This is a genomic window from Haloferula sp. A504, from assembly GCF_044385805.1.
Taxonomy (GTDB): Bacteria; Verrucomicrobiota; Verrucomicrobiia; order Verrucomicrobiales; family Akkermansiaceae; genus Haloferula.
In genome coordinates this window covers 55,830-98,501 of sequence record NZ_JBISBU010000016.1, presented here as the reverse complement: position 1 = coordinate 98,501, position 42,672 = coordinate 55,830, and the positions used below count along the sequence as shown (strand labels likewise).

Genomic DNA, 42,672 nt, shown 5'->3' with positions numbered 1-42,672 from the left:
ACAACTGAGCCAAACACCGAAACCAACAACCGTTCCAAACCACCTCCAGAACCCCGTGCCTCTTCACAATTTACAGAAAAAATCTCGCGCGGCCGTCGCGCATGGTCACCGTGACCGTGGGTTTCCCGTTGTAGTTGGCATAATAGAAGTGAACCGACCCGGCACCGCCAGGAACGGTGCTCACGTCGACGGTGACAACGGCACCACCGAGGTCGCGCCAACCGACGGCTTGGGTATCGGAGCTCGCGCTGAGGAGTTCCCCAACCTTGAGATCGGGTCCCGGGTCGGTCGAGTCCCAGAGTTTCGTCAGGTTCTGGCCGAAGGCATCGAATGCCGTGTCATCGGTCGTGAGCGTGATGGCGTCCGCGCTCGCGCCAGACGACTTTGAGACGCCGGTGATGTCACTATTGGTGTTTCCGGCAAACTTGTAGAACTCGACAGGTCCGTCGTAGTTCCGGACGAAGGGAGGGGCCGGGTCGTTGGTGCCCGGGAGATTGGCACAAAAGGACCCCGTGCCCGGGTTCGGGCTAACGAGCGAGACATGGTAGTACCTTCCCTCGCCGTTGCAATTGGCATTGCTCTGCGATGAAAGCGTCGCCTGAAAATCCACTTCCAGACTGGCGGCCTGAGTGGTTGTCATGTTCGCGAGTCCGGCCAACAGGGCCGATGCTCCGAGGGCTTGGGTTATTTTCATGGTTTGGTTTTCCTTGTTTTGGGTTGGTTGGCGGTAACTGAGTCTCTCACGAACAAGCGAGAACACTGGCGAAACTCAGTTTACTGTCGCTGTACCTCAAAAAGTTTGATTACGCCAGAACTTTTCGGCACTTTGCACGCGCTTTGCAGGTGTGTCCGCATATCTCTAGAGTTCGTTGGTATACAGCCGGAGTTTATTGTTTTCTGGACACTGAAGGTTCGCTCAATGGCATGTGAGTTCTTCACTTGCTCCAATCACCGTGACTGGTCCCTTCCACGGGATTCCGGCTGGCGAGGTGCCGGAACCATGCAAGCCAGAGCGGGCCGCCGGTGGCCGTCGAAGCCCGGGGGCCTCATCGGCTATTGGTGTCGCCTGAATCGCCATACCTGCCGCCGAAGGCATTGCTCACGCGTGTGAAACGGGGGCGTTGCCGTTCGGACGCCCGTGCAGGTTCGCTTTCTGAATCCTCGACCTTGCGGGACTCCGGTAGTAAGGGGTCGGGTGATGTCCGAGGAGAAGAAGCCCTACGAACCGCCGCCGCCCGACCTCAATCGGCCGCCCGAGCCGCCGCCGCCGGCCGTTCCGGTGGATCCGCCGCCGCCCGAGCCGAAGCAGAAGGCATCGAGTGTCCGCGTGACTGAGGATTCGAGCGAGGAGGACGAGGGGGTGCCGGGTGGCATCCCGCCGGTGAACACACGCATCATCGCGGCGATCATCGATCTCCTCGTGGCCACGGGGATCTACTGGACGGCGGCGATGATCCTGCCGGACGTCCTGGATCGTCTTTCCTGGATTCTGTGGGCGGCCTACCTGGTGACCCGCGATTCGCTGCCTTTCCTCAAGGGCCAGAGCATCGGCAAGATGGCCATGAAGCTGAAGGTCGAGAAGCAGGGCGGAGGTGACATCACCGGTGACTGGCAGGCGGCGATCGTGAGAAACATCGCGCTCCTGATCCCGCTGTTCGGGCTGGTGGAGGCGATCGTCCTCTTCACGCGCGAGGACAAGCCGGAAAAGGGTCTCCGTCTTGGTGACGAGTGGGCGAAGACCAAGGTCGTCGTCGCGGGATCCTCCGGTGAAGCGCCCTCCGGCGAAGAATCCTGAAGCCCGCGGGCTGGCGGAGTCGTCCGCGTCTCCGGGGAGAAGCCCCGCGGCGACCTGTCTTCATGCCGCCCCGGCTCAAGGGGCACCTTGCGCCACTTCGGTGGCGAAGAAGGTGACCTGAATTTTCGGCTCGTCCTTCCCGCCGTCCTTGACGGGCGTTGCGCAGTCTCCTTCGCCGTCCTTCTCGCTGCCGTCGGCACAGTAATCGAGCAGTTTCGCGACGGCGTAGCCCTTCAGCCGGACGGGCTTGCCCGTGGACTTGGTGTCGAACTTGAAGGCGTTGTCCTTCGCCCGGACCAGCGCGTAGAGGTCGCCCTCCTTGTAGTTGCCGTCCGCGACCCACATCTTGCAGCCGCTCTTGCAGGTGCCGATGACAGTGCCCTCGAGGACAATCTGCTTCTTCTCCAGCTGGTCGATCTTCTGCACCAACTGGGCAAGCGTGTAGCCGGAGGCGGCCTCCGTTTTCTGCCCGGGCGCGGCGTGACCGACGTGGGTCAGCGGGAGCAGGAATGCAAGGACGAGGGCCGGCAGGCAGCAACAGGACTTCAATGGGGTCGTCATGATGAAAACGGGTTGAACCGGCGCATTGTCGCGGATCCCGGCGGCGAAGCAATGTCAAAGCCACGCGCTACAGGATCTTCCGCTTCCGGATGCGGAAGTACATCACGATCCCGGTGACCGACAGGATGATCAGCACGCCGCCGAGGATGTCGTAGAGGATCCGCCCCCAGAAACCGCCGAAAAACTCGCCGTTGTGCAGGTCGATCACGAGCCACATCACGGGCACGCTGTGGGCCTCCTCGGGGAACAGGTCGCCGAGACCCTGGGACTCGCGGGTGCGGTCGAGGCGCTCCTGGTACTTGCCGGGGAGAATCTTCGCGGGCACCCGGCCTTCGCGCAGGAAGCGGAAGTCGTGGTGGTGGTTGTAGAGGATTCCCGTCACCCCGATGATCAGGAGCAGCGTGCTGGAGATGAGGCTGACCACCTTGAAGTAGCCGAGGGAAAACATGTGGACCTTGCGCCAGTTTCTCACAACAAACCGAGGGTAGGGAATCCGTCCCGCCTGTCGAGATCCGCGGGTGTCAATGGAACTGGTGGGCGTTTTTCAAAAGGTGAGGAAATCCGCGGAAGAATTTCGAATGCCAGATTCCCGAATGCCGAATGGAGTGCCTGGAGAAGAAGACGATCGACCGACGCATCCCCGCGTCATCGTCGAGCGAGCCTTCGGTTCGCGGTGTGCCAGCAGCTGTCAACGCCCGACAAGGGCCTGCCCGTCACGCCAGGATGTCCTTCACGACGTGCCCATGGACGTCGGTCAGGCGGAAGTGGCGACCCTGGTATTTGTAGGTCAGGCGCTCGTGGTCGATGCCGAGGAGGTGCAGCAGGGTCGCGTGGAAGTCGTGGATGTGCACGCCGCCGTCGACGACGTTGTAGCTGAAATCGTCGGTGACGCCGTGGCTGATGCCCGGCTTCACGCCGCCGCCGGCCATCCACATCGTGAAGCAGCGCGGGTGGTGGTCGCGGCCGAAGTTGGTCGCGGTGAGCTTGCCCTGGCAGTAGTTGGTCCGGCCGAACTCGCCGCCCCAGATGACCAGCGTGTCTTCGAGCAGGCCGCGGGCCTTGAGGTCCTGGACCAGCGCGGCGGAGGGCTGGTCGGTTTCGCGGCACTGGGTCCTGATCGCGCCGGGCAGGTTGTCGTGCTGGTCCCAGCCCGGGTGGTAGAGCTGGATGAAACGGACGTCGCGCTCGGCGAGCCGGCGGGCGAGCAGGCAGTGGGCGGCGAAGGTGCCGGGCTTGCGCGCGTCCTCGCCGTAGAGCTTGAAGGTGCTCTCGGGTTCGTCGGAGAGGTCGGTGACGCCGGGGATGGACTTCTGCATGTTGAAGGCCATCTCGTACTGGGCGATGCGGGTCTCGAGCGCCGGGTCGCCGGTCTGCTCGAGCTGGAATTCGTGGAGCTCGCGCAGGCGGTCGAGGAGCTTGCGGCGGTCCGTGCGGGCGACGCCGCCGGGGCTGTTGAGGTAGAGCACGGCGTTCTTGTCGGGCCGCAGCCGCACGCCGTCGTGTTTTCCCGGAAGGAAACCGCTGCCCCAGAGCCGCGAGACCAGCGGCTGGCCGCCCTTGTTCTTGGTGACCATGACGACGAAGGACGGCAGGTCGTCGTTGAGCGAGCCGAGTCCGTAGTCGAGCCACGAGCCGATGCTCGGGCGTCCGGCAAGCTGCGAGCCGGACTGCATGAAGGTGACGCCGGGGCCGTGGTTGATGGCCTCGGTGTACATCGATTTCACGAAGCAGAGCTCGTCGGCGACCTTCGCGGTGTAGGGCAGAAGGTCGCTGACCCACGCCCCGCTCTCGCCGTGCTGCTTGAACTCGAAGGGCGAGCCGACCAGCGGCAGGCTGGCCTGGTTTCCCGACATGCCGGTGAGGCGCTGACCCTTGCGGACGGAGTCGGGAAGCTGTTCGCCATGCTGCTTGATGAGCTGCGGCTTGTGGTCGAAGAGGTCGATCTGCGACGGCCCACCCGACTGGAAGAGGAAGATCACGCGTTTCGCCTTGGGTGCGTGGTGGGCGAGGGAGACCAGCGGGTCGGCCTTCGGTTCGGCGGCTCTCGTCAGGTCGGCGAGCGCGATGCTTCCCAGCCCCATCCCGAAGGTGGAGAGGAACTGCCGGCGGTCGACGCCGAGGGGTGAGTCAAATCCGGTGCAGCGGTTCATCGGCGGGAAACGGCTTCGTCGAAGTTCATGATGGCATTGATCAGGACCGCGGTGGCGGCCTGACGCGGAGCGGGCAAATCCTTGGCCTGGGGCGCGGCACCCGTCTTGAGCAGCTCTTCGGCCTTGGCCGGCTCGGCCTCGAAGATGGCGAGTTGCTCGTCGTAGAGGGCGCGCAGGATCTCCGTTTCCCTCGGGACGGGCTCGCGGGTGGTGAGGGCGCGGAAGGCCTCGGTGATGACGGCGTCGGGCGCTTCGGGATGTTTGGCGATGAGTTTGGCGGCCATCACCCGGGCGGCCTCGACGAACTGCGGGCCGTTGAGCAGCACGAAGGCCTGCAGCGGCGAGTCGGTGACCTCGCGGTGGACGCGGCAGACTTCGCGCTTGGAAGCGTTGAGGGTCATCATCACCGGCGACGGCGCGGTCTGCCGCCAGTGGGTGTAAACGCTGCGTCGGTAGAGGCCCTCACCGCCGCTGGGCTTGGCGGGCTTGAAGGACATGGCCGAGTCATAGGGTCGGACCGGCGGGCCACCGAACTTCTCGACCAGCAGGCCGCTGGCGGCGAGCGCCTGGTCGCGGATCATCTCGGCCGCGAGCCGGTGCGTCGAACCGCGGGCGAGGTAGATGTTTTCCGGATCGATCTCGCGGCTGCGGGCGTCGGTCACCGTGCCCTGGCGGTAGGTCGAGGAGAGCACGATGCGGCGGATCAGGTGATGAAGGTCCCAGTCGTGGGCGACGAAGTCGCGCGCCAGCCAGTCGAGCAGTTCCGGATGGCTCGGCGGACGGCCCTGGCTGCCGAAGTCCTCCGGGGTGCGGACGATCCCCTTGCCGAAGAACATCTGCCAGTAGCGGTTGACCGTGACGCGGGCGGTGAGCGGATGATCGGGCGCGGTCAGCCAGCGGGCGAGCCCGAGGCGGTTGCGCGGCTGGTCCTCGGGAAACGGCGGCAGGGCCTCGGGCGTGGCGGCGGTCACCTTCTCGCCGCGCGAGTCGTAGGCGCCGCGCTCGAGCAGGTGGCAGTCACGCGGCTCGTCCATTTCCTGCATCACCATGATTTCGGGGATGCCGTCCTGGATCTTGCCACGCGCCTCGCGGGCCTTCTCGAGGTGGTCGAGGGCCTCGACGTGGGGCGGGTGGAGGCTGAGAAAATACTCGAAGGCCTGTTCGCGGGACGCCTTGGCCAGGGCTTCCGGCACCGGTGTGCCGGCGGGCAGCTGGCCGACTTCGAGCGCGGTCAGCTCGCGGTCGAAGACGTGGAGTTCGTCGACCAGTCCGTCGCGGAAGCCGGTGTCGCGGAAGCGCTCGCCGAGCGCGAGGTTCGGTTCGCCGCCGCCGGTGATCTGGCGGGTGAGCTTGTCGCGGACGACCTCGGTGGCCAGCGGCTTGCCGTCGAGGTGGAGCTTCAGGCCGGACGCCCTACTGGACCCGTCGTAGGTCAGGGTGACGTGATGCCACTCGCCCACCGGCAGCGGGTCCCGGCTGCGCACGCGGATCGAGTTGCCCGGATCGAAGTGGACCAGGGCGGCGCTGAGTTTGCCGTCCTCCAGCAGCAGCTCGTAGCCGCGGCTGGCGGCATCGGTCCAGGCCTTGGAGCGGCGGAAGATCACCGCGCGCTCGAGCGGCCCGGGGGTCTGCACCCAGAGGCCGATGCTGAAGGGCTGGTGGCGGGTGAAGTTGCCGACGTCCTTGAGCTTCACCGCATCGTCGCCGGAGAGCCGCAGGCCCTTGCCGCGCACGCCCTCGATCGGCACGTTGCCGCCTCCGGAGCTGGCGGGCTTGTCGGCGCGGACGAGGTCGGGAAATTGGCTGCCCTTCGGTTCATCGAAGGAGATGTGCGACAGCAGGCCGTTCCATTCGAAGCTGCCGGGGTTTTCCAGCCAGGCCTCGAAGGCGGGCTTGGCCTGCTCGCGGGCCGCGGCGACGGCGGCACCGGCCCGGGCGATCGCCTCGTCCGCGGCGGCGAGTTGTTTCTCCTGATCCGGGGTCGAGAGGTCGAGGGTCGGCGTCGGCACCGAGGGCGTGAAGAAGGAATAGAGCCCGGCTTCATCGATGTTGGCGAAGAACGAACTCATCTCGAAGTATTCCTTCGCGCTGATCGGGTCGTACTTGTGGTCGTGGCAGCGCGAGCATTCGAGCGTGAGGCCGAGAAAGGCCGTGCCGAAGGTGTGGAGGCGGTCGGAGACATACTCGACGCGGAATTCCTCCGGCACGCTGCCGCCCTCGACCTTCTGCGGGTGGAGGCGGTTGAAGGTGGTCGCGAGGATTTGCTCGCGCGTGGCGTCCGGCAATAGGTCGCCGGCGAGCTGCCAGGTGATGAAGTCGTCGTAGGGCAGGTTGTCGCGGAAAGACTCGAGCACCCAGTCGCGCCACGGCCAGACGTGGCGGTCCTTGTCCTGCTGGTAGCCGTAGGAATCCGAGTAGCGGGCGACGTCGAGCCACTCGCTGGTCATGCGCTCGGCGTAGGCCTCGCTGCCGAGCAGGCGCTCGACGACCTTCTCGTGGGCGTCGGGCGACTCATCGGCGAGGAACGCGTCGATTTCATCGAGCGTCGGCGGCAGGCCGGTGAGGTCGAAGGTCACGCGCCGCAGCCAGCTGGTGCGCGGGGCGTCGGGCCGGGGCTCGAGGCCGTTCTCGACGGCGGCGCGGTGGATGAAATGGTCGACCGGCGTCCGCGCCCGGTCGTTGCCTTCCGGCACCTCGACCTCCGCCGGCAGCGGTTTGAAGGCCCAGTGGGTGTCGTAGGGTGCGCCCTCCATGATCCAGCGGTCGAGCAGCTTCTTTTCGTCGTCGCTGAGAGACAGGTTCGAGTCCGGCGGCGGCATGAGCTCGTCCTCGTGCTCCGAGTGGATGAGCAGGTGCAGTTCGCTGGCTTCGAGGTCGCCGGGCACGATGCCGAAATAGCCGCCGAGGTCGGCGAGCGCGTTCTCGCGGGTATCGACACGGAAGTCCGACTTCTGGTTCTTCGCATCAGGCCCGTGGCACTTGAAGCAGCGGTCCGAGAGGATGGGCCGGATGTCGCGGTTGAAGTCGATGGGCGGTTCATCGGCAGACAGCAGCCCCCCGGTCGCAAGGGCTAGAAGCGCGATCGGGAAGGCGGTGCTCGGGGCTGGAACTCTCGAAATGATTTCCCGTGAACGTGACCCGCCTGCCGATCATTTCAACCACAAGGGCACCGCGATCGGTGGAACTCACCGTCGCGGGCACTCTCGGGCGACTCAGCGGCTGTCCGGAACCGTGGCCGTGGCTTCCAGCCGCGTTGCCACGACACCCGCGAAATGGGCGACGGGCCTGGAAGGCCCGGCCACATGCGCTTGCCCGCCATTCTCAGCTGGAACCCCTCGCCATTCGGCACTGGCAACCGCGGCCCGTCGTGGTGAAGCTTCCGCCATGAGAAACCAACTCGGCTGGATGCTCGCCGGATCCCTCTGGGCCGCCCCTTTCGCCATCGCCCAGCACGATCTCCAGAGGGACGCGGTCCGGCACATCGCGCGCGGGGAGTTCGATCAGGCCGCCGCCAGGCTGGCCTCCGGGAAGAAACCCGACTCCGGGCCCGCCGAGACCTTGTTCGTGGAAATGCTGGGCCTCCTCGCCCGGGACGAGATCGAGGGGGCCACCGCCAAGGCACGCGAAGCCCTCGCCCAGGGACTCCCGCCGGGCCGCCTCGCCGCGGGACCCCGCGAACTCCTGCGCAAGCTCCCGCCGCTCGCCGAAGCCGAGGCCATCGATCTCGTTCACGGGCCGATGCTCGGGAGCCTGACGACCGACAGCGTCTCCGTCTGGGTCCGCACCCGCGAGGCCGCCGAGGTCGGCGTCGCCGCCGGGCCGATCCTGGCGACCGCGAAGACCGGACCGGAGACCGATTTCACCGCCGTCCTCGAACTCGAGGGCCTGGAGCCCAACACCGCCTACGATGGGCAGGTGTCGATCAACGGCGAACCCGTCGAAGGTGCCGTCGTGACCTTCAGGACGCCCCCGACCGCCAGCGCACCGAAGCCCTTCACGGTGGCCTTCGGCGGCGGCGCCGGATTCATCCCCGAGTGGGAGCGCATGTGGGACACCATCCTCGCCCGCAAGCCGATGGCCTTCCTCACGCTCGGTGACAACGTCTACATCGACGACCCCGAGCATCCTTTGACCCACCACTACTGCTACTCCCGCCGGCAGAGTCGTCCGGAGTGGCGGCGTCTGACCTCGGCGACCGCCGTCTACTCGATCTGGGACGATCATGACTTCGGGATGAACGACTGCATTCCCGGCCCCGAAATCGAGACCCCGGCCTGGAAGCGAGAGGTCTGGAACATCTTCCGCCAGAACTGGGCCAATCCCGGCTACGGAGGCGGCACCGACCAACCCGGATGCTGGTACGACTTCCATCTCGGAGACGTGCATTTCATCATGATCGACGGCCGCTACTACCGCGACCTCAAGGGCGGCTCGATGCTCGGTCCGGTGCAGAAGGCCTGGCTGAAGAAGACGCTCACCGAGTCGAAGGGCACCTTCAAGGTGATCGCCTCCAACGTGCCCTTCACTCCGAACATCAAGAAGGGAAGCCGCGACCCGTGGGACGGCTATCCGGAGGAACGGGCCGAGATCTTCTCGTGGATTCCGGAGCACGATCTCGACGGCGTGTTCCTCATCGCCGCCGACCGTCACCGCACCGACCTGCGGACCATCGACAACCCCGGCTCCTACCCGCTCTACGAGTTCCAGAGTTCCAAGCTGACCAACAAGCACACGCATCCGGTCGTCCAAACCGAGGGCCTGCTGTGGGGCTACAACAAAACCTGCTCCTTCGGTCTCATGCATTTCGACACCACGCTCGACGACCCGCAGGTCCGCTTCGAGCTGGTCGACATCGACGGCAAGGTGCACGAGGACCACACCCTGCGCCTGAGCGAGCTGAAGGCGGACTGAGGGGTAACCGCTCATGGCTCGATCCTTCCGCGTTGAGGTCTCCCGCTTGCCGGCTTGGATCGACTGGCAGCGATTGCTCGGGCCCGGCGGGTGGAAGGTTCACGAAAATGAAGCGGGTCAGCTCTCGGCCGATGCCGATCTGAGCCGAGATGCCGCCGCCGACCTGGCGGCACGACTGCGCGGTGTGGGCCTCGGGGGAAACCTCATCGAGATCCGGATCTCACCTGCCTTGAGTCGGAAGGAGCTGCGGAAAGCCCACACCGAGGAGGCACGTCGCTACCGGAAGGGAAGCCCGGGCTTCCTCAGGAGTGGCACGCAGCTCGACCCGGAAGGAAGGATCTCACTCACCCCAGAAGCACTCGCGCTGGAGCTGGGCGAACGGGCCAAGGGGCTGAGGGTGATCGATGCCTTTGCCGGAGCCGGCGGGAATGCCATTGGATTCGCCCGGGCGGGATGTTCCGTCACCGCGATCGAGCTCGACGAGGCCCGGCGGGTCATGGCGCGGCACAACGCCGGGGTCTACGGTGTTGCCGACCGCATTCGGTTCATCGCCGGCGATGCCCGCCGCGTGGTCGCCGAACACGAGGCGGACCTGCTCTTTGTCGATCCGCCCTGGGGCGGGCGCTACAACAAGGAGCGCATGACCCTCGACGACCTGACTCCCTGTGCCGAGGTGATCGAGAGCGCGACCCGGATTCCGAGGATCTGGATCAAGGCTCCGCCTTCCTTCGACCCGGCCACGCTGCCCGGCTGCCGGCCCGAGGCATGGTTCGGGGTGGGAGCCGGGGATGACCGGCGGGTGAAGTTTCTGCTACTGGAGAAGTCGTAGAAGGAAACCTGTGCGCTTGGTCGGTGGAATCGATCGAACCCGCGGTGCGCCACGGCGTCGCGCGGTCGGGTTAGAAAGAATCGGCGATCGCCTCGCCGGCAATCCGGGCGGTCGTCCAGGCGGCCTGGAAGTTGAAGCCGCCGGTGATGCCGTCGATATCGAGGATCTCCCCGGCGAAGTGGAGCCCGCCGACCTTTCGGCTTTCCATGGTCTTGAAATTCACGTCGCCGAGGTGGACGCCGCCGCAGGTGACGAACTCGTCCTTGTTCATGCTCTTGCCGTCGACCCGGAACCGGCAGGCGCCGAGCTGCGCCGCGAGCCGTCGGGCCACCGCCTTGGCCAAGTGCGGCCAGTGCAGCGCATCCGCCTCGCCCGCCGCCGCGGCGCCCACCAGCCGTTTCCACAGGCGACCCGGAATGCCGAATTGGGCATCATTCACGACCTTCCTGCGCGGCGACTCGACCCGCAGCCGGGCGAACTCCTCCAAAATCGCCTCCTCACCGAGTTCGCCGGTCCAGTTGACCTCGACCTCGAAGCGGTAGTCGCGCTGCTGCAACTCGCGCGCACCCCAGGCCGAAATTTTCAGGATCCCCGGGCCGCTGAGTCCCCAGTGGGTGACCAGCACGGGACCGGTCGAGACCAGCTTGGTCCCGGGAATGCGGACGCGCGCGCTCGCCACCGAGAGTCCCTGCAGTTCATCCAGTCGGTCGTCCTGGATCCTGAAGGTGAACAGCGACGGCGCCGCCACCTCGATGCGATGGCCGAAATGCGCCGCCAGATCCGCGCCAAATCGATTGCGGGTCCCGCCAAGGGTCAGCAACAGCTTCCTCGTCGTGATGGATGCGCCTGACGAGGTCTGGACTTCGTAGCTCCCGTGATCACTCCTCGAGACCTCCTTCACCGCCGTCGAGCAACGGACCTCGACTCCCGCGGTGCGGGCGCTTTCCGAGAGACAGTCGATGATGGCCTGCGAGCTGTCGGATTGAGGGAAGACCCTGCCGTCGCTTTCGGTCTTGAGTGGAACCCCGCGCGACTCAAACCACTCCATCGTGTCCGTCGGACTCCAGCGGTGAAACGGCCCGATCAACTGTCGGGATCCGCGAGGGTAGTGGGTGACCAGGACCTTCGGCTCGAAGCATGCATGAGTCACATTGCAGCGACCCCCGCCGGAGATCCGCACCTTGCCCAGCACCTCGCGGCTCTTTTCGAGAATCACGACCCGCGAGCCGGGCCGCGCCTCGGCGAAAGTGATCGCCGCAAAGAAGCCCGCCGCGCCCCCACCCGCGACCACCAGGTCAAAGTCATCGTCGCATCCTGCGGGTTCCATCGCTGCCCGAGCATGACCCCGGACCCGCCCGAGTTCCACCTTCTTCCGGCGGGGCGTGGTCGATGGCAGCCGCCCCAAGTTGAATCCAGATCGCACTCATCCGGTGGATGCTTAGCGCAAATCACTCCGAGGCACGCTCCACGACGTAGTCACCCACCGCTTCACCCAGCGTTTCCGCGACGTTCTGGAGGCGCCCGCTGGTGGACGGAGCAAACATGGCGTCAAAAGGAACGCCATGGACCGCCTCCAACTCGTCGATCCGCTTCCCGGAGCGATCAAGAATCCTGACCTTGTAGTTCACCCGGCTGACCGCATTCCATGCAGGAATCCAAATCCAAGCACCATTCCCAAACCAAGCATCCTTCGAGTCCAGAGTTTCATCAACCTGATTTCCTAACAAAACTCCTCGCTGAGGCCAACGATATTGATTGGATCGACGAAATGTTGCGGGCTTCAGCCCCGTGGTGAAGACTCCGCATCACCTTGAACCCGCTTGCCCCGTTCGCCCGATGGATCGATGCCGCGCTGCGCGAGCAGCTGCTGGAAGGGGATGATGTGCCGACGGCCGACTTTCTGAACCCGGCCGGCGAAGCCGCCCTGGCGGGCCCGGATTCCGTTTCGTGGCGGATCTTCCGCAACCCGCTGGCGCTCTACATCGGCGGCATCACCGCCGTGCTGCTGGAGCTTGCCGAGCCGCGGGTGCGAACCGGGGTGTGGGAGCACACGAGTTTCCGGACCAACCCGCTGCGTCGAATGCGCCGGACCGGCCTGGCGGCGATGGTCACCGTCTATGCCGCCCGCTCGGTGGCGGAGGAAATGATCGCGGGCGTCGGCCGGATGCACGCCCGCATCGCCGGCACCACGCCGGATGGCCGCGCCTACCGCGCCGACGATCCGGAGCTGCTGCGCTGGGTCCACGCGACGGCACTGTTCGGCTTCATGGAGGCCTGCCATCACTACGTCACCCCGCTTTCGCAGGACGAGCGCGATGCCTTCATCGCCGAGGGCGTCCCGGCAGCGAAACTCTACGGAGCCGTTGGCGCCCCGGCTTCCGAAGCCGGGATGCACGAGCTTTTCGCGCAAATGGAGCCCCACCTGGAATCGTCGGAGATCATCGCCGAGTTTCTCGAAATCATGGAGCGCCTGTCGCTCTTCCCGCGCCCCCTGCGGGCGGTGAACCGATGGCTCATCGCCGCGGCCATCGACTTGCTGCCCGGGACGATCCGGGGGCGCCTCGAACTGGAGGCCCGGAAATCTCCACCGAAACCGGTGGCAAGGATGCTGCGCTGGTCGGGCGCGGCGATCGACCGGCTCCACCTCGAGTCCGCCCCGGCGACGCAGGCCTGCCGGCGCCTCGGGCTGCCCGCCGATCATCTGCGAAGGACGCGGTAGACGTCCCGATTCGAAGTTTCAAACCCGGCTTCTACATCGTCGTCGCCGGGATCAAGGGAACGCGGGCCGACGCCCTCGCGCAGATCGCGAAGTTCAAGACCTGGGCTCCGACCGCCTACGTCAAGAAGACCAGGATCTACATGGGTTGCCTGCATTAGGCTGCATGTCCCAAGGGCGGGGGATCCGGCCTGGTGGTTCTCGGTGGAATGACGTGTTGCAGCTGCCGCGGGAGCTGCTATGCCCGTGCAGCCCATGAAGTCTGTCTCCGTCCTGGTCACGATTGTCGCGCTCATCGCCTGGCCCTGCCGGGCCGGCGAGGAGGTCATCGTCGACGACCAGGGGATGGACTGCCACGTCTACACGCCGGCCGATCTCGATCCCGGCAAGACCTACCAGTTGCTCGTCGGCGTGCACGGTGCCGGCGGCAAGGGCAATGGCGCGGCCGGACTCAAGGGATGGGCGGAGCGAGGGGACGTGATCGTGATTGGTCCCTCCTTCGAGACCAAGGGCCAGCGCCCGTATCAGAACGGCGACGGCCCCCATGCCGGGAAGCTGATCAAGTTGTTCAAGCAGCTCGGGGAGAAATACCCGCTGCGCGAAAAGATGTTCCTCCACGGTTTTTCCGGCGGCAGCCAGTTCGTCCATCGTTTTGCGATGCTCCATCCCGAGTACGTGTGCGGTGTTTCGGCCCACTCCGGCGGCTCGTGGGCGACCGACGGCTTCGGCAGCATCAGCACCAGGGCGAAGAAGATTCCCTTCGCCATCTCGTGCGGCGAGAAGGACACCGCGATGTCGTTCCAGGGCGCGAAGTTCAACCGGCTCGATTGGTACAAGCGCTTCCGCGACGAGATCGACCAGAAGGGGTTCTGCCACATCGGTGGCATCTGGCCCGATGTCGGCCACCGCATCTCGCCGGGTGTCTGGGACCTGATGCGGCAGTGTTTTCAACTGGCGACGGGTCTGCCGGGCCAATCCGCCACCGAGACGGTCGCCATCAGCGAGGGCTGGAAGAACCTCGACGAGATTCCGGAACATGAGGCGACCGACGGGGGACCGGCTGCGGCCGTGCCGTATGTCGACCCCGCCAAGCTCGCGCAGGTGACCAAGGCCGCCTTCGCCAAGGCGGACGAGGGGGAGATCCCGGACAGCAAGCTTGTGAGCTTCATGGAGCAGTACCCGCCGGTATTGTGGAAGGATCAGCCGGGCGCCGGAAAACTTCTCGAGCAATGCGGGCGGGCGGCGGCCCGGTGGAAGGAGGCGGCCACCAAGGCCGGCCGCTTCGAAGGCGAGGTCCGCCGCCGGTTCGAGCGCTTCAGCAACGGACTGGATACCGCGTCCAACGAGTGACCGCTTTCAGCAATTCCTCCCGCCGCCAAACTCGTTGAGCCCGCGAGGATCGCGGTGATCAGGCCGAACCGGACGGCCGCTCGGTCTCGGACACGGTCAGGCGCCTTGCATCCAACAGCAAGGCGAGGGCGAGGTGGTCATCGTCCGGGATCACGATCGAGCCCTCCTCGACCGGGTACTTCCGGATCAGGACCTGGCGCTGGGGCATCGGCAGGTCATCCAGGTCCACGACGTGCATCGCCCAGTCCTTGAACGAGCGCCTTGAAATCGACTCGTACCTCAGGAGCCGGAGTTTTCCGTGTCGCTCATCGTGGGCGATCCGCAGGTAGAGGTCGTTGACCTCGTCCGGCGGCCCCTCGAGGACCTGCAGAAAACTTTCCCCCGACAGGATCAGCAGGCCGGTGATGTCGCGCTCTGCGTTCTTGTCGGCGCTGGTCCTGGCCAGCTCGAGCAGGACCTCGTTGGAGAGCAGATCCCAGGAAGTCCGGCTCTTGTAGATGAGCCGACAGGTCTTGCTGGAACCGGGTTGCGAAGAATTCACTGCTGTCTCCCCTGCTTGGACGGTTCCATCCAATCCGCACCCGTGCTTGCGAGTCAATGCATTCCATCGCTGTCGGCCCGGCGGGCGAGTCCCTCACTTGTAGGCCAGCGCCTTGTCGAGGACCTCCTCGAGCGGTCCCTCGAAGGGAGTGTCCTTCACGACATCCGCCAGCTGCCGCGCGCCCGCGGACACGTGCGGGCGGTACCATTCCTCGCCCTGGTGGCGGATGATGTTGCCGAAGGCCCCCATCGCCTGCATCAGGCGCTGCATCGCGCAGTCCTGGAAGACGATGTCGGCCGGACGGTCCTCGGAAACGTCCTCCCACAGGTCCATCAGGCGCTCCCGCTCCTCGGCGGAGTGGTCCATGTAGGGGTCGTGGATCAGCGAGGCGAGGTCGTACTCCTGGCGGCCGCGACGCATGCCCTGGAAGTCGATCCAGTAGACCGAATTCTCGACGAGCATCAGGTTCTGCGACTGGAAGTCGCGGTGGACGAGGTGCTTCGACATCCCGCCGAGCCGTTCCGCCATCTCGCGGAACTCCGACATCCCCCGTAGTTCATCGGCATCGAGGCGGAGCAAGCCCTCGACCATGTGCTCGAAGAAATACTCCTGCTCCCAACGGTACATCGCGGCATCGAAGTTCGGGTTGAACTCGGCGGTGCGCCCGGCGCGGGAGTAGAACAGCTTGTCGAGCTGTTGGAAGGCGGAGCGGTAGTAGGGTTCGCGCGTCTCGAAGGGCTCGTCCTTCAGCGACAGCAGATCGTCGTCTCCGAGGTCCTCGACCAGCATCACGCGCCACTTGCGGTCCTCGTGGAGCACGCCGGCAATGTTGATGCCCGCCTTTTCAAGGAAATGGCAGACCGGGGGGAAGAAATCGTTGTCGGGCCGCTCGTCGGTCCAATGGATGCCGATGAACGGTTCATACTCCTCGGTCTTCACCCGCACGATCGTCCGGCCCGAGGCACCGCGCTTGATCGGTTCGAGCGTGACCGGGGTGGTCGGGTCGTATTCAAGGTACTGCCGGACGGTGGTGAGGATCTGGTCGGCGGCCATCGCGACGGGAAAGAAACGTGCCGCGACGGCGTGGGGCAAGTATTTTGGGAGTGCCTTTGGGAGTGCCGCTCTCCCGAGCGCCATGACGGGGCGGGTCGGCTTTCAAGCCGACCGGATGAGGCCGGCGGCAGGGGTGACTTTCGATTCCCAACTGAACGGGCGGTCCACGCTCCGCGACCGGGAGGTCGCCACGCCCCGGCATGGCGCTCGGAGAGCACCACTCCTACCGGTCCATCGGCAGGTAGCGGTAGGGCACCTCAAGCATCAAGGCCGCCAAGGTCGTGCGGTAGTGCCTGCCGTCGGGGTTGTTGTTGGCGAAGAGCGCCCCGACCGCATTCGGCTTGGAGCCGCCGCCGGGCACCGGCCACGAGCCATCGTCGGACTGGTTCGGCAGGAGGCCGTCGAAGATCTGGGGCTGGTATTTGTCCCATGCCGTGCCGCCCCGGCGGAACATCGCCTGCGACAGGTAGTAGTGGGCATACAGGTCACAGTCCGGGCCGTCCCACTCGAAGCGCATTTCTTTCGCGGCATACTTTTCACCGTGGCGAACCGGTGAGGCCGAGGCCTTGCCCCAGATCTGGAAGGTGAGCATGCCCACCCCGGTGAGGCCGGCCGTCGACCCACCGGCCGGGCGGGTCCCCTGGTAGCCGAAGCCGCCGTCGTCGGACTGGCGCGCCTCCGTGTACTCGAGCCCCTTCTTCACGCACGACCGCAGGTTGCGGAAATCGAGGCCGGTCAGCTTGCAGGCCTTGAGCGCCTGGAGCTGCCAGCCGGTGATCGAGAGGTCGCCACCGCGGGTTCCCTCGGTGTCGTACGCGTAGTCCCATCCGCCCGAGGCATGCTGGCCTTCGATGATGATCTGCCCGGCCTTCGCCACGACCCCGCGGAGCTCGGGGATCTGGATGCCCAGGGCCCGGTGGAAGGTCTCCGCCTCGGCCAGCGCGTAGGTGGCGATGGCCTGCTCGTAGGGCCAGTGGCGGTCGCTGACATGAGGCACCAGCCGTCCGTTGTGCTCCAGCCCGATGTCGGTGAGGAACAGGATCGCCTTCAGGCACGAGTCCCCGAATTCCTCACTGATCGAGGTTTCGCAGTGTCCGAGATAGGCCAACAGCGCGAGGCCGGTCATCGCCGGGCGGTTGCGGCTGCCCCAGCCGCCATCCGCCGCCTGGGTCGATTTCAGGAAACGCAGGGCGCGGACCACGTGCTCGTCGGAATCGCTGGGCACGCCGGCTTCGCGAAGACGGTCGATGCGATCGGCTTGCGAGCAGCGCCCGGCGACCGGTGGCGGCAGCGGGATGAAGCCATCATTTCCCATTCCTTCGTCACCCAGGGCATCTCCCAGGCCGTCACCGTCGAGCCCCGTGCCGAAGCCCGGCGATTCGACATCGCTGGGATCGACCTTCGGCATCGAGAACGGGGATGCGATGTCCGGTTGAATGTGGGGCAGTGCCCGCGCACTGGGCGCCGCCGGATTGCTGATGGTGGTGCGCGTGGTCGGAGGAGGGATATCCGGCGGGGTCTCGGGGCCGGGATCGATCCATTTCACCACCTTCGCGGTGGGTTCGGGTGCCGGCATCAGGAAGAGCGCGAGTGCGAGGGACAAGAGCACGGTGCCGGCGATGCCGGCGATGACGCTGGTCACGCGGGCACCGCGGCGCTGGCGTTCAAGGGCGGCACGGGCCGCGGGGGACAATTGGGCATGGAGGCTCATGGCAAATCATGGGGTTGGAGTGGAGCCGCGGGCGGGATGCCCGGACCGGGATGATTTGCGGAAACTCCGGCGCCGGGGGTTTCCGCATCCCCGACGCCTTCAACGGGGGGAACGTGGCATCATGAGATTGTCTTGGGCTTTTCCCCCTTGCTTGTGCTTCCGCCCCCGGATGCCCATGATGACCGCATGAAAATGCTGGCCGGAGCCTTCACCGCCGCGCTGCTCGCCGGTTGCACGCCGCCGGTGCCGACCCCGCCTGTCGAGAAACCGGTCGCGGAAAAGCCCGTCGCGAAACCCGCGCCCGAACCACGGCCGACGGCTCCTCCGGAGCCGGGCAAGGTGACCTCCATCCGCATCGACCAGATCTTCCCGCTCCGCCTCGAGGAGAAGGTGCTGCTGGTCGACGTGCGACGATCCCTCTTCTATCAGCTCGGCCACGTCGACGGCGCGGTCAATCTCCCGCTCGTCGATTTCGAGAAGGCCTACCCCGCCATCAAGCCGCAGCTCGATGCGGCCGCGGAGGCGGGCAAGGTCATCGTCACCTACTGCCAGAACGAAACCTGCCCGGACTCGCGCACCACCGCCGAAGCGCTCGCGCTCCGGGGTCACGACGTCTCGATCTATTCCGGCGGCCTCGACGAGTGGCGCGCGGTGGGCGTGGATTGACGTCTAGACGTAAGGCAGCGACTCGGCGGTCGCGTCGATCCTGCTGTCGTTGTCGAGCAGCTCCTGGATCGGATCCCAACGGCCGGCGATCAGCGCGTCGCGGGCGGACTCGGGCAGGTCGCAGGGAAAGGAATGACCCGCGGAGGAGCGGACTTCCTTTTTTTCCAGGTCGATGGTGATCTCCACGGCCGGATCCGCCTCGACCGCGGCCCGCAGATCGGCGATCGCTGCCGCCGAAACCGTCACGCAGGGCATGCCCAGGGTGGTCGAGTTGCCGAAGAAGATCTCGGCGAAGGACTCGGCGATCACGGCACGGAAGCCGTACTTGCTGAGGGACTGCGGTGCGTGCTCGCGCGACGACCCGCAGCCGAAATTCACGCCGGCCAGCAGGATCGTCGCCCCGTCGAAGCGCGGGTCATTGAGCGGGTGCTTCGTCTTCTCGCCGGTATCGGGATCGAAGCGGACGTCGTAGAAGGCATACTCACCGAGTCCGTCGAAGGTGACGCATTTCATGAAGCGCGCCGGGATGATGCGGTCGGTGTCGATGTCGCCGCCGGGGACGTGCACGCCGCGGCCGGAAACGGAAGTGATTTTTTCGAGGGCCATGAGGATTCAGGGGTTGGCGAAGGTGACGGTGTAGCCCTTCTTGCGGAGTTGTTCGCCGATGTTGTCCTTGCCGACGTAGTGGGCGGCACCGACGGCGAAAAAGTGGGACTTGCCGGGTTCGGCTTCGAGGCGTGCGGCCATGGTTCCGGCCATTTTGGTATCGCGGTCATCGAGGAGCTGCTTCAGCAGCTTTTCTCCCAGCGCCTTGTGTTCGCCCTTGATCATCTCGAGGAACTGGCGTTCCACCTCGGCTTCGACCCTCTTCGGATCGCCGGACACGTAGGCCTCGACCAGCTTGTCGACGGGATTCTCGCCGTCGGCCCGCGCCTCGCGCTGGAGACGCAGACTTTCCGAAAGCAGAATGATCTGCTCTTCCTCGGTGAGTCCGTCGAAGATGCCGAACTGATCCGCCGCCTTCTCCAGCGCGCCGGTCGTCTTGCCCGCCTTCTTGGCCTCGTTCCACACGATCCCGTCGAGTGGCGTGGCGCCGGAAAGCTGGGCTTCGAGCAGCGGCACGGTCACCGCCGCCGCCCAGGTCTTGAACGACTCGAAGACTTCCGGCACGAGCGCGGGGTTGACCGCCTTCAACTCCCTGGCGAACTGATCGTGCAATTCCTCGCCAATCGACTCGGAGAGCTTCTTGCCGTCGGCACGGATGAAGTGGCGCGCCAGGCCGAGCTGGGTGGCCGGGTCCATCGAGACCTCGGTGTAAACCGCGTCGCTGGCTTCGAGCGCCTTCCGGGCCGCCGGATGGAGCGTGCCGACCGGCCCGTCTCCGAGGTGGATCGTGCCGAAAAGCCACGACGGCTTATCGAGGTCCATGCCCTCGACTTTCCAAAGCAGCGGCTGGACCGGATGTTTCGGCTCCGCCTCCGCGGGTTCGGCGAATGCCGGCAGCGCGATAAACGGCAGCACGGAAAGCGTGGCGATGGTGCGGCGGATCATGGCGTGAATCAGGCGGCGGCGTGGGCAATGTCGAAGACCTCGCGGGCGTCGGCCACGGCACCTTCGACGGCGGCCGCGGCGACCATCACCGGCGACATCAGGATGGTGCGGCCCGTCGGCGAACCCTGGCGGCCCTTGAAGTTGCGATTCGAGGAAGAGGCGCAGATCTGGTCGCCGACGAGCTTGTCGGGATTCATCGCCAGGCACATCGAACATCCGGCACCCCGCCACTCGAAGCCGGCCTCCTCGAAGATCTTGTCGAGTCCCTCCTGCTCGCACTGGATGGCGACGATCTGCGAGCCCGGCACGGCGATCGCCTGCACCCCGTCGGCCACCTTGCGGCCCTTGAGGTATTGCGCCGCTTCGCGGAAATCGGAAAGGCGGCCGTTGGTGCACGAGCCGATGAAGGCGACGTCGATCTTCACGCCCTTGATCGGGGTGCCGGCCGGCAGCTTCATGTAGGCCAGCGCCTCCTCGACCGTCGCCCTTTCCTCCTCGGAGCCGGCGGTGGCGGGATCCGGGATGCTCTCGGAGACCGCGATGCCGTGGTCCGGGGAAATGCCCCAGGTCACCGTCGGCTCGATCTCGGCGGCGTCGATCGTGACGACGTCGTCGTAGTGCGCATCGGCATCCGAGGCGTAGGAAAGCCAGCGTTCCACGGTGGCGTCCCAGTCGCTCATGTCGACGTAGGGACGGCCCTTCAGATACTCGACCGTCTTGTGGTCGGGATTGACGTAGCCGCAGCGGGCCCCGCCCTCGATGGCCATGTTGCAGACGGTCATCCGCTCTTCCATCGTCATCGCGTCGAAGACCTCCCCGGCGTACTCGTAGGCGTAGCCGATGCCGCCCTTGGCGCCGAGTTTGCGGATGATGTGCAGCGTCACGTCCTTGGCGTAGACGCCGGGCCGCAGCTTGCCGTTGACCTCGATCCGGCGGACCTTGAGCGGCATCATCGCCATGGTCTGGGTGGCCAGCACGTCACGCACCTGGGTGGTGCCGATGCCGAAGGCGATCGCGCCGAAGGCGCCGTGGGTCGCGGTGTGCGAATCGCCGCAGGCGATGGTCGTTCCCGGCTGGGTGATGCCCTGCTCGGGGCCGACGACGTGGACGATGCCCTGCTTGCCGGAGGCGAGGTCGAAGTAGGTGATCCCGAAGTCGTCCGCATTTTCGCGCAGCGCCTTCATCATTTCCGCCGCCAGCGGGTCGGCCGGCGCGTCCTGGTTGATGGTCGGGACGATGTGGTCGATCGTCGCGAAGGTGCGTTCGGGGAACTTCACCCCGAGACCGAGGTCGCGGAGCATCCCGAAGGCCTGCGGCGAGGTGACCTCGTGGATGAGGTGGGTTCCGATGAAGAGCTGCGTGCGCCCATCGGCCAAAGTGCCGACGGCGTGGGAGTCCCAGACTTTCTGATAAAGGCTCTTGCCCATGGATTCAGGTGGATTTGGAGGCATCAGGCGGCGGTGGCGGTCCATCGCACGTCTGCCCGCCCGCGCCCGTCAGGTCGAAGGAGGGGGCGAAAAACTGAGTGAGCCGCCGGGGAATGTCAAAGCGGATCCCGGCCGTCCCGTGATGACACGAAAACACCGGCTCCCACCCACGTGGGAGACCGGTGCTCGAAAATCAGACGGGGAGGTGCGACTCCCTACTTGGTGTATTCCACCTCGTAGGCCGCAGGCATCTCCTGGAACGCCGGCAGATCGCGAAGCGGCGGTGCCGTGGGCTCACTGGTGCAATTGCAGGAGACGCTGATCAGGGCGATGGCGGTGGCGCCCAGGGCGCCTAAGAATCGGATCATCATGTGTTTGGAGTGCCGTTGGCTTTCCATGCTGTCGAAAAAACGGGGGGAACTGTCAAGCAGTCCCCCCCGGTTTTGAGTCATTGGGGTCACCGGCAGGGAAGCCGGAACCCCCACCACAGGCTTACTTGGCGGGAGCCACGTAAGTCGGAGCAGCAGGAGCAGGAGCGCTCTCGCAGCAGGAAGTGGCAAGGAAAGTACCGGCAGCAGCGGCGGCGATCATGGCGATTTTGACGATTTTCATAATCAAGGGGTGTTGTCTTGGTTGTTCAACTTCGCCACCAGAACGGTGTCGAATAAGCGCAAGACTAGGGAGTGAAGCCCGGGGCGCAAGGCAATTTGACAGCCCGGAATCCGTCACCCGCCCCACGATTCGATTGCCAGACGGTGTTCCATCCCTAGACTCCCGGCCCGCCTCCACCCCTATCCCATGAGCGAAGCCAAGAACATCGCCATCGTCGGCGCCACCGGTGCAGTGGGCCAGGAAATGCTCCTGTGTCTCGAACAGCGCGATTTCCCCGTGAAGTCCCTCACCCTGCTCGCGTCCGCGCGCTCGGTGGGCAAGCGCTTCACCTTCCGCGGCGAGGAGATCGCCGTGAAGGAACTCACCCACGACTCGTTCGCCGGCATCGACATCGCCCTCTTTTCCGCAGGCGGGGGCATCTCGAAGGAGTTCGCCCCCTCGGCCGCCGCCGCGGGCTGCGTGGTCATCGACAATTCCTCGGCTTTCCGGATGGACGCCGACGTGCCGCTGGTCGTGCCCGAGATCAATCCCGACGCCGCCCGCGAAGCGCCCCGCGGGATCATCGCCAACCCGAACTGCTCGACCATCATCGCCCTGATGGGCCTCGCGCCGCTGCACCGGGCCTTCGGGCTCAAGGCCGTTATCGCCTCGACCTACCAGGCCGTCTCCGGCTCCGGCGCCCAGGGCATCGTCGAGCTCGAGGAGCAGGTCAAGGCGCTGGCCGCCGGCGAGTCCTTCGAGCCGAAGGTCTACCCCTGCCAGATCGCCTTCAACGTGATCCCGCAGGTCGATGTCTTCCTCGACAACGGCTACACCAAGGAAGAACTGAAGATGCTCCACGAGGGTCGCAAGATCATGGGGCTGCCGGACCTCAAGGTCTCCTGCACCTGCGTGCGGGTGCCGGTTTATCGCTCGCACTCGATCTCGATCACCGCGCAGTTCGAGCGGCCGGTCAACCTGGCTGCCGCCCGCGCCGCCTTCGGCGACACGCCGGGCGTCGCCCTGAAGGACGATCCGGAGAAGCGCGAGTTCCCGGTCCCGCTCGACACCACCGGCAAGGACGACTGCCTGGTCGGCCGCATCCGCGAAAACCTCGTCCTCGACAACGCGCTCGACCTGTGGGTCGTCGGCGACCAGGTCCGCAAGGGCGCCGCACTCAATGCCGTGCAGATCGCCGAGCTGCTGTGAGATCCCGGATGGGGGATGGAAGGTGATGGATGGCGACATCGGCCAGCTCCACCCCAGCAACCGCTTCGGGACCATCATCGCGATCTTCGAATAAGGAGGCAGGGCGCCCCCGCCCTGCAATCGAGCGGTTCGCTGCCACCAGCCCGGAGGGCACCCAAGGACAACGCTGGCTCCATCATGAGCCGAATACGAGATTCGATCGGCTGATGACCCCAACTCTTCAGCCTTGACGGAAAAGCGGAAAAACGGGAAAAGACCTCTATGAAGACGACCGTCGATCTGCCTGATCCGTTGTTCCGGCGAGCCAAGGCGACGGCGGCGGAACGGGGAATGTCGCTGAAGAGCTTCATCACCCGCGCCGTCGAGCAAAGCCTCGCGGCTCCGCGCGGTGGCTGGGGCTCCGCGCTGGCGGGCTTGCCTCAAGTGCCCGGCGAAACCTTGGAAACGGTCCGTCGGAGCATCGAGGCCTCGGATGCCGCAGACCTTTCACTTCAAAAAGACAAGTGATTCTCGATACCAACGCCGTTTCCGCGTTGGCGGCCAAGGAGCCCGCGATTCTCGGCCAGCTCGATGAAGCCGAGGAGCTGTCGGTTTCCTTCATCGCAATGGCGGAATTCCAGTTCGGATTGCTGGGCTCGAAGCGCCCCGAAGCAGGTTATGCCATGCTTCAGCAATTGGCCACGATGGTTCCGGTCCTCTATCCGGATGCCGACACCCTCGCCCACTATGCATGGGTCGCCGATCACTTGAAGCGCATGGGACGACCCATCCCGCACAACGACATGTGGACGGCCGCTCTGGCCCGTCAGCACTCGCTCGCCGTCCTTTCCCGCGACCGGCATTTTGATTACGTCGATGGGATCGTGAGACGGGATTGGTGAAACGCCACGCCGGAGCCGGAGCAACCCGGGCAGACACGAGTTCCAGGAGTAGAAGACACTTCCTCCTTGGCGTCCTTGGCGTCTTGGCGGTGAATCCTTCCAGCCGACCATGGAGGACCTCAAAGAATACCTCGAAGCCCGCGCCGCGGAAGTGGATGCCGAACTCGACCGCCTGCTGCCGACCAAGCGCCAGCGGCCGGCGACCCTCCACGAGGCGATGCGCTACAGCCTGTTCGCCGGCGGCAAGCGCCTGCGTCCGGTGCTCTGCCTTGCCGCGGCCGAGGCCTGCGGCGGGGAAACCGAACCCGCCCTGCCGCCGGCCTGCGCGGTCGAGCTGATGCACACCTACTCGCTGGTCCACGACGACCTGCCGTGCATGGACGACGACGACCTGCGCCGCGGCCGTCCGACCTGCCACAAGGTCTATGGCGAGGGCATGGCGGTGTTGACCGGTGACGCGCTTCTCACGGAGGCCTTCCTCGTCCTTTCGGAAACGGCGCCGACCCCGCGCTACCCGGCCGCCGCCTTCGTCGCCGAGCTGGCGGTCACCGGCGGCTCGACCAGGCTGATCGGCGGTCAGGTGCTCGACCTCGAAGGCGAGGGAAAGGACCTGACCAAGGCCCAGCTGGTGAAGATCCACGAGGCCAAGACCGCGGCGCTGCTGACCAGCTCGATCCGGCTCGGGGCGATGACCGCCAATGCGACCCCTGCCAAGCTCGAAGCCCTCACCACCTTCGGCCACTCGCTCGGGCTGGCGTTCCAGGTCATCGACGACATCCTCGACGTCACCCAGAGCACCGAGAAGCTCGGCAAGACCGCCGGCAAGGACGAGGCCGTCGCCAAGGCAACCTACCCGGCGATCCTCGGCCTCGACAAGGCGCGCAAGGAAGCCCATCGCCTGACCGACAAGGCGATGACCGCCCTCAAGCCCTTCGGCAAGCGCGCCGCCCACCTCCGCCAGATCGCGGAGTACCTGCTGGAGCGGGAGTATTGAGGAGTGGCGCTTGGAAAGCGCCATGACGAGGGGTGGCGGCCTCTGGCCGCGGCGAAGTGTCGGCCTGATCATCGCGGCGCGCTTTCCGCGACCGGGAGGTCGCCCCGCCCTGATATGGTGCTTGGAAAGCGCCACTCCTCAGCGCTTGCTCACGAAGCGATACGCCCCGGCGCCCACTTCGAAGACCGCGCACCCTCCCTCGTGGCGCACGGGGCGCAGGCCCTTGGCTTCGCAAACGTCCTCCGCTTTTTCCGACGGAATGAAGACGGTCGCGGTGGTGTTCGGAGGCACTTCGATGTCGAAGGTCGTGGTGGTGCCCTCCCGCTTCCACTCGCTGCGGATCGTCCCGTAGAGCGAGGCACTTGAGCACTTCACCCACTCGAGGTCGCCGACCAGCTGCGGCTTGATCACGAAGCGCTTCATTCCCCACTCCGCCGGGTCCGGCCGGATGCCCCCGACACCCCGCATGAACCAACCGGCGATCCCGGTGTAGCAGGTGTGGATGCGGCTCGGGATGTCGTCGACCTGCCAGTACTCCGGCCAGGTGGTCTCGCCGCGCCTCAGGAAGTAGCCATAGCCGGGGTGTTCGGTGCTCTGGAGACAGTGGAAGAGGAGGTCGGTCCGCCCGGCGTGCTCGACGATGAACTTGAGCAGGATCGGCAGTCCCGAGCTGCCGGTGTCGAGGTAGGGTTTGGTCACGGTGATCTCCTCGACGAAGCGCTCCATGACCTTTTCGCGCAACGGCTCGGGGGTCACCCCGACGTAGAGGGGAAAGGCCAGCGCCAGCTGGCGACCATCGATGTAGACGCCCGTCTCCTCGTTGTAGAACTTGCGGTGGACGCTGCGGCGCAGGTCCCCGAGCTGTTTCTGATAGATCGCCGCCTCCGACTCCCTGCCGAGGATGGCCGCCGACTCCGCCATCACCTGGAGGCAGTAGGCGTAGACGCAGTTGTTGAAGAGCTTCGCCGCCTCGGTGTTGCCGTATTCGCTGCCATGCGGGGTCGCCCAGTCGCCGAGGAAGCGCGACGCGCTCTCGTAGGCGGTGAGCACGCCTTCGTCCGAAACGAAGCCGTGCAGGTAGTCGACCCACTTTTTCATCGGCCCGTAGGCGTGGGCGAGCTGGGCCTGGTCCCCGTAGGCCCGGTGAAACTCCCAGCTCAGGGTCACCGGCGCGCTGCTCCACAAGGTGCCGCCCGCACCCTTGTAAACCTGCGGTGCGATCGTGTTCACGAAGCCGTCCTCGCGCTGCACGTCGAACCAGTCCTGTGCCGCCTTGCGGTAGTAGGCCGCCGATTCGTAGTTCGGGATCGCGCAGCCCCACGAACAGGCCAGCGCAATCTCGCCGTAGCCGTAGCGCTCGCGGTGCGGGCAGTCCATGGTCACGCCGTTGACGGTGTTGGCGATGTAGGTCCTCAGGTCGGCCTCGTAGATGCGGTTGAAAAGATCGCTCGACGACTCGAAGCGGCCGGTGCGGGCGCGGTCGTTGGTGACGATGAAGCAACGGATGTCCTCCGGCTTCGGCTCGTAGCCGAGGCCCTCGACGGTCACCCAGCGGCCCGCCATGTAGTTGAACTTGTGGGAAAAGGTGCCGGTGCCGGTTTCGTCGTGGATGTACACGCTGACCTGGTCGAACTCCTCGATCATCCCCGGCTGGTTGGCGGTGCGGAAGGTCACGCGTTGGCCTTCCTCACCTTCCCGCAGGTCGAACTCGAGCCAGCCGGTGAAGTTCACGCCGAAGTCGAAGGTCGTGCGGTCGTTTTCCGGATCGTGATCCATCGTGACCGGCGCGAGACGCTCGACCTTGCGGTCGGGCTCGACGAGGTGGGCCGACAGCTCGAGGCGTTCCAGCTTCCGGGTCATCGCCTGGCGCATCTGCGGGCGGACCGCCTCCAGCGCATCCATCCGCCATGCCGAGGCGGGAGCCCAGCCGCTGTCGTCGAACTCCGGCAGGTTCCATCCCTCGACCGCGAGGCGCGCATCGAAGACCTCGCCGCCATACTCGCCCAACCCGCCGCCATTCCACTTGCCGCGGTATTTCATGGGGCTGATCGCGCACTTCCACGACTCGTCGCTGTGCATGTCGGTCCCGTCGCTCAGGTGCACCTGGCAGCGGATCACCGAGTCCTGTTCCCAAACGCCCTTGCCGTAGGATCCATCGGCCCGGGCCCAACCCGATCCGGTCCACACGGCGATCACGTTCCCGCCCGGACGGAGGAAGGGCCGGATGTCGTAGGTGACGTAGAAAACCCGCTTGGTCAGGTTGGTCAACGAAGGAGCCAGCACGCGGTCGTCGACCCGCTTTCCGTTCACGTAAAGCTCGTGGTAGCCGATCGAGGCGAGGTGGCAGAAGGCCGCTTCGGGCACCTTCGCAAGGTCGAAGGTCTTGCGATGCCAGAGGTGGTCGATGTCCTGCGCCTCGCGGAAGCGGATCCAGTCGCCCGTCCAGTCGGCGGGATCGAGCAACCCCATGACAAACCGCGCCGGCTCACTCCAGCCGGACGGTTCACCATCCTTGTCCCACACCCGCACCTTCCAGCGGCAGTCCTGGCTCGAAACCAGCGGCCTGCCGGCGTAGGCCACGTGGACCGATTGACCCGACTCCGTCCTCCCCGAATCCCACAGGATCTTGCCCGAGACCCCGTCTTCAACGATCACCTGCGACGCCGTCTGCCGTTGATCCCGCGCCTGCTCGGGATCCTCGATCCGCCAGCTCAAACGTGGCTCGGGCGTGTCGATGCCGAGGGGATCGACGAGATACTCGCAGCGAAGGTCGGTGACCGTGATTGCCTGGGCGATGGACGCGAGCAGAGAGAGCAGTGACGCAAGGGCGATGACTTTCACGACGCGGTGGATACGGGTCAGGGGCGCGCCATCGCGCAGAAAACCCGACGAGCTCTGTCAGCCACGGCGGGGGAAGGAGTGGCTTCTTGCAGGAGCCATACCGGGGCGGGGCGACCTCCCGGTCGCGGATTACGGGCCGCCGCCATGAGGCCAGTGTTTCCCCGCGGCCAGAGGCCGCCACGCCCTGATATGGCGCTTCCAAAGCGCCACTCCCCCTACCGCTGCGCCCGTTCCCAACGCCGTTCCTCCCATCCGGCCGTCTGGTCGAACTTGCCGGGGTCATCGATTTCAAGGTGCAGGGACTCGCCGGAGACCGGGTGGGGAAAACCCAGCGCCACCGCGCAGAGAAACAGGCCCCGCCCCCGCAGGATGAATCCTTCCTTGCCGTAGAGCGGATCTCCGAGAATCGGGTGGCCCCGCTCGGCCATGTGGATCCTGAGCTGGTGGGTCCGGCCGGTTTCGGGGAAAAGATCCACACGGGTCAGCCATTGGTTGTGGAGTGAACGGGTGGGGGCGACGGCACGATAGCGGGAGAGGGCGGCCTTGCCCCCGATATCCGACTCGAGGCGACCCGAGCCTTCCAGTCTGCCGATCACGATCGCCCGGTATCGCTTCCGGACCTGTTTCTCTTCAAAGAGCTTTCCAAGATGAGTTTGCGCCCGGTGGGTCTTCGCGGCAATCAGCAGTCCGCTGGTCTGGCGATCCAGGCGGTGCACCGGACGGGGGGCGACCAGGCGGTCATCTTCCCGGGACTCAGTGAGGTTGAAAGGCAGGGCATTGGCGATGGTCCTGAAGCGATTGCCGGAAACCGGGAATCCAGCCGGTTTGTGGATCACCGCCAGGTGGTCATCCTCGAAGGGAACCTCCAGTTTCAGGCGGAACTCCTTTCCGACCGGTTCCCTGCCGAACAAGAGCTCGATTTTCTGGCCCGGCTTCACCCAGGTGCCGGTGGTCGCGGGGGTGCCGTCCACGCGGAACTCGCCGCGCTTGATGGCCTTCTTGAGTCCCTTCCGTGAGGCGATGGATGGCTCGAAAGGCCCCGCAACGTAGTCGCTCAGGCGGACGTCCGCGACTCCACCGGGAACGATGTGTCTTTGCCTGACTGTCCCGAGTTGATCCGCCATGGTCCCGTAGCTCTCCATCCGAACCTTCGGGCGAACCGTGGTTCTGGCAAGTTCCCAGGCAGGTCTCCGGAAGTCCCGGCCACCTTCTTCACTCCGACGCCTTGTAGGCGAGTCCGGCACCGACCAGATCGCTGAGCGCCATCCCGATCGACTTGAACAGGGTGATCTCGTCGTCGCTCTGGCGCAGCGTCGCGCTGCCGTTGCACATGCCGACGAGGTCGGAAACGATGTCCTCCTTGGTGAAGACGCCCTCGCTGATCGGGACCAGGATTTCGCCAGCCTCCTTCATCGCATTGACGTAGGTGTCGCAGTAGACCTTCGCCTTGGTGATCAGCTCCGTGTCGCACTCGCGCTTGGTGGCGTGGTGGTTGCCGATGAAATCGGTGTGGGTGCCGGGCTTGACCCAGTCGCCGAGCACCAGCGGTTCGTGCGAGCCGGTGGCGGAGACGATGATGTCGGCCTCGCCGCAGGCGGACTGGCGGTCGTCGGCGACGACGAAGTCGATTCCGGGATGCTCTGCCTTGGCGGCCTCGCAGACCGCCGCGGCCTTTTCGGCGTTGCGGCCCCAGACCAGCACCTTCTTCAAGTTCCGGACGCTGGCGTTGGCGCGGATGAGGTAGGGGGCGAGATTGCCGGTGCCGAGCAGCAGCATCGTTTCCGAGTTTTCGCGGGACAGCAGCCGGGTCGCGAGGCCGGAGATGCCGGCGGTTCGCCACAGCGTCACCGTGGTGCCATCGACGAGAGCCAGCGGCTCGCCGTGATCGCGCTTGAAGAGGAGAATCTGGGCGTAGATCGACTTGTGGGGCGCCTCGTTCTCCGGGAAATAGGTGAAGGCCTTGACGCCGATGAACTCCTGACCCCAGGACGGAAGGACCGCAAAGGCATCGTGGTTCGAGTCGTCATCATCGAGCAGGAACACCTGCCGCGGCGGCATCTTGAACTCCCCGGCGTAGGCTTCGCCGAGGGCGTCGATGAGGGCGGGATAGCTGAGGGCGGCGTGGACTTGGTCGGCGGTGATAATCTTCATGCTGGTGATGGGTTGACCTCCGATTTCGTGGGCCACCTTCCGGCGCAGTGCCAGCAAAAAGGCGTGCCGGTCACTCGCGCACGACCACCCGCACGGGTCCGATCAGTCCCGAGGGCTCCGGCTTCCACGCGAAGCGGCCCTTCTTCTCGACGCGGATGTTGGTGCGGGTGAAGCGCTTGTCCTGTGGCAGGGCTTCATCGGCCATCACCCGGTTGTGCCAGGAGTTGACCACCATCACCTCGAGCCGGTTCTTGCCGGGCTTGAGCGCGTCGCCCAGCTCGAGCCGGAACGGCGGGCGCCAGGCGAGGCCGAGGTCGGTGCCGTTGAGCGTCACCCGCGCGATCCCGACGCTCCGGACCTCGCCGAGCTCGATGGCCAGCGGCAGGTCGGCCACCTCGGCCGGTGCCTCGAAACTGGTGCGGTAGGTCGCCTTGCCGGAGTAGTTCCGGATGGCCGGGTCGTCGTCCTCGATCCAGTCGGTGAGCCTGGCGAAATCGACCGCTTCCGCGGGCCCGCCCCGGGCCGGGTCGAAGGTGACCTTCCACGGGCCGGAGAAACGGTAGGCCTCGGACCAGACCGGCCGGTTGGGGTCGGCATCGCGTTGCCGGGCGGTGGCGGGGTCCCGGAAAACCAGGAACAGGCTGTCGTAGGCACCGAGGTCGATCGGCAGCGTGGTTTGGTGGTCATCGATGGTGAAGCTCGAGGCCTCGCGGACCGAGCCATCGGTGGCGTCCCACAGTTCGGGGGTGCGGCCGGTGACCCGGAAGCGGGCCTCGATCTTTCGCGGCCGGCCCGCGAGCTCGGCGATGAAATAGACGTCCGCCCCGTCGATGCGGTAGTGGATCCAGTCGGTGTCCGGCGCGGGTGAACCATCGGCCAAGGTGAGTTCCGCGTCGGGCGGGACGCCATCCGCTTGCAGTTGGGCGGCGGCGGTGACTCCCCAGCCCACACGGCCGCCGTCGACTTCCCGCATCCCCTTGGGTCCGGGATCACCGGCACCCCAGAGTCCGTCGGCGAGCCGCTGGAAGTACCGCCTCTCGTTCTCGCCGCCTTCGAGGCTCACCATCCGGCTTGGCTTGGGACCGAGCACCGTCGCCCCGGCCCGCACCAGTGCATCGACCTTTTCCAAGGCCCCGGGCGACAGTACCCGGTGGTCGGGCAGGGAGAGAAGGCGGTAGCTCATTCCGGAGGGCAGGACCAGCCGCCCGTTTTCCACCGCCAGGCTCGACAGCAGCAGCTCCTCGCTCAGCACGTCGTAGTCGTAGCCGGGCAGCGCGCCCGCGGGGTCGTGGCCCTTGCGGCCGAAGACGTTGGGAATGTGGTCGCCGTAGTAGTGGAGCACATCTGCCACGAACCGGCCCTGCTGGCCGAGGTACTGGCAGCGCCGTAGATAGTCGATGAAGGGGGTCGATTCCTCCCACCAGGTCACCTGCGGATTGAAGTGGGTGCCGGCGAAGTATTCCTGCCCCGGCAGGCCCATCTCCTCCGGCGAGCAGGTGAAGGTGTGGTTGAAGACGAGGTTCAGACCCGCGCAGAACTCGGTGTCGAAGCTCGGTTTCATGTCCGACCACGGCGTGTCGTTCCAGTGCGGGCCGATGGTGGTGAATCCCTCGGCCCCGACCAGCGGCTTGCCGTAGGTGTGCGCGGCGGACGAGGCCTGCTTCACGTAGAAGCGGTTGTCCGGCTTCGGGCGGTGCGGCGAGGGCGACCAGAACTCGCTCATCATCAGCTCGCTGCGGCCGTAGTTTTTCAATCCATCGAGCGGTCCCGCGTGCGGGCCCGAGCATTCCGGGTGGGTGCCCATGCCGTATCCGGCGGAAAGCGTGGCGAGGCGCGCGTAGTGGCCGGCGACCAGGTCGCCGATCGTCTTGCGGAAGTCGGCGAGGAAGGCATTGGACGTTTCGCGGTCCTCCACGATGTAGCCGGCGACCACGGCCAGCCACGGCAGCGGATCGTAGCCGCGCTTGCCGGCAAAGGCCGTATCGAAGCCCGGTGTCCAGTTCATGCCGCCGCCCTCCCAGCTGTCGGTGTGCACGTAGCGCATCGTGGTGCCCGCGAGCGGTCCGATCGCCTTGAACAGGGGGTCGATGTTCCGCTTCCAGTAGGCGTCGAGTGCGGCGGGACTGAGGTAGTCGAGCACGCGCCCGCCCCAGCCCTCGCTGTGGGTCGAGACGTGGGCGCCGGTCGGCTCGTGGCCGATCCGCAGGATCACCCAGCGCTCGGCCGTCGGCACCTGCCATTGCAGCCGGCCTCCGGCGTCCATCCTGTCGCCGAGCTGGACGATGCGGTCCTTGGGAATGTGCCACTCTCCGGGCTCGGCCGCCTTGGTTTCAAGCAGGAAACGGCAGTCCGGGGCCGACATGCCGAGCTCCCGCGTCGAGCTCTTGAGCGGCAGGTTTTCGACCGGGTGGATCTTCACCGGTGTGCCTTCCGGAGAACCCAGGGGAAGCGCGAGCACCGTGATGTCGCGGTAGAAGTCGCGGTGCTTCGGCTTTGGCAGTTGGACGTCGATCGGGCCCGGGCCGAGGACCTCCGTGGAGGACCAGACCAGGTGCTGGCTCGATTCCGCGGCGCTGACCCGGGGCCCGCCGAGGTTCCAGCCGCTCTGGATGTTGAGGCTCAGCTCGAGCCCGAGTCGCTTGGCCTCTTGGCAGGCGTGGATGAAAAGGGCGGTCCACTCCGGGCTGCCGAAGACCGGTCCGGCGGGCACCCGGGCGTTGCCACGCTGGCTGCTGCCATCGGCGTCGAAGATCAGCGCCCCGCTGAAGCCCTTGGCCTTCATCGCCTCGAGATCGCGGCTGATGGCTTCCTCGGTCACGTTGCCATTGAGCCACCACCAGAAGGCGCGGATGCCGGCGCTGTGGGGCGGTGTCCGGAAGCCGTCGGCCAGGTCGTCGGCGTGGGCGACGAGTGAGGAAAGGAGAGCCAGCGCGAGGGCGGGAAGTGGCATGTTCATCTTGGTGGAATCAGTGTCCGCCCCGGCCCCCGACGTAGTTGCCGTAGCCGATGACGATGGTCGACAGGATCAGGATCGCGAGGCCGGCGAAGAGCAGCCGCCTGGCCTTCGGGCCCGAGCCCTTCCACTCGCCGAGGCAGAGGCCCCAGATCGAGCTGAAGATGATGATGGAAGCCATGTGCAGCGTCCACGAGCTGAACTTGTAGTCACCCATCTGCGTCTCGCCCATCGAGTAGAAGAAGAACTGGAAATACCAGGTCACGCCGGCCAGCGCGGCGAAGGCGTAGTTGCGGGCGAGCGGGATGCGGCGTTCGCCGGTGTCCTTGTCCGGGGTCCGGCTCTCGGTGGCGAGATACTCGTAGCCCGAGCGGTTGCGGAGGTTGAGGATGCCGCACCAGATGACGTTGCTGGTGAAACCGCCGGCGAGGATCACGATGAGCACCGGAAGGCCGGTCCAGATGGTGTCGGTTCCGTGGGCGGCCGAAATCTCGCCGATCTTCGAGCCCGCCGAAAGCCCGAAGGCGAAGCAGGCGCTCATGATGCCGGAGAAGGTGGCGACCAGGATGCCCTTGCGGAAATTGAACTCCTTCACGGTCTTGCGCTGCTGTTCGGCGTCCATGCCCGCCTCCTTGGCGCGGCCCGCGAAGGCGTTGATCGCGATGCCCGCGACGCACACCGCCAGGCCGGCCAGCACCCAGCGGCCGCCCACCGGCTCGATCAGCTTGGCGACGAACTCGCCCTTGAAGATCGGCGGGATCAGCGTGCCGAAGACGGTGCAGTATCCCAGCGCCACCGCCATTCCGAGCGAGATGCCGAGGTAGCGCATCGACAGCCCGAAGGTCAGCGTGCCCATCCCCCACAGGGCGCCGAAGAGGTAGGTGTAGAACCACGTTTCGCCGGGGGTCTCGCGCAGCACGGCGAGCACGTCCTTCGTGTTGATCAGCGCGAAGGTCCACGGCGCGATGATCCACGAGAAGACGCCGGCGACCAGCCAGGCGGTCTCCCACGACCAGCGCTTCACGCCGCGGAAGGGGACGTAGAACGAGCCGGCGGCAAGGCCGCCGCACCAGTGGAAGAAGACGCCGATGAGAGGATTCATGAGTATTCAGCGAAGGGCGTGGGATTCAGACGAACTCTCGAAATCGAAATGACCTCTTCCCCGCCAATAGGGTTGAACCGCGAAGACGCCAAGAGCGCCAAGTCGAAGAATCTCAACATCATCAGTCGAGCTTTGCGTCCTTTGCGTCTTTGCGGTGAATCCAACATCGTTAGAGAAACTAAGGGGATTGCCATCAGACGACCCGGATCACCTCGATGTCCAACAAGGCGCCGAGCTTGTCGAGCTTGTCGCCGACGTGGCCCACGCCCACGGCGCAGTGGTGGGCGGGTCCCTCGGCGTTCCAGCGGTTGACGAACTCCCGCGCGCCGCAGGCGAAGCGGTAGCGGCTGTTGGTGTTGCCGATCTCGAGGATGGGGCCGGGAACCGACTCGCCCTCCGCGACCAGCAGGGCGAGCGAGCCGTCCCTTTCGATCACTGAAAGCAGGGTGACCGGGCCGTGCTTGACCGCCATCTCCACCGACACGCCCTTGCCGACCTTGCCGTGGTAGACCTTCAGCGGGCGCACCTTCGTCCTGCCCTCCGCGATCGCGATGTGTCCGGGGCCGTCGTGGCCCATCAGGACGACGTCGTCTGTGAAATCCATCGCGTAGTACTCGGTGAACGATCCGCCCGCCCCGAGCAGGTCCATGATTTTCATCGCCTGCACGTTCTTCACCTCGTACTCGCCGGCGACCGGGATGCCGCGGCCGGTGAGCTGCGAGGTGCCGAGGATGATCGAGGCCAGGGTGGTCTCGTTCTCCTCCACGCCACTGCCCTTGTAGTAGTAGGCCATCGAGCCCAGCTGGTGGTCCGCGACCATCGCATCGAGCGCGACCGCGGTGCGCGCCGCCTCGGCGAGTTCCTCCGCCGGGCAGTCGTCCTGGACATCGAAGACCTCGTGAAATTCGGAAACGCGCGCGGCGACCTGCGCGTCACCGACCTTGCGCCGGCGGTCGGCCAGTTCGTCGACCTCGAGGATTTCGATGTGCGTGCCGAAGACCGCGCACTGCAGCGTCGTGTCGGAGTAGATGTCGAGCATGCCCGAGTAGTAGTGACCCATCAGCCCGAGCCGGTTCTCCGCCATCACCGCGGCGACCCGGGCGGCCTCCACCCAGGCGTCGATCTCGTTCCAGCATTCGGGATCGTCCTCCAGCACGCCGGTGACCTGGTGAAAGCGGATGCCGGCGCGGCGGAAGACGTTCGCAATCTCCGGCACCGGGCAGGCCGAGCAATGCGCCAGCCACTCGCCGGTCATCTTCGTCCGGTCGCCGAGCGCGTTGAACCCGGCGTAGTCGATCGCGGGTTCCGGCGCGAGGTTGAGGACGATCACCGGCACCTTGGCGCGGCGGACGACCGGCAGCACCGTCGAGGACAGGGCGTAGGTCGTGACGTGGAGGAAGATGAGGTCGACATCGGCGCGGCGCAGCTCGCGACCGGCGGCGCAGGCCCGCTGCGGGCTGTCGACGAGGCCGACGTTGACGATCTCGACGCCCGGGCGCCCGAGCTTGGAGGCCACCGTTGCAAGGTAGCCCTCGAGCCGTTCCTTCAGCCCCTCGAACTGGGGCCAGTAGGTGTCGAGTCCGATCCCGAACAAACCGATGCGCAAAGGCGTCCCGCTCATCCACCCAAACTATGGGATCGCCATCCGGGGAGGAATAGGCAGGATGATCCAAGGCATACAGAAAATGACCTTCACGATGGAGGACTACTTCCGCTATTTTCCGACCTCGCCCGAGCTCTTGAAATGGGGCCTGGCGCTGTCGGCCTCGGGCTTCACCCGGGTGCCCCCCCACAGCGCCTACCCGCCGGCCCGGCATCCCGACGATTACAGGCTGGACTGGAATCATGGCCGGGTGATCGAGGCCCTGCAGGTGGTGCTGATCACCGGCGGCGGGGGATGGCTCGAAACCCGCGCGATGAAGCAGCAACGGGTCGAGGCCGGGATGGTGTTTCTGCTGCTGCCGCACGCGTGGCACCGTTACCGGCCGGACCCGGAAAGCGGCTGGGTCGAGAGCTGGATCGAAGTCCGCGGGCCGGTGGTCGACGGGCTTCTCGGGCGGGATGTCTTCCCCGAAGCCGCGGCCCTTCAACGGGGCGGGATCGATCAGGGCATCGAGGAAACGCTCAACCGCATCCATCTCCTTGCCGGCGCCGACGAGCCGGGCGACCAGCCGGAACTCGCCGCGCTCGCGCTGCAGGTGCTGGCGCAGTGCGCGCGGGCCGTCGCCGGACCCTCACGCATGTCGAGGATCCGGCGCGCCGTCCACCGGGCGGAACGCTACCTCAACGAGCACTACCGCGAGCCGGTCGGCATGGAATCGCTGGCCGCCGAGCTCGGGGTCGCCTACTCGCACTTCCGCCGGGCCTTCCGCGCCCACACCGGCTTCCCGCCATGGCGCTACGTGATCCACCTGCGGCTGATCCGCGCCCGCGCGCTGATGGCTGCAAGCAACGCGACCCTCGACGACATCGCTGCGCAGACCGGATTCAGCTCCGGCTTCCATCTTTCGTCGTCCTTCAAGCAGGCCTACGGCATCGCCCCCGACCCGTGGCGGAAGACGCTGATGACCGAGGCGGGCGGGTCACCGGGGTCGTGATCCCGCTCCCTCGTTCCGGGCTTGGGTTGGTCGCCGATTTGTTCTGGGATGTGGCATGGCCGAATGGTTTCACCGCGTCCTGTCCGACCGCTACCCGACGATTGAATCCGCGGTCTCGGAGATCGCGGCGCTGAAGGCGCAACTGGAGTTGCCGAAGGGGGTGATCCACGTGATCTCCGACATCCATGGCGAGGCGAAGAAGCTGCGCCACGTGATCAACAACGCCTCCGGCCGCTTGCGCCCGCTGGTCGCCGAGCTGTTCCACGAGCGTTTGTCCGAGGGCGAATTCCGGGAGCTTCTCAACGTGCTCTATTATCCGGCGGAAATGCTGCAGCTGAAGGAGGACGAACTCGTGGTCGACGAGGAGCGCGAGGCGTGGGTGAGGACGACGCTCGAGCGCCAGTTCGAGGTCATTCGACGGATGATCCGCGATCGCCGCCGCAAGACGGTGAAGGAACTCGCGCCGAAGGAGCATCGCGAGCTTTTCGAGGTGCTGCTGAACGACCCGGCGGGCGGTCATGCCCCGGTCTTTCTGGACGTGCAGATCCGGGAAATGGTGCGGCGCCGGCTCGACTTCGCGGCGATCCGCAGCGCGTCGAGGTTCATTCGCAGCCTGACCGTCGACGAAACCATCGTCGCCGGCGACCTCGGCGACCGGGGTCCGCGGCTCGACCGCGTGATCGACTACCTGCTGCGGCAGCCGAACGTGTCGCTGATCTGGGGCAACCACGACGTGAGCTGGATGGGGGCCTGTCTTGGCAGCGAAGCCCTCATCGCGCTCGTGCTGCGGATTTCGCTGCGCTATCGGCGGCTCTATCAGCTTGAGGAAGGCTACGGGATCCTGACCAAGGCCCTCGAGCAGCTCGCCGAAACCGCCTACAGCGACGACCCCGCCGAGCATTTCATGTCAAAGCGCGAGGGCGAGCGGGATCCGCTCCTCATCGCCCGCATGCACAAGGCGGCGGCGGTGCTCGAGTTCAAGCTGGTCGGGCAGATGCTCGAACGTCACCCGGAGTGGGAAATGGGCGACCGCAACCTGCTGCCGCGCATCGATTTCGAAAAGGGCACGGTGGACCTGCGCGACGGCACCCATCCGTTGCGCGACACGCACCTGCCGACCGTGGATCCCGCGAATCCCAACCAGTTGTCGCCCGATGAGCAGCACTGCATCGACCGGCTCAAGGAATCCTTCACCGCCTCGCCGCGGCTGTGGGAGCACATGAAGTGGCTGGCCGATCGCGGGCAGATGTCGCTGGTGCGTGATCGGGCGGTGATCTTCCACGCCTGCCTGGCGGTTGATGAGGAGGGCGGCTACCTGCCGCTGATGATCGATGGGAAGGAGTGTCGCGGACCCGAGCAGTTCCCGGCGCTCAACCGGGTCATCAAGCGCGCCTTCCGGGCCGGTGCCCGGGTGTCACAGGACGATCTCGACTGGTTCTTCTACCTTTGGGCGGGCCCGAAGTCGCCGCTCTTCGGCAAGGACCGGATGGCGACCTTCGAGACCTACTTTGTCGAGGACAAGGCGACCCACAGGGAGACCAAGAACCCGTGGTTTCGCTGGATCCATGACTTCGAGTTCTGCGACCGGATCTGCCGCGAGATGGGCGTCGCCGAGGGCGGGATCATCGTCAACGGCCACGTGCCGGTGAAGGTGGAGAAAGGTGAAAATCCGCTGAAGGGCGGCGGCAATGCCGTGACCATCGATGGGGCCTTCTCCGAGGCCTACGGCGACCGGGGTTTCACCTTCATCCTGGCGCCGGAGGGCGAGGTGCTGGCCGAGCACCACGCTTTTCCCGATCCGGTGGCGGCGGTGCGCGAGGGTGACGACCTGATTCCTACGATGTCCCTCGTACGAGCCTATGACGAGCCGCGCATGGTGGGTGACACGGAGGAGGGAGAAAGCATCCGCGCCAGGATTCGAGCGCTCGACGATCTCGTCGAGGCCTACGAGTCGGGCGAGATTCAGGAGCGGTGAAGGGGCGCTGGGTCATCGCCGGGGTTTCGGGATGCGGGAAGACGACGGTGGGCCGGGCGCTGGCGGAGCGGCTCGGGGTGCCGTTTCTGGATGCCGACGACTTTCATCCACCGGGCAACATTGCAAAGATGAGCTCCGGGAAGCCGCTGGAGGATGCGGATCGAATGCCGTGGCTCGATGCTTTGGGCGCTGAATTGACGAGGCGTGAATCGGTGGTCCTTGCCTGCTCGGCGCTGAAGCGGGCCTACCGGGATCGGCTCCGCGGGTTTGCGCAGCCGCTTCGGTTCGTGGTGCTGGAGGTTCCGTGCGAGGAGCTGCAGGAGCGTCTCCGGACCCGCACCCATTTCATGCCGCCCGAACTTCTCGACTCGCAGCTCGCGGATCTGGAAATCGGCGACGACGTGCTCGTGGTGAATGGTCTGGGACCGGTGACGGAGGTCGTCAGGCGGGTGGAGCGTGGCGGAGGGTGAGGACCGCGGTTCGGCTTGCCTTGGCAGCGGTGCGGCAAGCGGTCAGGGTCGCGTTCATGACCGAGAAGGTGAAGGGCCGGGGTACGTGGCTGAACTGGATCGAGCGCACGGGAAACCGCCTGCCGGATCCGATGAGCCTGTTCGTCCTCGGGGCGATCGGTGTGCTCGTCCTTTCGCAGGTGGCGGCATCGATGGGGTGGTCGGTCGAGCGCTCGGTCATCGAGACCGAGGTGGTGGATGGCGTCGAGCAGCGGGTCGAGACGTCGGTCGACGTCACCGCGCGGGGGCTGCTCAGCGGCGACGACGCGTTCTGGGCGATCGACAACCTGGTGAAGAACTTCACCGAGTTCGCCCCGCTCGGGGTGGTGCTCGTGGGGATGCTCGGGATCGGGGTCGCCGAGCGGACCGGAGCGATCGGGGCGCTGCTCAAGATCGGAATGCTGATCACCCCGCAAAGGTTGCTGACGCCCGCGATGATCTTTCTCGGCATCCTTTCGTCGATGGCGCTCGACGCCGGCTATGTCGTTCTCCCGCCGATCGCGGCCGCACTCTACAAGTCGGTCGGTCGATCCCCGCTCGCGGGGCTGGCGGCGGTGTTCGTCGGGGTCTCGGCCGGGTTCAGTGCGAACCTGCTGGTGACGGGCCTGGACCCCTTGCTGGCCGGCTTCACCACGGAGGGCGCCAGGATTCTTGATCCGGACTATGCGGTCGCCGCGACCTGCAACTGGTGGTTCATGATCGTGTCGACCGTCGTGCTGACCCTGACCGGTTGGGCGGTCAGCGCGTGGTTCGTCGAGCCCCGCTATGCCGCGGCCGCTCCCGAGGACGGGGGGCCGACGGCGGTGACCGAGGAGGATCTCGCCGCCCGGCGGCTGACGCCGGAGGAAAAGCGGGGCCTGAAGGCGGGCGGCGGTGCCCTGTCCGGGGTGCTGCTGGTGATCTTCCTGCTGGTGGATCCCTTCGGCATGCTGCCGGGGCAGGCGCCCCTGCGCGGGGCGGACGGTCCCTTCCCGCGCTGGGTGAGTGCGATCGTGCCGCTGCTCTTCGTTCTGTTTCTGCTTCCCGGTGTCGCCTACGGCATCGCCGCCGGGGTCATCCGGCGCGACAAGGACGTGGCGGCCATGATGGGCAAGGCGATGTCGGACATGGGGCCCTACATCGTGCTGGCCTTCTTCGCCGCGCAGTTCGTCGCCTACTTCCGCGAGTCGAACCTCGGCGAGATGATGGCGCTGGCGGGGGGTGGCTTCCTGGCGCAGGCCGAACTGTCGCCCTGGCTGCTTCTCGCCCTCTTCATCCTGCTGGTGATGGTCGCCAACCTGTTCATCGGCTCGGCCTCGGCGAAGTATGCCTTCTTTGCGCCGGTGTTCGTGCCGATGTTCATGGCGGGCGGCGGGATCAGCCCCGAGCTGACCCAGGCGGCCTACCGCGTCGGTGACTCGTGCAGCAACATCATCACGCCGCTGAATCCCTACGTGGTCATCGTCCTGGTCTTCATCCAGAAGTATGTGCCGAAGGCGGGCATCGGCACGCTGGTGGCATTGATGCTTCCCTACGCGCTGGTCTTCGCCGTGGTGTGGACCTTTCTGCTGCTCGGGTGGATGGCGACGGGGGTCGAGCTCGGACCGCAGGGGCCGCTGTGGTACTCCGGCTAAGGCGGCGTCCAACTTGAACGGCTGGTTGGAATTCCATCAACATCCGGTCCACGGGGTGAACCCCGTGGCCAATCGCCGACGTCCCTTCGGGACTGAAGCCCGTGCCGGTCCGCAGCGCGGAACGCGCGGCGTGAGTCGACGGTTGTCAGCGGTCGATCGGGCAGGTCAGACTGCTTCCATGAAACGCCTCCGAATCCAATGGGTCGTCTCGCTCGCGCTGAGTGCCGTGGTGACGGCCGGAGCCGACGATCGGCCCAACATCGTCTTCATTTTCAGTGATGATCACGCGCCCAACGCCATCGGCGCCTACGATGGCTGGCTGAAGTCCGTGAACCCCACGCCGGAGATCGACCGGCTGGCCGCGGAGGGCATGACCTTCCTGAACAGCTTCTGCACGAACTCGATCTGTGGCCCGAGCCGGGCGGTGATCCAGACCGGCAAGCACAGCCACAAGAACGGGTTCATGAACAACGGCAACTCCTTCGACTGGAATCAGCAGACCTTTCCCAAGTTGCTGCAGAAGGTCGGCTACCAGACGGCGATCTACGGCAAGTCCCACCTCAAGGGAACGCCCCAGGGCTACGACGACTGGGCGGTGCTCCCCGGTCAGGGCCTCTACTACAATCCCGACCTGATCTTCCCCGATGGACGAAGGATGATCGAGGGACACTGCACGGATGTCGTGACCGACCTGGCCGTCGACTGGCTGAAGAACCGGCGTGACTCGTCGAAGCCCTTCATGCTCATGGTCCAGCACAAGGCCCCGCACCGGAACTGGATGCCGGCGGCGCGGCATCTGGAGCTTTACGACGACATCGACATCCCGGAGCCGCCGACCCTGTTCGACCGCTACGAGGACAACGCCCCGCCGGCCCGGCACCAGGAGCTCGAGATCGACCGGCACATGGATCTTCACTACGATCTCTTCGTCGACCTGAGCCCGGATTTCGAAGGGCAGGGCACCCAGAAGCGCCAGGACCGTTCGGCCTTCCACAACATGAAGCGGATGACCCCGGCCCAGTTGAAGGCGTGGCACGACCACTACGGGCCCAGGAATGAGGAGTTCCATGAAGCCAAGCTGGAGGGCAAGGACCTGGTGCGTTGGAAATTCCAGCGCTATGCGAAGAACTACCTCCGCTGCGTCAGGGGGGTCGACGAAAGCGTGGCGACGCTGCGCAGGACCCTGGCCGAACTCGATCTCTCGGACAACACGGTGGTGATCTATTCGTCCGACCAGGGTTTCTACATCGGCGACCACGGCTGGTATGACAAGCGCTGGATGTACGAGGAGTCGTTGATGATGCCGCTGATCGTGAGCTGGCCGGGAGTGACGACGCCGGGCTCCCGCAACACCGAGCTGGTGCAGAATCTCGACTACGCCGGGACCTTCCTTGAGATGGCCGGAGCCGAGATTCCGGGGGACATGCAGGGGAGGTCGTTGGTGCCGCTTCTCAAGGGCGAGACGCTGAAGGACTGGCGCGACGCGATCTACTACCACTACTACGAGTATCCGAGCGTGCACATGGTGCCGCGTCACTACGGGATCCGGACCGGGCGCTACAAGCTGATGCATTTCTATCAGTTCGGTGACGAATGGGAGTTTTACGACTTGGAAGTCGATCCCGACGAGCTGACCAACCAGTACGACAACCCTTACTACGCCGATGAGATTGCCGAGGTCCGCAAGCAGCTGGAGGCGCTGCGGGAGTTCTACGAGGACGACAGCGACGTCAGCGAGAAACCCCGGGAGTGGCAGGACAAGGTGAGGCCGGAGACGGCGGGGCGGTGAGGTGCCGGTGGCAGGGGAAAGGACCGCGCGAGCCCACCCGCGTCCCATGGGTCGGAGCATGCGCGAGTGGGCTTGCACGGTCCGTTTCATTTTACGGTGCCTTTACGGACAGATTTGGTTTCTACCGGCAGGCTGTCCCCGATGAAGACAAGCACCGCCTGCCTGATCCTGGCCCTTGCCGCGCCTTTGGCTGCCGACGAGGGGAA

At 65.8% G+C, this 42,672-nt stretch carries 36 protein-coding genes (1 of these 36 cut by a window edge); 16 read left to right on the top strand and 20 right to left on the bottom strand.

Features of this window, described 5'->3' with window-relative positions:
• Window positions 1-70 precede the first annotated feature (70 nt).
• Entirely contained in the window at window positions 71-694 is a 624-nt protein-coding gene (locus ACG2LG_RS10240; RefSeq protein ID WP_396258693.1) for a hypothetical protein, read from the bottom strand.
• 504 nt (window positions 695-1,198) lie between these two features.
• Between ACG2LG_RS10240 and ACG2LG_RS10235 the strand changes: the two genes are divergently transcribed.
• Window positions 1,199-1,795: an RDD family protein gene (locus tag ACG2LG_RS10235; protein ID WP_396258691.1), complete on the top strand. Its 597-nt coding sequence runs from the start codon at window positions 1,199-1,201 to the stop codon at window positions 1,793-1,795.
• Between the two features lie 75 nt (window positions 1,796-1,870).
• Here the strand turns inward: ACG2LG_RS10235 and ACG2LG_RS10230 are convergent, their stop codons facing one another.
• The 4 genes from ACG2LG_RS10230 to ACG2LG_RS10215 all read right to left on the bottom strand — a co-directional run bounded on the left by ACG2LG_RS10230 (window position 1,871) and on the right by ACG2LG_RS10215 (window position 7,589).
• Window positions 1,871-2,356 (bottom strand): hypothetical protein, encoded by a 486-nt coding sequence (locus tag ACG2LG_RS10230; RefSeq protein ID WP_396258689.1) that lies wholly within the window; start codon window positions 2,354-2,356, stop codon window positions 1,871-1,873.
• A gap of 67 nt (window positions 2,357-2,423) precedes the next feature.
• The gene (locus ACG2LG_RS10225; protein ID WP_396258688.1) at window positions 2,424-2,828 is read right to left on the bottom strand and encodes a PepSY domain-containing protein; all 405 of its coding nucleotides are present in this window, start codon (window positions 2,826-2,828) and stop codon (window positions 2,424-2,426) included.
• A gap of 241 nt (window positions 2,829-3,069) precedes the next feature.
• Window positions 3,070-4,506, bottom strand: coding sequence for a DUF1501 domain-containing protein (locus ACG2LG_RS10220; protein WP_396258686.1), 1,437 nt, complete (start codon window positions 4,504-4,506; stop codon window positions 3,070-3,072).
• Complete coding sequence (locus ACG2LG_RS10215; protein WP_396258698.1) at window positions 4,503-7,589, bottom strand: DUF1553 domain-containing protein; 3,087 nt, start codon at window positions 7,587-7,589, stop codon at window positions 4,503-4,505. Before ACG2LG_RS10215 ends, ACG2LG_RS10220 begins: the two co-directional genes overlap by 4 nt.
• A gap of 301 nt (window positions 7,590-7,890) precedes the next feature.
• Here ACG2LG_RS10215 and ACG2LG_RS10210 point away from each other — a divergent pair, with 301 nt between their 5' ends.
• Both ACG2LG_RS10210 and ACG2LG_RS10205 read left to right on the top strand, forming a co-directional pair.
• Window positions 7,891-9,417 (top strand): alkaline phosphatase D family protein, encoded by a 1,527-nt coding sequence (locus ACG2LG_RS10210; RefSeq protein ID WP_396258684.1) that lies wholly within the window; start codon window positions 7,891-7,893, stop codon window positions 9,415-9,417.
• Window positions 9,418-9,430: 13 nt separating this feature from the next.
• Window positions 9,431-10,246 carry an RsmD family RNA methyltransferase gene (locus ACG2LG_RS10205; RefSeq protein ID WP_396258682.1) on the top strand — a complete coding sequence of 272 codons (816 nt, stop codon included), beginning with the start codon at window positions 9,431-9,433 and terminating at the stop codon, window positions 10,244-10,246.
• A 70-nt stretch (window positions 10,247-10,316) separates the two neighbouring features.
• On the opposite strand, the gene ACG2LG_RS10200 is transcribed toward ACG2LG_RS10205, so the two are convergent.
• The gene (locus tag ACG2LG_RS10200; protein WP_396258680.1) at window positions 10,317-11,573 is read right to left on the bottom strand and encodes an NAD(P)/FAD-dependent oxidoreductase; all 1,257 of its coding nucleotides are present in this window, start codon (window positions 11,571-11,573) and stop codon (window positions 10,317-10,319) included.
• A gap of 121 nt (window positions 11,574-11,694) precedes the next feature.
• Window positions 11,695-11,874 (bottom strand): hypothetical protein, encoded by a 180-nt coding sequence (locus ACG2LG_RS10195; protein ID WP_396258678.1) that lies wholly within the window; start codon window positions 11,872-11,874, stop codon window positions 11,695-11,697.
• A 182-nt stretch (window positions 11,875-12,056) separates the two neighbouring features.
• Here ACG2LG_RS10195 and ACG2LG_RS10190 point away from each other — a divergent pair, with 182 nt between their 5' ends.
• Together ACG2LG_RS10190 and ACG2LG_RS10185 are read left to right on the top strand one after the other, a co-directional pair.
• Window positions 12,057-12,965: an oxygenase MpaB family protein gene (locus ACG2LG_RS10190; protein ID WP_396258676.1), complete on the top strand. Its 909-nt coding sequence runs from the start codon at window positions 12,057-12,059 to the stop codon at window positions 12,963-12,965.
• Between the two features lie 252 nt (window positions 12,966-13,217).
• Window positions 13,218-14,312 (top strand): hypothetical protein, encoded by a 1,095-nt coding sequence (locus ACG2LG_RS10185; RefSeq protein WP_396258674.1) that lies wholly within the window; start codon window positions 13,218-13,220, stop codon window positions 14,310-14,312.
• A gap of 58 nt (window positions 14,313-14,370) precedes the next feature.
• Here ACG2LG_RS10185 and ACG2LG_RS10180 read toward each other — a convergent pair whose 3' ends face one another.
• The 3 genes from ACG2LG_RS10180 to ACG2LG_RS10170 form a co-directional block, all read right to left on the bottom strand.
• Entirely contained in the window at window positions 14,371-14,853 is a 483-nt protein-coding gene (locus ACG2LG_RS10180; protein WP_396258673.1) for a BLUF domain-containing protein, read from the bottom strand.
• 93 nt (window positions 14,854-14,946) lie between these two features.
• Window positions 14,947-15,945, bottom strand: coding sequence for a phosphotransferase (locus ACG2LG_RS10175; protein WP_396258671.1), 999 nt, complete (start codon window positions 15,943-15,945; stop codon window positions 14,947-14,949).
• 184 nt (window positions 15,946-16,129) lie between these two features.
• Complete coding sequence (locus tag ACG2LG_RS10170; protein WP_396258669.1) at window positions 16,130-17,617, bottom strand: prenyltransferase/squalene oxidase repeat-containing protein; 1,488 nt, start codon at window positions 17,615-17,617, stop codon at window positions 16,130-16,132.
• A 186-nt stretch (window positions 17,618-17,803) separates the two neighbouring features.
• On the opposite strand from ACG2LG_RS10170, the gene ACG2LG_RS10165 reads away from it, so the two are divergent.
• Entirely contained in the window at window positions 17,804-18,283 is a 480-nt protein-coding gene (locus tag ACG2LG_RS10165) for a rhodanese-like domain-containing protein (protein WP_396258667.1), read from the top strand.
• A 3-nt stretch (window positions 18,284-18,286) separates the two neighbouring features.
• On the opposite strand, the gene leuD is transcribed toward ACG2LG_RS10165, so the two are convergent.
• From leuD to ACG2LG_RS10145, 4 genes are all read right to left on the bottom strand, one after another.
• Complete coding sequence (leuD, locus tag ACG2LG_RS10160; RefSeq protein WP_396258665.1) at window positions 18,287-18,889, bottom strand: 3-isopropylmalate dehydratase small subunit; 603 nt, start codon at window positions 18,887-18,889, stop codon at window positions 18,287-18,289.
• A 6-nt stretch (window positions 18,890-18,895) separates the two neighbouring features.
• On the bottom strand, window positions 18,896-19,834 hold the full coding sequence (locus tag ACG2LG_RS10155) for a TraB/GumN family protein (RefSeq protein ID WP_396258663.1): 939 nt from the start codon (window positions 19,832-19,834) through the stop codon (window positions 18,896-18,898).
• Between the two features lie 8 nt (window positions 19,835-19,842).
• A complete protein-coding gene (gene leuC, locus ACG2LG_RS10150; protein ID WP_396258661.1) occupies window positions 19,843-21,261 on the bottom strand; it encodes a 3-isopropylmalate dehydratase large subunit in 1,419 nt (472 codons plus the stop codon).
• 215 nt (window positions 21,262-21,476) lie between these two features.
• A complete protein-coding gene (locus tag ACG2LG_RS10145) occupies window positions 21,477-21,629 on the bottom strand; it encodes a hypothetical protein (protein ID WP_396258659.1) in 153 nt (50 codons plus the stop codon).
• Window positions 21,630-22,059: 430 nt separating this feature from the next.
• Here ACG2LG_RS10145 and ACG2LG_RS10140 point away from each other — a divergent pair, with 430 nt between their 5' ends.
• The 4 genes from ACG2LG_RS10140 to ACG2LG_RS10125 all read left to right on the top strand — a co-directional run bounded on the left by ACG2LG_RS10140 (window position 22,060) and on the right by ACG2LG_RS10125 (window position 24,936).
• The gene (locus ACG2LG_RS10140) at window positions 22,060-23,061 is read left to right on the top strand and encodes an aspartate-semialdehyde dehydrogenase (RefSeq protein WP_396258657.1); all 1,002 of its coding nucleotides are present in this window, start codon (window positions 22,060-22,062) and stop codon (window positions 23,059-23,061) included.
• 261 nt (window positions 23,062-23,322) lie between these two features.
• A complete protein-coding gene (locus tag ACG2LG_RS10135) occupies window positions 23,323-23,568 on the top strand; it encodes a hypothetical protein (RefSeq protein ID WP_396258656.1) in 246 nt (81 codons plus the stop codon).
• Entirely contained in the window at window positions 23,565-23,942 is a 378-nt protein-coding gene (locus ACG2LG_RS10130; protein WP_396258654.1) for a PIN domain-containing protein, read from the top strand. Before ACG2LG_RS10135 ends, ACG2LG_RS10130 begins: the two co-directional genes overlap by 4 nt.
• A gap of 109 nt (window positions 23,943-24,051) precedes the next feature.
• On the top strand, window positions 24,052-24,936 hold the full coding sequence (locus ACG2LG_RS10125) for a polyprenyl synthetase family protein (protein ID WP_396258652.1): 885 nt from the start codon (window positions 24,052-24,054) through the stop codon (window positions 24,934-24,936).
• Window positions 24,937-25,074: 138 nt separating this feature from the next.
• On the opposite strand, the gene ACG2LG_RS10120 is transcribed toward ACG2LG_RS10125, so the two are convergent.
• The 6 genes from ACG2LG_RS10120 to ACG2LG_RS10095 all read right to left on the bottom strand — a co-directional run bounded on the left by ACG2LG_RS10120 (window position 25,075) and on the right by ACG2LG_RS10095 (window position 35,604).
• Window positions 25,075-27,777 carry a family 78 glycoside hydrolase catalytic domain gene (locus tag ACG2LG_RS10120; protein ID WP_396258650.1) on the bottom strand — a complete coding sequence of 901 codons (2,703 nt, stop codon included), beginning with the start codon at window positions 27,775-27,777 and terminating at the stop codon, window positions 25,075-25,077.
• A 215-nt stretch (window positions 27,778-27,992) separates the two neighbouring features.
• On the bottom strand, window positions 27,993-28,901 hold the full coding sequence (locus ACG2LG_RS10115; RefSeq protein WP_396258648.1) for a pseudouridine synthase: 909 nt from the start codon (window positions 28,899-28,901) through the stop codon (window positions 27,993-27,995).
• 88 nt (window positions 28,902-28,989) lie between these two features.
• Entirely contained in the window at window positions 28,990-29,928 is a 939-nt protein-coding gene (locus tag ACG2LG_RS10110) for an ornithine cyclodeaminase family protein (RefSeq protein WP_396258647.1), read from the bottom strand.
• Window positions 29,929-29,998: 70 nt separating this feature from the next.
• Window positions 29,999-32,884, bottom strand: a complete 2,886-nt coding sequence (locus ACG2LG_RS10105; protein ID WP_396258645.1) for a glycosyl hydrolase — start codon at window positions 32,882-32,884, stop codon at window positions 29,999-30,001.
• Between the two features lie 10 nt (window positions 32,885-32,894).
• On the bottom strand, window positions 32,895-33,983 hold the full coding sequence (gene rhaT, locus ACG2LG_RS10100; RefSeq protein WP_396258643.1) for an L-rhamnose/proton symporter RhaT: 1,089 nt from the start codon (window positions 33,981-33,983) through the stop codon (window positions 32,895-32,897).
• 193 nt (window positions 33,984-34,176) lie between these two features.
• Window positions 34,177-35,604 (bottom strand): arabinose isomerase, encoded by a 1,428-nt coding sequence (locus tag ACG2LG_RS10095; protein ID WP_396258641.1) that lies wholly within the window; start codon window positions 35,602-35,604, stop codon window positions 34,177-34,179.
• Window positions 35,605-35,647: 43 nt separating this feature from the next.
• Here ACG2LG_RS10095 and ACG2LG_RS10090 point away from each other — a divergent pair, with 43 nt between their 5' ends.
• From ACG2LG_RS10090 to ACG2LG_RS10065, 6 genes are all read left to right on the top strand, one after another.
• Complete coding sequence (locus ACG2LG_RS10090; RefSeq protein ID WP_396258639.1) at window positions 35,648-36,580, top strand: helix-turn-helix domain-containing protein; 933 nt, start codon at window positions 35,648-35,650, stop codon at window positions 36,578-36,580.
• 55 nt (window positions 36,581-36,635) lie between these two features.
• Window positions 36,636-38,555: a fructose-bisphosphatase class III gene (locus ACG2LG_RS10085; protein ID WP_396258637.1), complete on the top strand. Its 1,920-nt coding sequence runs from the start codon at window positions 36,636-36,638 to the stop codon at window positions 38,553-38,555.
• Entirely contained in the window at window positions 38,552-39,025 is a 474-nt protein-coding gene (locus tag ACG2LG_RS10080; protein WP_396258635.1) for a gluconokinase, read from the top strand. Before ACG2LG_RS10085 ends, ACG2LG_RS10080 begins: the two co-directional genes overlap by 4 nt.
• A 56-nt stretch (window positions 39,026-39,081) precedes the next feature.
• On the top strand, window positions 39,082-40,677 hold the full coding sequence (locus ACG2LG_RS10075; RefSeq protein WP_396258633.1) for an AbgT family transporter: 1,596 nt from the start codon (window positions 39,082-39,084) through the stop codon (window positions 40,675-40,677).
• A 178-nt stretch (window positions 40,678-40,855) separates the two neighbouring features.
• On the top strand, window positions 40,856-42,466 hold the full coding sequence (locus ACG2LG_RS10070) for a sulfatase (RefSeq protein ID WP_396258632.1): 1,611 nt from the start codon (window positions 40,856-40,858) through the stop codon (window positions 42,464-42,466).
• Between the two features lie 141 nt (window positions 42,467-42,607).
• Window positions 42,608-42,672: the start of a rhodanese-like domain-containing protein gene (locus ACG2LG_RS10065; RefSeq protein ID WP_396258630.1), read on the top strand. It continues 448 nt past the right edge of the window; 65 of the gene's 513 nt are visible here — the first part of the coding sequence; the start codon lies at window positions 42,608-42,610; its stop codon lies beyond the right edge, outside the window.

Excerpts from the sequence above, each read along its gene's own strand:
- ACG2LG_RS10240 (WP_396258693.1), bottom strand. The coding sequence starts at position 694 with ATGAAAATAACCCAAGCCCTCGGAGCATCGGCCCTGTTGGCCGGACTC.
- ACG2LG_RS10235 (WP_396258691.1), top strand. The coding sequence starts at position 1,199 with ATGTCCGAGGAGAAGAAGCCCTACGAACCGCCGCCGCCCGACCTCAAT.
- ACG2LG_RS10230 (WP_396258689.1), bottom strand. The coding sequence starts at position 2,356 with ATGACGACCCCATTGAAGTCCTGTTGCTGCCTGCCGGCCCTCGTCCTT.
- ACG2LG_RS10220 (WP_396258686.1), bottom strand. The coding sequence starts at position 4,506 with ATGAACCGCTGCACCGGATTTGACTCACCCCTCGGCGTCGACCGCCGG.
- ACG2LG_RS10210 (WP_396258684.1), top strand. The coding sequence starts at position 7,891 with ATGAGAAACCAACTCGGCTGGATGCTCGCCGGATCCCTCTGGGCCGCC.
- ACG2LG_RS10205 (WP_396258682.1), top strand. The coding sequence starts at position 9,431 with ATGGCTCGATCCTTCCGCGTTGAGGTCTCCCGCTTGCCGGCTTGGATC.
- ACG2LG_RS10200 (WP_396258680.1), bottom strand. The coding sequence starts at position 11,573 with ATGGAACCCGCAGGATGCGACGATGACTTTGACCTGGTGGTCGCGGGT.
- ACG2LG_RS10185 (WP_396258674.1), top strand. The coding sequence starts at position 13,218 with ATGAAGTCTGTCTCCGTCCTGGTCACGATTGTCGCGCTCATCGCCTGG.
- ACG2LG_RS10170 (WP_396258669.1), bottom strand. The coding sequence starts at position 17,617 with ATGAGCCTCCATGCCCAATTGTCCCCCGCGGCCCGTGCCGCCCTTGAA.
- ACG2LG_RS10165 (WP_396258667.1), top strand. The coding sequence starts at position 17,804 with ATGAAAATGCTGGCCGGAGCCTTCACCGCCGCGCTGCTCGCCGGTTGC.
- leuD (WP_396258665.1), bottom strand. The coding sequence starts at position 18,889 with ATGGCCCTCGAAAAAATCACTTCCGTTTCCGGCCGCGGCGTGCACGTC.
- ACG2LG_RS10155 (WP_396258663.1), bottom strand. The coding sequence starts at position 19,834 with ATGATCCGCCGCACCATCGCCACGCTTTCCGTGCTGCCGTTTATCGCG.
- leuC (WP_396258661.1), bottom strand. The coding sequence starts at position 21,261 with ATGGGCAAGAGCCTTTATCAGAAAGTCTGGGACTCCCACGCCGTCGGC.
- ACG2LG_RS10145 (WP_396258659.1), bottom strand. The coding sequence starts at position 21,629 with ATGATCCGATTCTTAGGCGCCCTGGGCGCCACCGCCATCGCCCTGATC.
- ACG2LG_RS10140 (WP_396258657.1), top strand. The coding sequence starts at position 22,060 with ATGAGCGAAGCCAAGAACATCGCCATCGTCGGCGCCACCGGTGCAGTG.
- ACG2LG_RS10135 (WP_396258656.1), top strand. The coding sequence starts at position 23,323 with ATGAAGACGACCGTCGATCTGCCTGATCCGTTGTTCCGGCGAGCCAAG.
- ACG2LG_RS10125 (WP_396258652.1), top strand. The coding sequence starts at position 24,052 with ATGGAGGACCTCAAAGAATACCTCGAAGCCCGCGCCGCGGAAGTGGAT.
- ACG2LG_RS10115 (WP_396258648.1), bottom strand. The coding sequence starts at position 28,901 with ATGGCGGATCAACTCGGGACAGTCAGGCAAAGACACATCGTTCCCGGT.
- ACG2LG_RS10110 (WP_396258647.1), bottom strand. The coding sequence starts at position 29,928 with ATGAAGATTATCACCGCCGACCAAGTCCACGCCGCCCTCAGCTATCCC.
- ACG2LG_RS10105 (WP_396258645.1), bottom strand. The coding sequence starts at position 32,884 with ATGAACATGCCACTTCCCGCCCTCGCGCTGGCTCTCCTTTCCTCACTC.
- rhaT (WP_396258643.1), bottom strand. The coding sequence starts at position 33,983 with ATGAATCCTCTCATCGGCGTCTTCTTCCACTGGTGCGGCGGCCTTGCC.
- ACG2LG_RS10095 (WP_396258641.1), bottom strand. The coding sequence starts at position 35,604 with ATGAGCGGGACGCCTTTGCGCATCGGTTTGTTCGGGATCGGACTCGAC.
- ACG2LG_RS10090 (WP_396258639.1), top strand. The coding sequence starts at position 35,648 with ATGATCCAAGGCATACAGAAAATGACCTTCACGATGGAGGACTACTTC.
- ACG2LG_RS10085 (WP_396258637.1), top strand. The coding sequence starts at position 36,636 with ATGGCCGAATGGTTTCACCGCGTCCTGTCCGACCGCTACCCGACGATT.
- ACG2LG_RS10075 (WP_396258633.1), top strand. The coding sequence starts at position 39,082 with ATGACCGAGAAGGTGAAGGGCCGGGGTACGTGGCTGAACTGGATCGAG.
- ACG2LG_RS10070 (WP_396258632.1), top strand. The coding sequence starts at position 40,856 with ATGAAACGCCTCCGAATCCAATGGGTCGTCTCGCTCGCGCTGAGTGCC.